The sequence below is a fragment of the Leptolyngbya sp. BL0902 genome (genome assembly GCF_016403105.1).
Taxonomy (GTDB): Bacteria; Cyanobacteriota; Cyanobacteriia; order Phormidesmidales; family Phormidesmidaceae; genus Nodosilinea.
In genome coordinates, this window is sequence record NZ_CP046155.1 from 3956008 (window position 1) to 4013678 (window position 57671).

General features: G+C 56.5%; 42 protein-coding genes and 2 tRNA genes (1 of these 44 running past the window's edge). 21 read left to right on the forward strand and 23 right to left on the reverse strand.

What is annotated here, in order from left to right; genetic code table 11:
• Window positions 1–33 precede the first annotated feature (33 nt).
• The gene (locus tag GFS31_RS17550) at window positions 34–969 is read right to left on the reverse strand and encodes an FTR1 family protein (RefSeq protein ID WP_198806033.1); all 936 of its coding nucleotides are present in this window, start codon (window positions 967–969) and stop codon (window positions 34–36) included.
• A gap of 338 nt (window positions 970–1307) precedes the next feature.
• Between GFS31_RS17550 and GFS31_RS17555 the strand changes: the two genes are divergently transcribed.
• Window positions 1308–2042 carry a response regulator transcription factor gene (locus GFS31_RS17555; protein ID WP_198806034.1) on the forward strand — a complete coding sequence of 245 codons (735 nt, stop codon included), beginning with the start codon at window positions 1308–1310 and terminating at the stop codon, window positions 2040–2042.
• Between the two features lie 312 nt (window positions 2043–2354).
• Here GFS31_RS17555 and GFS31_RS17560 read toward each other — a convergent pair.
• Window positions 2355–2428 (reverse strand) — tRNA-Arg (locus tag GFS31_RS17560).
• A gap of 93 nt (window positions 2429–2521) precedes the next feature.
• Here GFS31_RS17560 and moaC point away from each other — a divergent pair.
• Window positions 2522–3022: a cyclic pyranopterin monophosphate synthase MoaC gene (moaC, locus tag GFS31_RS17565; protein ID WP_198806035.1), complete on the forward strand. Its 501-nt coding sequence runs from the start codon at window positions 2522–2524 to the stop codon at window positions 3020–3022.
• A 55-nt stretch (window positions 3023–3077) separates the two neighbouring features.
• On the opposite strand, the gene GFS31_RS17570 is transcribed toward moaC, so the two are convergent.
• Together GFS31_RS17570 and GFS31_RS17575 are read right to left on the reverse strand one after the other, a co-directional pair.
• Window positions 3078–3332 carry a hypothetical protein gene (locus GFS31_RS17570; RefSeq protein ID WP_198806036.1) on the reverse strand — a complete coding sequence of 85 codons (255 nt, stop codon included), beginning with the start codon at window positions 3330–3332 and terminating at the stop codon, window positions 3078–3080.
• A gap of 474 nt (window positions 3333–3806) precedes the next feature.
• Entirely contained in the window at window positions 3807–4388 is a 582-nt protein-coding gene (locus tag GFS31_RS17575) for a thioredoxin family protein (RefSeq protein WP_198806037.1), read from the reverse strand.
• Between the two features lie 245 nt (window positions 4389–4633).
• On the opposite strand from GFS31_RS17575, the gene GFS31_RS17580 reads away from it, so the two are divergent.
• Complete coding sequence (locus GFS31_RS17580; protein WP_198806038.1) at window positions 4634–7003, forward strand: tetratricopeptide repeat protein; 2370 nt, start codon at window positions 4634–4636, stop codon at window positions 7001–7003.
• 90 nt (window positions 7004–7093) lie between these two features.
• Here the strand turns inward: GFS31_RS17580 and GFS31_RS17585 are convergent, their stop codons facing one another.
• The 8 genes from GFS31_RS17585 to ychF all read right to left on the reverse strand — a co-directional run bounded on the left by GFS31_RS17585 (window position 7094) and on the right by ychF (window position 18465).
• Window positions 7094–8506 (reverse strand): NAD(P)(+) transhydrogenase (Re/Si-specific) subunit beta, encoded by a 1413-nt coding sequence (locus tag GFS31_RS17585; protein WP_198806039.1) that lies wholly within the window; start codon window positions 8504–8506, stop codon window positions 7094–7096.
• Between the two features lie 96 nt (window positions 8507–8602).
• Entirely contained in the window at window positions 8603–10219 is a 1617-nt protein-coding gene (pntA, locus tag GFS31_RS17590; RefSeq protein WP_317135046.1) for a Re/Si-specific NAD(P)(+) transhydrogenase subunit alpha, read from the reverse strand.
• A 569-nt stretch (window positions 10220–10788) separates the two neighbouring features.
• Window positions 10789–11919, reverse strand: coding sequence for an ISAs1 family transposase (locus GFS31_RS17595; RefSeq protein ID WP_198806040.1), 1131 nt, complete (start codon window positions 11917–11919; stop codon window positions 10789–10791).
• A gap of 27 nt (window positions 11920–11946) precedes the next feature.
• On the reverse strand, window positions 11947–13422 hold the full coding sequence (locus GFS31_RS17600) for a DUF3084 domain-containing protein (protein WP_198806041.1): 1476 nt from the start codon (window positions 13420–13422) through the stop codon (window positions 11947–11949).
• 95 nt (window positions 13423–13517) lie between these two features.
• Window positions 13518–13886, reverse strand: coding sequence for a hypothetical protein (locus GFS31_RS17605; RefSeq protein ID WP_198806042.1), 369 nt, complete (start codon window positions 13884–13886; stop codon window positions 13518–13520).
• A gap of 39 nt (window positions 13887–13925) precedes the next feature.
• Window positions 13926–16202 carry a TRAFs-binding domain-containing protein gene (locus tag GFS31_RS17610; protein ID WP_198806043.1) on the reverse strand — a complete coding sequence of 759 codons (2277 nt, stop codon included), beginning with the start codon at window positions 16200–16202 and terminating at the stop codon, window positions 13926–13928.
• A 161-nt stretch (window positions 16203–16363) separates the two neighbouring features.
• The gene (locus GFS31_RS17615) at window positions 16364–17227 is read right to left on the reverse strand and encodes a GDSL-type esterase/lipase family protein (RefSeq protein ID WP_198806044.1); all 864 of its coding nucleotides are present in this window, start codon (window positions 17225–17227) and stop codon (window positions 16364–16366) included.
• 146 nt (window positions 17228–17373) lie between these two features.
• Window positions 17374–18465, reverse strand: a complete 1092-nt coding sequence (gene ychF / locus GFS31_RS17620; RefSeq protein ID WP_198806045.1) for a redox-regulated ATPase YchF — start codon at window positions 18463–18465, stop codon at window positions 17374–17376.
• Between the two features lie 187 nt (window positions 18466–18652).
• On the opposite strand from ychF, the gene GFS31_RS17625 reads away from it, so the two are divergent.
• From GFS31_RS17625 to GFS31_RS17635, 3 genes are all read left to right on the forward strand, one after another.
• A complete protein-coding gene (locus GFS31_RS17625; protein ID WP_198806046.1) occupies window positions 18653–19249 on the forward strand; it encodes a hypothetical protein in 597 nt (198 codons plus the stop codon).
• A 116-nt stretch (window positions 19250–19365) separates the two neighbouring features.
• Window positions 19366–20010 (forward strand): thylakoid membrane photosystem I accumulation factor, encoded by a 645-nt coding sequence (locus GFS31_RS17630; protein ID WP_263974863.1) that lies wholly within the window; start codon window positions 19366–19368, stop codon window positions 20008–20010.
• Between the two features lie 155 nt (window positions 20011–20165).
• Window positions 20166–20873: a 16S rRNA (uracil(1498)-N(3))-methyltransferase gene (locus GFS31_RS17635; RefSeq protein ID WP_198806047.1), complete on the forward strand. Its 708-nt coding sequence runs from the start codon at window positions 20166–20168 to the stop codon at window positions 20871–20873.
• Window positions 20874–20933: 60 nt separating this feature from the next.
• On the opposite strand, the gene GFS31_RS17640 is transcribed toward GFS31_RS17635, so the two are convergent.
• Both GFS31_RS17640 and GFS31_RS17645 read right to left on the reverse strand, forming a co-directional pair.
• Window positions 20934–25793, reverse strand: coding sequence for a CARDB domain-containing protein (locus GFS31_RS17640; protein WP_198806048.1), 4860 nt, complete (start codon window positions 25791–25793; stop codon window positions 20934–20936).
• Between the two features lie 359 nt (window positions 25794–26152).
• Window positions 26153–26938: an AhpC/TSA family protein gene (locus GFS31_RS17645; protein ID WP_263974864.1), complete on the reverse strand. Its 786-nt coding sequence runs from the start codon at window positions 26936–26938 to the stop codon at window positions 26153–26155.
• 359 nt (window positions 26939–27297) lie between these two features.
• Here GFS31_RS17645 and chlP point away from each other — a divergent pair, with 359 nt between their 5' ends.
• The 3 genes from chlP to GFS31_RS17660 all read left to right on the forward strand — a co-directional run bounded on the left by chlP (window position 27298) and on the right by GFS31_RS17660 (window position 30975).
• Complete coding sequence (gene chlP, locus GFS31_RS17650) at window positions 27298–28533, forward strand: geranylgeranyl reductase (protein ID WP_198806050.1); 1236 nt, start codon at window positions 27298–27300, stop codon at window positions 28531–28533.
• 241 nt (window positions 28534–28774) lie between these two features.
• Window positions 28775–30769, forward strand: a complete 1995-nt coding sequence (locus GFS31_RS17655; protein WP_225907485.1) for a glycoside hydrolase family 10 protein — start codon at window positions 28775–28777, stop codon at window positions 30767–30769.
• A 132-nt stretch (window positions 30770–30901) separates the two neighbouring features.
• A tRNA-Asp gene (locus GFS31_RS17660) sits at window positions 30902–30975 on the forward strand.
• A 207-nt stretch (window positions 30976–31182) separates the two neighbouring features.
• On the opposite strand, the gene recA is transcribed toward GFS31_RS17660, so the two are convergent.
• Complete coding sequence (gene recA / locus GFS31_RS17665; RefSeq protein WP_198806051.1) at window positions 31183–32256, reverse strand: recombinase RecA; 1074 nt, start codon at window positions 32254–32256, stop codon at window positions 31183–31185.
• A 617-nt stretch (window positions 32257–32873) separates the two neighbouring features.
• Between recA and ggpS the strand changes: the two genes are divergently transcribed.
• The 3 genes from ggpS to GFS31_RS17680 all read left to right on the forward strand — a co-directional run bounded on the left by ggpS (window position 32874) and on the right by GFS31_RS17680 (window position 37619).
• Window positions 32874–34424, forward strand: a complete 1551-nt coding sequence (gene ggpS, locus GFS31_RS17670) for a glucosylglycerol-phosphate synthase (protein WP_198806052.1) — start codon at window positions 32874–32876, stop codon at window positions 34422–34424.
• A gap of 373 nt (window positions 34425–34797) precedes the next feature.
• Window positions 34798–36483 (forward strand): glycerol-3-phosphate dehydrogenase/oxidase, encoded by a 1686-nt coding sequence (locus GFS31_RS17675; RefSeq protein WP_198806053.1) that lies wholly within the window; start codon window positions 34798–34800, stop codon window positions 36481–36483.
• A gap of 134 nt (window positions 36484–36617) precedes the next feature.
• Window positions 36618–37619, forward strand: a complete 1002-nt coding sequence (locus tag GFS31_RS17680) for an NAD(P)H-dependent glycerol-3-phosphate dehydrogenase (RefSeq protein WP_198806054.1) — start codon at window positions 36618–36620, stop codon at window positions 37617–37619.
• 143 nt (window positions 37620–37762) lie between these two features.
• Here the strand turns inward: GFS31_RS17680 and GFS31_RS17685 are convergent, their stop codons facing one another.
• On the reverse strand, window positions 37763–38890 hold the full coding sequence (locus tag GFS31_RS17685; RefSeq protein WP_198806055.1) for a hypothetical protein: 1128 nt from the start codon (window positions 38888–38890) through the stop codon (window positions 37763–37765).
• A 269-nt stretch (window positions 38891–39159) separates the two neighbouring features.
• Between GFS31_RS17685 and purL the strand changes: the two genes are divergently transcribed.
• The 3 genes from purL (at window position 39160) to GFS31_RS17700 (ending at window position 43374) form a co-directional block, all read left to right on the forward strand.
• Window positions 39160–41535, forward strand: a complete 2376-nt coding sequence (purL, locus tag GFS31_RS17690) for a phosphoribosylformylglycinamidine synthase subunit PurL (protein ID WP_198806056.1) — start codon at window positions 39160–39162, stop codon at window positions 41533–41535.
• A 119-nt stretch (window positions 41536–41654) separates the two neighbouring features.
• Window positions 41655–42539 (forward strand): DUF2887 domain-containing protein, encoded by an 885-nt coding sequence (locus GFS31_RS17695; protein WP_198806057.1) that lies wholly within the window; start codon window positions 41655–41657, stop codon window positions 42537–42539.
• A 46-nt stretch (window positions 42540–42585) separates the two neighbouring features.
• Window positions 42586–43374: a DUF362 domain-containing protein gene (locus tag GFS31_RS17700; RefSeq protein WP_198806058.1), complete on the forward strand. Its 789-nt coding sequence runs from the start codon at window positions 42586–42588 to the stop codon at window positions 43372–43374.
• 221 nt (window positions 43375–43595) lie between these two features.
• On the opposite strand, the gene GFS31_RS17705 is transcribed toward GFS31_RS17700, so the two are convergent.
• Window positions 43596–44972, reverse strand: coding sequence for a DUF4041 domain-containing protein (locus tag GFS31_RS17705; RefSeq protein ID WP_198806059.1), 1377 nt, complete (start codon window positions 44970–44972; stop codon window positions 43596–43598).
• Window positions 44973–45131: 159 nt separating this feature from the next.
• Window positions 45132–46559, reverse strand: a complete 1428-nt coding sequence (locus tag GFS31_RS17710; RefSeq protein ID WP_198806060.1) for an NADP-dependent isocitrate dehydrogenase — start codon at window positions 46557–46559, stop codon at window positions 45132–45134.
• 433 nt (window positions 46560–46992) lie between these two features.
• Between GFS31_RS17710 and GFS31_RS17715 the strand changes: the two genes are divergently transcribed.
• The gene (locus tag GFS31_RS17715) at window positions 46993–47637 is read left to right on the forward strand and encodes a response regulator transcription factor (RefSeq protein ID WP_198806061.1); all 645 of its coding nucleotides are present in this window, start codon (window positions 46993–46995) and stop codon (window positions 47635–47637) included.
• A 21-nt stretch (window positions 47638–47658) separates the two neighbouring features.
• Here the strand turns inward: GFS31_RS17715 and GFS31_RS17720 are convergent, their stop codons facing one another.
• Complete coding sequence (locus tag GFS31_RS17720; RefSeq protein ID WP_198806062.1) at window positions 47659–48234, reverse strand: hypothetical protein; 576 nt, start codon at window positions 48232–48234, stop codon at window positions 47659–47661.
• Window positions 48235–48662: 428 nt separating this feature from the next.
• Between GFS31_RS17720 and GFS31_RS17725 the strand changes: the two genes are divergently transcribed.
• Window positions 48663–49622 (forward strand): DMT family transporter, encoded by a 960-nt coding sequence (locus tag GFS31_RS17725; RefSeq protein ID WP_198806063.1) that lies wholly within the window; start codon window positions 48663–48665, stop codon window positions 49620–49622.
• 77 nt (window positions 49623–49699) lie between these two features.
• On the opposite strand, the gene GFS31_RS17730 is transcribed toward GFS31_RS17725, so the two are convergent.
• A complete protein-coding gene (locus tag GFS31_RS17730; RefSeq protein WP_198806064.1) occupies window positions 49700–50095 on the reverse strand; it encodes a hypothetical protein in 396 nt (131 codons plus the stop codon).
• Between the two features lie 175 nt (window positions 50096–50270).
• On the opposite strand from GFS31_RS17730, the gene murJ reads away from it, so the two are divergent.
• Complete coding sequence (murJ, locus tag GFS31_RS17735; protein ID WP_225907486.1) at window positions 50271–51908, forward strand: murein biosynthesis integral membrane protein MurJ; 1638 nt, start codon at window positions 50271–50273, stop codon at window positions 51906–51908.
• A gap of 49 nt (window positions 51909–51957) precedes the next feature.
• Here murJ and GFS31_RS17740 read toward each other — a convergent pair whose 3' ends face one another.
• Window positions 51958–52899 carry a tetratricopeptide repeat protein gene (locus GFS31_RS17740; RefSeq protein WP_225907487.1) on the reverse strand — a complete coding sequence of 314 codons (942 nt, stop codon included), beginning with the start codon at window positions 52897–52899 and terminating at the stop codon, window positions 51958–51960.
• Between the two features lie 141 nt (window positions 52900–53040).
• Between GFS31_RS17740 and GFS31_RS17745 the strand changes: the two genes are divergently transcribed.
• The 3 genes from GFS31_RS17745 (at window position 53041) to GFS31_RS17755 (ending at window position 55808) form a co-directional block, all read left to right on the forward strand.
• Window positions 53041–53718, forward strand: a complete 678-nt coding sequence (locus GFS31_RS17745) for a histidine phosphatase family protein (RefSeq protein ID WP_198806065.1) — start codon at window positions 53041–53043, stop codon at window positions 53716–53718.
• A gap of 68 nt (window positions 53719–53786) precedes the next feature.
• The gene (locus GFS31_RS17750) at window positions 53787–55337 is read left to right on the forward strand and encodes a sulfatase (RefSeq protein WP_198806066.1); all 1551 of its coding nucleotides are present in this window, start codon (window positions 53787–53789) and stop codon (window positions 55335–55337) included.
• A 12-nt stretch (window positions 55338–55349) separates the two neighbouring features.
• Entirely contained in the window at window positions 55350–55808 is a 459-nt protein-coding gene (locus tag GFS31_RS17755; RefSeq protein WP_198806067.1) for a DUF29 domain-containing protein, read from the forward strand.
• Window positions 55809–55857: 49 nt separating this feature from the next.
• Here the strand turns inward: GFS31_RS17755 and GFS31_RS21130 are convergent, their stop codons facing one another.
• Together GFS31_RS21130 and GFS31_RS17765 are read right to left on the reverse strand one after the other, a co-directional pair.
• Complete coding sequence (locus GFS31_RS21130; protein WP_225907488.1) at window positions 55858–57372, reverse strand: lysophospholipid acyltransferase family protein; 1515 nt, start codon at window positions 57370–57372, stop codon at window positions 55858–55860.
• A gap of 56 nt (window positions 57373–57428) precedes the next feature.
• A protein-coding gene (locus tag GFS31_RS17765; RefSeq protein WP_198806068.1) for a hypothetical protein crosses the window boundary here: on the reverse strand, window positions 57429–57671 show its 3' portion. It continues 36 nt past the right edge of the window; 243 of the gene's 279 nt are visible here — the last part of the coding sequence; its start codon lies beyond the right edge, outside the window; it ends in the stop codon at window positions 57429–57431.

A 57671-nucleotide genomic window follows, 5' to 3' on the forward strand; every position in this document is an offset into this window, starting at 1 on the left:
AGATGTGGCGACTTGAATGCAAAGTCGCCAGTGCTAGGGTTGGCTAGGGGAGGGTTTGGTGGGAGAGCCTTTGGCCACAGGCTGAGGGCTGAGGCTACGAAAATAGCTCCCGCCCACGGTAAACCAAAACCCCACATAGGCTAGGAGCTGTACGAGATAAAGATGATCGCGATAGCCCAGCAGAGTTTTGAGCACTAGACCGGGGAACTGTCGCTCTGACAGCAGGGTGCTGGTATCCCACACCAGCGGCCCAAGGACACAGGAGGTTTGGGAAAAACAGAGATCCACAGCCCGACGGTCAATCTGGCTGAGGGCGGCGAGGGCGGCATCGAGGTTTTTAAATACCGATACCACCAGTCCGCCCACAATCAGCAGCAGCAGCAGCCCCATGACCTGGAAAAACTGTTTGAGGTTAATCCGCACGCCCCAGCGAAAGAGGGCCAGACCAATGAGTGCGGCCCCCAGCAGTCCGGCCAGGGCCCCCGTTGCCGCCGCCGTACTGGCTTCGACATTGGTGAACACAAACAGCACCGTTTCAAACCCCTCCCGCAGCACCGCAATGCAGACCAGACTAAACAAACTCCAGCCAGCGGTTTGGCTGTCTTGCAGGGCCGACTGCACCGTCCCTTCAATCTCACCCTTGAGACTGCGGGCTTGGCGAGTCATCCACAGCAGCATCCAGCTCAGCATAATAATGGCCACCGCCCCAAATAGGACATTGAGCAGGGGCTTGAGGATACTTTGCAAACTGGGTAACACCTGCTGAAGCTGTTGTAGGCCAGACCCCAGCGCGATCCCAATCATCACGCTACCCACCAGCCCTGCTACCACACCCAAATATACCCAGCGGTTGAGGGCTTGTCGTTGGGCCTTGGCCAGACAGGCCAGCACAATTCCCACCACTAGGGCCGCTTCTACGCCCTCGCGCAGGGTAATAACGAAGGTGGGCAGAGCGGCAGTGAAGTCCATGGCTTTTGGTGGGGCAATGCGGTAGTTCTGTTTAGTATTGTGTCAGACTCTTTTGTTCCTTGCCGCGCCAATCGTCTTCCCTGGCTCCCTTTCCGGCTCCTTTGGCCCACGCACCTCAGAGGTAACGCCATCCCCCGCCCGGTTTGTGCTCGTTATCTTAAGAAAAGTTGGGACATTACTTATAATTTATCCAGGAATTGTATTATTCCGACATTGCTCTTTACAAAGAAATGCTAGGCTTGAGGCCGCTGCCTGCGTTGCGCCCCCGGCATTGCACCCAGTTCCCGAAGCTTTCCATCGCCATGATGGGATCGGCCAGTTGTTACCCCTGATACACGATGCCTCGTATACTCGTCATTGATGATGATCCCGCCATTGCAGAGCTAGTTTCTGTCAATTTGGAAATGGCTGGCTATGATGTGAACCAAGCTGGCGACGGCATTAAGGGGCAAGCCTTGGCGGTGCAGCTCATACCTGATTTAATTATGCTCGACCTGATGCTGCCCAAGGTAGATGGTCTAACGGTATGCCAGCGCCTCCGACGGGATCGGCGCACCGCTGAGATTCCGGTGCTGATGCTCACGGCCCTCAGCCAAACCCAAGATAAAGTTGACGGCTTCAACGCCGGAGCCGATGACTACCTAACCAAGCCCTTCGAGCTGGACGAAATGCTGGCCAGGGTACGGGCCTTGCTGCGCCGCACCGACCGCATTCCCCAAGCCGCCAAGCACAGCGAAATCCTCAACTATGGCCCCCTCACCCTCATCCCAGAGCGCTACGAAGCCATCTGGTTTGACAAAACCGTGAAGCTCACCCATCTAGAATTTGAGTTGCTGCACTGCCTGCTTCAGCGCCACGGCCAAACGGTCTCCCCCAGCCAAATTTTGCAGGAAGTCTGGGGTTACGAACCTAACGACGACATCGAAACTATCCGTGTCCATGTTCGCCACCTCCGCACCAAGCTAGAACCGGATCCACGCCATCCGAAATACATCAAAACCGTCTACGGTGCGGGCTACTGCCTAGAACTTCCCGCCTCTAGCAGCCAAGCCATGGCCGAGAGCGCGTCCTAGAACAGCCTCCTAGAGCAACCGAACCTAGGGCTACCCAAGGGCGCAGTCGGGAAACGTCTTGAGGGGCATTCTAGATTAGGCAGGTGCCTGGTAGCTGTGCTGGCCAGCGTTGGTTAGCGTCTGCCCTGTCTTATACCAAATCCAAGTTAGGAAACCCCGATTCTTAACCCCGCCAACGGTAGGGGCAAGGCCTCTTCGCCCGATAATGATACCGGGGGCAAACGAGCCGGATTTAGTATTGGATCTTGGCGAAAGCGCCCGTAGAAAATGATAAAAAAAGAGCCTTCTAAACGTAGAAGACCCTTTTTGTAACGGGCGAGGAGGGATTCGAACCCCCGACACCGTGGTCCGTAGCCACGTGCTCTAGTCCACTGAGCTACACGCCCCTGTCAGGCTTTTTATCTTATCACAGTCTTTTGGTAATTTGGAGGCAGGAACAACATTTTTCGCGATCTTTAAAGGCATTCTAGGAGCACCCCATGACCGCCCCCGTTGACCTCAGCCACCTAGACGCCCAAGGCCAAGCTCATATGGTGGATGTGAGCGCCAAGGCCACCACTGTGCGGCAGGCGGTGGCCGAAGCCATTGTTAAAATGCAGCCCCAAACCTTAGCCACCATCGAAGCGGGGAATGCCCCGAAGGGAGATGTGCTGGGGACGGCGCGGATTGCAGGCATTATGGCGGCAAAGCAAACGGCGAACCTGATTCCCCTGTGCCATCCGCTGCCCATTCATGGGGTGGAGGTGGCGATTAATCCCGATGCTAGTCTACCGGGCTACCGCATTCAGGCCACGGTTAACGTCAAGGCGGAAACCGGGGTGGAAATGGAGGCCCTAACGGCGGCCTCGGTGGCGGCTCTGACCCTGTACGACATGGCTAAGGCCCTGGAGAAGGCGATGGAGATTCAGTCCATCCGGCTGCTGAGCAAAACTGGGGGGAAATCCAGCGATTATCAGGCTGCTGCCCCCCAGGCTCGGTAGCGCAGGCCATGGTGCTGGGGGCAGACCAGGGCAGGGCAGAAATCCCTATCAACCCTCACCGCGCCCAATGACGCTGTATCCAGTGGTTCTGAGCCCAATGATGGAAGGACTGCCAGACCTGCTGACCCCAGCGCTGTCCCCTGACCCAGATCGACCCTAGGGGGGAGGGTGGGGGCGAGACGGCGGCATGAGCGCTGTTTTGGAGTTGACAGCTTTGTAATTGGTTGAGGAGGTCGGCCAGGGCTGGATCGGCCAGGGCAAATTGGGCGGGTAGGCAGCGATCCTGGTTTTGGCAAGAACGGCACAGCATAGGCAGACAAGCCGAAGCTTGGGGCGCAACAACGACGGAGACACAATCAGCGACAGCGCTAGGGGGAAGTTGGGAATAGGGGCGTTGCCTCGCCTATTCTGAACGATCCCTCAGGCTTAGGGTTCCCCAACGGAACAATCCAACGCAAAGCGTTACGATTCCGCACGCTAGGTTTTGCACGCTAGGTATAGCCCAAGCCCTAGGCGGAAACGGTGCGCTGTGAACATACGGGATAGCTGCGCCCTGCCCAAAACATACCTTGTGCTCAATCTCGGTTGTTGATCCCCGATTGAAAGGCCGATAGCCCGATTATTGCTCCCCGCCTACAGGCCGACCCCGCCCAGGCTGAACTTGCCGTTGGCGGATCCTCCTCAACGAGGAAAGCCTCAATGTATACCGGGGTTTTTATGCCGATGGAGTATCACCCGGTTTCATCTGAGGCGATCAGGAGTAGCTGAGCGATGGGCCGACGAACTAGCCAAAGTAGGCGGGTTCGTTGCCGGGAGTCCATTTAATGTTGCACCCAATGCTGGGCCGCTGTTCAGCCGGGATCGGTTGACCTGCGAGGACGGCCTCAATGGCGGCGCGCAGATCTTTTCCGGTGACGGGGATGCCGTTGCTGGGGCGGCTATCGTCTAGTTGACCTCGGTAGGCCAGACGTTGCTGACCATCAAACAAAAAGAAATCCGGTGTACAGGCCGCCGTGTAGGCTTTGGCTACGGCCTGGGTTTCGTCAAAACAATAGGGAAAGGGAAAGCCCCATGCTTCGGCCTGGGCTTTGAGGTGTTCTGGGCCGTCTTGGGGATGGGTTTGCAGGCTGTTAGCGCTGATGGCGACGATGCCCAGCCCCTGGGGGCCATAGTCGTGCCCAATACGGGCCAGTTCCGGTTCCACATGCTTAACAAAGGGGCAATGCCGACAGATGAACATCACCAGCAGGGCACGGGCATTGACAAAGGAACCTAGATTCACCGTTTGGCCCGAAACCACATCGGTGAGGCTAAAGGCTGGGGCGGCGGTGCCTAGGGGCAGCATGGTTGATTCCACCATGACCATGGGCCAATCCTCCTGAAAAATGGGGTTTGCCCCTAGCCTATAGCAAAAGGTTGGCTGCGCCCATGCTTACCTAAAGGCCAACGAGGGCCAACGGGCGGCGGTGGGCAATCTGTCCTGCAAAACCGTCCTGATAGCTGGAGGGTTTCTCTGAAAACTAGACTAGATAGTGGTGTTGCCCCTGACGCCCCCAACGCAGCCACTATCTCCTAACTGTGCATCCTTATCTATCATCAGGGGAACAAATCGTGGTGGATCAAACGTGGTTAAAGCATACTGAACAGGCTCTTTTGGTGGGCTCTGGGTTAGGGACGGTAGCTGCCTTTGCAGCTCAGAATGTTGCCCTCGCCTCAGCCCCGTTAACGGTGATGGCAGCGGTGGGTCTCCTGAGCCGTCGGCAAACTGAGCGCCAGCTTGAGGAAGCCCAGGAAAAACTTGTCCGCCAGCAGCGCCAAACCAACCATCGGATTACTAGCCTCAGCAAGCAAGTGACCGCTCTGCCCTCCCCGGAGGCCCTGACCAATTTTCAGCGGTCAGTATTGGATCGCAACAATCGCACGTTTTTGAGAATGTCCCAGGATATTAAGGACATCCGCGACTACGTGGATGAGCAGGCGCAGATGGTGAAGCCTCCAGACTTGAGCCAAATCCACCAAGACATTGCCCAACTGCAAGATCAGTATGCCCACACCTACACCACCGCCCAAAATCTGGCGACCTACGTGCAGCGGCTGGCAACGGTGCCGCGCATTGAGGGTACTGAAACCAAGCTGTCTCAGGTGCGTACTAGCCTGATGCAGACCCGCGTTACCCTGGAGGCCCTGCGGTCGGAGACTCGCAATGCCGTGACCTCCCTGCAAGACACCATGGCGCAGATGGATCGTCGGGTGCAGGACGTTGCCGCGCCGCCGGATGTGAAGGCCCTGCGAACGGAACTGGCGGAGATGGCTAAAACCCTGGGCAATCTGGTGCCCCAAGCCGACTTTACTAACCTGGCCACCCACGTCAAAGAACTCACGCGCCAGCAGGCGGATCTAGAGCGGGCGCTAACCCAAATTCCTGTAGGGCCGATGCCGGGCCGTTTTTCGGAACCAGCGGCGAGGGCTGACCATGCCCTGGCTGAGATAGACCGCCTCCGTCAGGCGATCCACCAGCTTCAGCAGCAGGTGAGCTGCCAAGAAACGGCGGGCCACACCCGCGAACAGGTGCAGCAGGTAGTGTCGCAATACCTGGGCCAGCTCAAGGCCCAACTGGCCCAGTTAGAGGGCGTCACCCAAACCTTGGCCGAGCGGCAGCGGCAGTTCGCCCACCAGTGGGCGGAGGCTAGTTCAGCCTCGGGGGGAGATATCGCCACTCGCCAGGGGCTCACCCAATTGGCCAAGCGCCTGCACCAAACCGAAGCGACTCTCCAAACCCTGGAGCAACAGGCCAATGATCCATCCCGTACCGCGATGGCGAGCCCGTGGATTCTAGATTTCCCGGTTCCTGTAGATACCCCTGTCCCTGCTTCCCGTTCTGCTAGTCGGCAGGCCCTAGAACAAGCCCTGGAACAAGCCCAGCGACGCCTTCTGATCGTTTGGCCCTGGGCCAGTCAAGTGGTGCTTGATGAAGATCTTTTGAAGCGGTTCAGGCGGTTGCTAGATCGGGGGGGGCAGTTGGAGTTGGGCTGGTGCCACCAGGGCGATCCCCAGGAAGGACGGCTGGTGTGGCGGATTAGCCAGCGCTGGAACACCGATGGAGGCCAGCTCACGAGCCTGAAGACGGCCCTCAATCAACTCTTGCCCCTGCGCGAACATTATCCTGATCGATTCAAGTTCAAAATCATGGGGTCTGCCGAAAGCTTTCTTGTCTGCGATAGTGGCCCCGATGGCGACCCCAATCACACCTATGCTGTGGTCAGCCTCAAAGCCTTGCCCACCCATAGCGTGCCGATTCCGGGCGTGGAGGCAAAGATCAAAACCGCCAGCCCCCAAGTGGTGAATACCCTGATCCAACGCTTCCAAAAGCCCACTATTGCCCCCAACGATAAAGACGCCTTTTTCAATCGGGGCACCACCCGCCACGACCTCCGCGATCAACCCGGAGCCATCAGCGACTATAGCCAAGTCTTGGCTCTCCAGCCCGACCATGCCGTGGCTCTGAATAACCGAGGGGCGGCTCGCCTAGAGATGAACCTCGCCGACGAGGCCGAACTCGACTTCACCGAAGCCATCAGTCAAAACCCCCGTCTCTTTGCCGCCCACTGCAACCGGGGCTGGCTCCGCCTAGAGCAACGCCGCTACCCCGCCGCCGTTCAAGACTTTACCCGCGCCATTGAACTCAAGCCCAACCTGCCTATGGCCTATGTGTATCGAGGGAGTGCCCTGCAAAAATTGGGGGACCTCAAGGGGGCGGTGCGCGACTACAGTGACGCCATCGCCTGTGGCGACCCCATCGCCCTGCCCTACTGCTATCGCAGCGCCGCCTACGAAAGCCAAGGTGATGCCGAACGGGCCATTGCTGATTTGGAACGGGCTAGTGTTCACCTCGAAGCCCAGGGGGATCGGCAAGCCCTGACCTCGGTGCAGCGCACCCTGCAACGGCTGCAACAAAACCGCACCCTCCAGGCCAACCGCTGATGCCAATGGCCGCGAGTTTGCCCACCCAAAAAACACCCATGGGCGTCTAGGACGGCTCCATGGGTGCCTGGGGGAAACGATGGCGACGGGCTAGGCCGCGACGAGGGCTTCGGCTTTGACTGCCAGTTGGGCCAGCACGCCGTTGATGTTGGCCTTGGCATCGCCGAAGAACATGAGGGAATTGTCGCGGTAGAAGAGGGGGTTATCGACCCCGGCATAGCCCGCCGAGAGGCTGCGTTTGACGACGATCACCGTTTCCGCCTTCCACACTTCCATCACGGGCATTCCGGCGATGGGGCTGGTGGGGTCTTCCTGGGCGATGGGGTTCACGGTGTCGTTGGCTCCGATCACCAGCACCACGTCGGTTTGGGCAAAGTCGTCGTTGATTTCGTCCATTTCCAGCACGATGTCGTAGGGCACATTGGCCTCGGCTAGGAGGACGTTCATGTGTCCCGGCATCCGTCCGGCGACGGGGTGAATGCCAAAGCGCACCTGCTTACCCTGGCTGCGGAGGATGCGGGTGATTTCGGCGACGGCGTGTTGGGCCTGGGCCACGGCCATGCCATAGCCGGGGACGATGACCACAGTCTGGGCCGCTTCCAGCACATCGATCACTTCGCTGGCGTTGGTGGCGGTGGCTTCCTCGGCGGTGCCCGCTTTTTTGCCGGGGGCGCTGGTGCCTTCCCCAAAGCCGCCCAGCACCACATTCAGGAAGGAGCGGTTCATGCCCTTGCACATGATGTAGCTGAGGATGGCCCCGCTGCTGCCTACCAAGGCTCCGGTGATAATTAGCAGATCGTTGTTGAGCATGAAGCCCGCCGCCGCCGAAGCCAGACCAGAGTAGCTATTCAGCAGGGAAATCACCACCGCCATGTCGGCCCCGCCAATGGCCATCACAATCACAATGCCAAAGATGGCGGACACGGCGGCGAGCACCCCCAGGGGAGTCAGCCCTTCGGTGCCCGTGGCGCTGACGAAGGGGAAGGCGAAGGCGACCATCGTCACCAGCATGGAAATGGTGAAAAAGTGACGGGCAGGCAGCAACACGGCGCGGCTGGGCACCATGGATTGCAGCTTGGCCACGGCAATCACCGATCCCGTAAACGTCACCATGCCGATGAACACCCCGGCATAGATTTCGATGCGGTGAATCAGCACATCCGCCCCCACCAGGGTGGAACTGGGCTGGAGATATTCCGCAAAGCCCACCAGCACGGCGGCGAGACCGACAAAGCTATTCAGCAGGGCCACCATTTCGGGCATGGAGGTCATGGCGACGCGGGAGGCGGCGAGGGTGCCCACCAATACGCCTAGGCCGATGGAACCGAGCTGGATGGGATAGCCCTGGCTGATCAAGGCGGTGGCGAGGAAGGCAATGGCCATGCCACAAATGCCCAGCAGGTTGCCCCGCTTGGCGGTGGATTGGTGCGACAGCCCGCTGAGGCTGAGGATAAATAGGGCGCTGGCCGCAATGTAGGCGGCGGTCACGAGGTTGTTGGACATGGGAAAGGGGGATAGGGGGAAACGTTTTTGAATTTTGCCTTTTGAACTTTGAATTCAAAAGGCAAAATTCAAAGTTCAAAAAGGACTGCTCAGGCACTATTTATGAAACATATTCAGCATTCGCTGGGAGACCATGAAGCCGCCTGCGATGTTGACGGTGCCGAGGAAGAGGGCGATGGCTCCGAGGATCGTCATCGGTGAGGTGATGTCGTTGGAGATTTGCAACATGCCACCGATGATGATGATGCCGCTGATGGCGTTGGTGACGCTCATCAGGGGGGTGTGCAGGGCGGGGGTCACGTCCCAAATCACCTTCCAGCCGAGGAAGCTGGCTAGAATGAAGACCGTCAGGTGGGTGAGGAAGGACTCCGGTGCCCAGAGGCCGATGGCGACGAAGGCGAGGGCGATTAGGACGGGCCAGATCAGTTGGGCAATGGGGGACTTTTTGGCAGGGGTGTCGTCTTTGGACGTGCTAAATACTGAGGACTCCGCCGGACTGGGTGCCGCTGGGGCTTCCGGCTTGGGCGCAGGCCAGATCACTTGTCCTTGGTGAATCACCGTGGTGGCGCGGATCACCTCGTCGTCGAGGTTGAGGTCGTACCCCTTGGCTCCACCCAGGTCGCTGAGCAGGTGGTAGAGGTTGTTGCCGTAGAGTTGGCTGGCTTGGGCGGCCATGCGGCTGGGCAGGTCAGTCAGGCCGATGATGGTGACACCGTGGTGGGTGATGATTTCCCCCGGCTGGGTGACTTCGCAGTTGCCGCCCTGTTCTGCGGCCATATCTACGATGATCGACCCCGGTTTCATGCTTTCCACCATGTCACGGGTAATCAGCAGGGGCGCTTTTTTGCCGGGGATCAGCGCTGTGGTGATGATGATATCCACCTCCTTGGCCTGCTGGGCAAACAGGGCCATCTCGGCGGCGATGAAAGCTTGGCTCATCACCTTGGCATAGCCACCGTCCCCGGTGCCGTCCTCTTGGAAGTGCAGTTCCAGGAACTCGGCCCCCATGCTCTGCACCTGTTCTTTCACCGCAGGGCGAGTGTCAAAGGCTTTGACGACGGCTCCGAGACCCCGTGCCGTGCCGATAGCGGCCAATCCCGCCACCCCAGCGCCGATGATCAACACCTTGGCCGGAGGGGTTTTGCCCGCTGCTGTGATTTGCCCAGTGAAGCAACGACCAAACTGGTTGGCGGCTTCCACCACGGCGCGATACCCGGCAATGTTGGCCATCGAACTGAGGGCATCCAGCTTTTGGGCGCGGGTAATGCGGGGGACGGAATCCATCGCCAGCACGGTGCCGCCCTGGTGGGCCAGTTTCTCCATCAGGTCAGGATTTTGGGCAGGCCAGATGAAGCTGATCAGGGTGCCATCGGGGCGGAGCAGATCGGCTTCGTGGCAGTCCAATTCGGGATGCCACTGGGGCGCACGGACTTTCAGCACAATATCCGCCCTCTGCCACAGGCTACGGGCATCGGGCAGAATGCGGCAACCGACGGCTTCGTAAGCCTGATCGCTAAAGCTTGCTGCCGCCCCGGCTTGGGATTCGACCAGCACCTCAAAGCCCAACTTTTGCAACTTCTTGACCGTATCTGGGGTGGCGGAAACGCGCTGTTCTCCCGCAAAAATTTCCCTAGGAACACCGACTGTCATCCCTGTGGGCTTAGCCTCAGTAGAATCCTCCGTCATGGGTTCAATTGGGGTGGCGATAGTCATGGGTAATTATCCTTAATCTCTATTCCTGAGGGGCCAATATTGTGCATCGGAAAAAACAAGCTAAAACTCAACTCAGCCAAGACAAAATAGGTTTCAATCCTAGCCAAGAGCACAAAGAACGCGATTTGCGATGCTTAAGATAATCCGTAATTCAGGGATAACATCATTCCCATGCGATAAAGCATCGAATAAATGACAGCCCGTAAGTTTTGGATATTAGCCGAAAAACAGACCTTTCTCCTGAGTAAGCCTCTATGACTTTGCCTGAAAGTGGCTATCAGTACCCCAGTAAATCCCTACAGTGAAATTGAGGCTGAATGATTTACAAAGCGCAAACAAGATCCAAAGCTTTACTATCTGGATAGTAAAGGGAATGGGGAGCAATGGGGAGGAAACTTCAAGAATGTTTTATGTGTCTGCAAATAACGACAGACTGTGTGCGGTCTAGAATGTAGAGTCTTCGGCGTTGTTTCGCCTAGGCCGCTGTTTCGTCTAGACCCAGCCTGTGGACTGGGGCCACCCCGCCCCTAGGGGTTTAAGCCGGGGGGCGGCTCAGGGCAAACGCATACTCATTTTGTGAGCGTCAGCACCTTGAAGAGATAGTCGTTATCCCATCCGGCCTTGAGTCGTTTGGCTTTTTTGCCAACCTTGGCGGAGGATTCCTGCGTGAGAAGGTTGAGGGCCAAGTGTCGCAAGACGACCATATTTTGGGGGGCGTAGCCCGTGCGAATGCGACAGTCATCCTCATGGAAAGCGACATCAAGGCACCAGTGGAGGCTATTTTCAATGCCCCAGTGGCTGCGGGTGGCCTGGGCAAAGCGCTCTACTCCGCCGTCAAGGCTGGTGAGATAGTAGCGTTGGGTGATCGTGGGAGCCTGCCCAGGAAGACGACGCTCCGATTCAATCAAGCCCACCCGCTTTAAGCCGAGCCACTGGTCGGCATCGACGAGATGCTCCACCTCCCCCAGGAGCCAATGACGGCGGATTTCAATGCGACCATGGCCTTTCTCAATCGTTTCATAGGCTTCGTGGGGCATGGCCTTGAAGCCCTGCTGTCGGGCATGGTCAAAGATCTGCTGCACATCCTCGTAAAGGCCGGGCTGATTGCCCTTGAGGCTGAGGATGTAGTCCCCTTCCTGCTCAATAATCTGCTGGGCAATGGCCTTCTGAGTCCCCATGGCATCTAGGGTGACGATGCATCCTCTCAAGGCCAGCACCTTCAGTAAGGCTGGAATGGCCGTGATTTCATTCGATTTCTCATCCACGGCCACTTGCCCAAGCACCAAGCGATTCTCCGCCGCCCAGGCGCTCACCATATGGATGGCCCCCTTCCCTCGACCTCGGTCATAGGACTGCCGCACCGTTTTGCCGTCAATGGCCACCACACTGCCCTCACTCAGCGCCGATACCGATTTCACCCAACTCAGAAAACACCCCTGCAATTGGTCGGGGTCAAGTTGAGCAAACAGACGGCTAATCGTGTCGTGGGACGGAATTCCGCTTGGCAGCGCCAGAAAGGTCTTCAGCCACGCCGCTTTGCTTTGCCCGTAGGCTTCCACCTCCACCCAACTCTCCGCCCCACAGACCACCGCACAGATCGTTAACCCGATGATGTCTAACAAGCGGTGCTCAATCAGGTACGGAGTACGCGGATCCTCTAACGACTCAAAATGATTCAGCAGCCTATCCGTGGGGGCCATAGGATGTCTCCATCTCAACCTTCCCCATCAGTATCCCTGTTTCCACGAGTATGCGTTTGCCCTGGGGGGCGGCTGGATGAAGTTGCGGGTGCTAAAGAGGCGGCGACCCTGGCGAGAAGCCACGATATCGATGCGGATGGGGCCAGCGGCATAGATATCGCGGAGGGCAACGGCTTGTAAATCAAGGGGTTGGGTTTCTTGCTGCACAGCGGTAAGGAAGCGCAGCAGGGTCTCGGTACGGTTGTCGGCGATGATCACATCGTCTTCGATGACGCCGTTTTGGGTGGCGATGAACTGGGTGGAGGCTAGCAGCACGTTCATGCGTTCCACCAGTTCTTGGTCGGAGCGGGTGGCGGTTTCGAGGGCTACGCTGGAAATTACGGTGCCCTGGGGGGCAATGAGCGCATTGGGGCCAGCATCCACAAACACCCGAATGCAGGGGGCTTCGCCGCGCACTACGCAGGGATCGCCAATCACATAGTTAGCCGCCGAAAGCACCCGAATCACAAATTCTCCCCCCGCCGAGAGCCGATCCACGAGGCGCTCTACCTCCTGGTTGCCAATGGCGATGGCCTGTTGATCGAGGGGAGTGCCGGGGGCAATGGCCTGGATGGCAATTCGGTTGGCCTCCGCCAGCAGTTGGTTCACCACTTCCCTCGCCTGGGCGCGGCTGGTGATGTTGACCACGCCGGAGAGGAGTTCCTGATTGCGACCTAGGGCAATGCTGCCCTGAAACAACCCTTGAAACTGGCTTTCTAGGTCTCTTACCTGTTGGGCGAGCAGGTTTTGCTGGGTTTGCAAGTCGGCTAGTCGTTGCTCCCGCTCGGCAATGGATTGATCCCGCTCAGCGATGGCTTGATCTAGGGTGGCAATGGTTTGGTTGATGGCAGCCAGGGATCGATCTCGCTCGGCAATGGCGGCATCCTGCTGGGCAATGGTGGCATCGCGTTCGGCAATTTGGGCTTGAATGGTCTGCTGTTGCTGCACGAGGCGATCCCGCTCGGATCGGAGGGTTTCGGTGGAGCGCTGGAGGGCCTCAGCCTGGGCCGAAACCGTGGTGAGCTGATCGCGGGTGCGTTGCAGTTGGGCTTGGGTGCGCTCCTGTTGTTCTACCGCTTCCTCTAGGGATTGGTTGATGTCTCGCAGTCGAGCCAAGGCCCGCTGCCGTTCTGTGGAGGCTGAACGCAGATCCTCCCGTACCTGTGCCTGTTCCGCGAGGGACTGGGCCAGTTGATCCTCTGCACTCGCTAGGTCTGATTGGATGCGACCTAGCTCGAATAACCCCGTGCGAAGCTGGCTGCTGATGCCAAATAGGATCGCCAAGGTGGAGGCCGAAATGACGCTGCCCGTGGCAATGCTGACCAGGGTCGCTGTTTGGCGGGGGCGCAGGTTGAACAGGCTAAGGCGAGCCTTACCCACCTTAGTCCCAATGCGGTCGCCGACGGTGGCAATGATCCCGCCTAGCACCAGCATCGCCAGTATCAATACATATCCAGAAACCATGCCCCTGCGGTCAACCCTGTTCCATTCACTCCCTGCCTCACTCTACTGTACGGATGCAGGCTTGGGGGGCCGATGCCCGATTCTGAGGCATCCCCTTACCGCCGAGGCTGAACGGCCTGACAGACGAAGGACAGGAGATCCGCCGCTGATAGGTTAGCTGGTTGGCCAGTGCCCACTGGGGAAGCGGCGGTGTCGGGGAGATCCATCGCTGGCGTGGTCGCCGGAGAGGTCTCTGCCGAAACTGGCCGACAGTCGTAGGTTTCCAGGGGTAGGGCGGTACCATCCACACTCACCACCCCCTGATACTGCCAAAAATACTTGGCGCTACGCTTCACCGACTCCAAACATACCCGATGCGCTCCTAGGGGCTGACATTTCAATGCCGCCACCGCCGGACGAGGCCAAGCCATCACCGCCACCGCCAACCACACCGCCAGCACCCCGATCCCCACTCGCCTCACCATCGCCCCAACTCCCGACTCCCGACTCCCGACTCCCAATCCCTAACCCCGATGCACATGGTAGGTGGGGAAGGATCCATAGTGCTTGGCCCACAGCACTTGCCCCACATAGTCGCAGGTGAAGGCTTGCACGTTTTCGGAAGCGGCCATGGCGGCAAAGGCTTGGCTGGCGTAGACCCGGCCAGGGGGGGTAATGGGCTCAATGCGGGCAGCGTGGTTCACATGGTTGCCCACGTAGTTCACCTGTCCGGTAATAGGATCCACGTTGCGATAGACGGGGCCAGCGTGGAGGGCAATCCGCAGGTTCATGTCCGGCGGCAGGTGGTGGTGCTCCCATTGGGTGGTTTGCATCAGGTCGCATAGGTCAAGGGCAAAGGTGCCCGCCTGCTCCACTGAGGCAAAGACGTAGTAGAGGGCATCGCCCCAGGTATTTTTCATGAGGGGTGGGACGGGCATTTGATCAGAGAGTTGGGCAATGGCCCCTAGGAAGCACTGGGAAAACTGCAACACCTGATCTTCCTTGAGGTCGGTGAAATGCACCACATCGGCAAAGAGGAGGGCACAGATTTCCCGCTGGGTGTCGGCAGCGGCGGGCGGAATCGAGATTGGAGGAGATGAGGGCTGAGACCCCAACCCTTGGTCAGGGCAATGGCGGGCCAGCAGCGCAGCGAGATCGACAATGTCCACATGGTCATTCCACTGCCGCCAGTAGGAGACGGTATGGGCGGTACCGCCATGGCCATCCCCCGGTTGGCCGTCCCACACGGCCAAGGGCACCAGGGAGGTTTGCAACTGTTGCGCCCGCATACTAGCCAGCCCGTGGAGCAGTCGATTGGAGTACTCGTAGGAAATAGCGTCGTCCTTGGGCTTGTGATCTGAGGCAATGATCACCTCCCGCGCATGGGACAACACCCGCTGAAACCGAGCCAGCCAATCGTCCGTAGCTTCGTCGGAGGGTTGATCCTGCACCGCATCGGCCACGAACTGCTCTTGGTTGTAGGGCAGCACAATGTTGAGTTCGCCCCCCAGATCCAGCAGCGCCTCCAAAAACAAGATATCGCCCCCCGAAGCCGCCGAGGCAAAGCCCACGTAGGTGCCTAGGCTCTTCAGCCGCTCGTAGATGGCCTGATAGACTGGGCGTTCCAACTCCGCTGGAAAGCGAGGAACGGATCGTCCGGGCTGGTCTACCCGATGCCCACAAAACACCGCCACCCTCGGCAGGGAAAACCACTGGTTGAGGGTTTCCACCTCCTGGTTAAAATGGCGCATCAGCAGGGCCGCATTGCGATAGCTGGAGCTGAGGTCGCCGTAGCGACTGGCCCCCCGCTGAGCGGCCTGGGTGTAGTATTGGGCGGCGGCATCCCAGTGGTTCAAAATCAACTCCGCTTCGCCTAGGGTCGCCAGCACCCAGTAGGTATCTTGCTCCTGGGTGGTTTTTTCGGCGAGGGCCGTTAGGCTGAATTGACGCACCTCCTCCGCCAGGGTTTGGGCCAGAGCCAAGTCCCCCGCCATCACCGCCATGGTGGCGGCGTTGATGCCCGTCCAGATGCTGCGGCTGTGGCGATAGGCTTCGAGATATTCCTGAAAGGCGAGGGTTAAGTGTCGCTGTCGCTGCTCTGGATCGCGGGACTGCTTCCACAGGTCTTTGTGGGTGCGGGCATAGAGCCCCAGGGTTTGTTCGTCGCGCTGGCCCATCTGCACCAGTTCTGCCAGCAGTTGGTTAGCTGCTTGAGTGGCTCCGCTGCGGGCTAAGGACAGGGCCAAAAGCTGCTGCAATCGCAGGTTATCCGGCCAGCGATGGAGCCCTGCCATGACCACGTCGTAGGCCAGGATGGGCTGTCCCTGCTGAAGCAGCATATCCCCCAGGGCGGTGTGCAGGTCGGGGGTGGCGGGTTGCAGGTTAATCAGCTCATTGCGTAGGGCCACCAGTGACGCCAGTCGAATATTGGCAGGGCTGTTTTCCCCGGCGAGCTGGGGCACCTGCAAGGGTGGGCTGGGGGTGGTGTTGGTTCCCGGTGGTGGATTGGCCTCAGACGCCTGCATAGCTAAGCGATAGCCCATGGCCAACACGATCTTGAAGTTATCTAGGAACAGCCGCCGTTTGGCGGTTTTTACCTCCTCTGGTAACGCCTCAAAGGGCACCAGGTGGGGATGGGTTTGGCGCACTGGATCCACCTGCGATCCTTGCTGCCAGCCCAGGTGCAGCAGGGCATTACACCAACGGCCATGATCCTGCTGAGACAGCGCTTCCGCCAACTGCACATATTCTGGCGGCAGCACCACCGAGGACGTATCCAGCAAACCCGTAAAGTATTCCACAGACGTGTGACCGACGAGGGGATGAACAACAGAGGATGAACGATCAGGGCAACTCGATCCGATGGCTCTAGGTTAACAGGGCACTTGCCTGGGCGGTATCTTCCCGGTGGCAATCTTGGCCAGGATCATCACCCCCCGCTGGAGAACGCCTCGGCTATTCCCTAGCGGCTATGGTCAGCTTCGTTGTAGAAGGCCAGGGCGCTGCGCCATACCAGGTAGCCATTGGCATTGAGGTGCAGGCCATCGGTGGACAGATCAGGGCGCAAAAATCCCTCACCATCCACAAAGAGGGGATAGAGATCGAGGTATTCTACCCCAGCCTCGGAAGCCACCTGTTTCAACTGGGCATTGACCGCCACAATGCGCTCTGGGGGCAAGGCCAGCAGCCGATCCCGGCCTTCCCAGGTCGCCGATGGGCCACCGTGGGGCAGAATGGACTGCACCACAATTTGAGCCTGGGGATGTTGCGCCCTAAGACGGCTGATGATCGCCCGCAGGTTGCCGACTAGTTCGGCATCGGATCGACCCCAAATCAGATCGTTGATGCCGATCATGATGAAGACCGATTCAACCGGATTTTGATCGAGCAGGATGATGCGATTCAGTAGGCCGCTGGAATTTTCCCCGGAAATGGCCTGGTTTAGCCAGGTGCGGCGACCGGGCAACAGGCTAGACGGAAACCAAAGGGAAATGGAATCCCCCAGTAACACCGTTTGGCGGGGCAAATTGGCCTGGGCGGCGGCAGTGGCTTCCGCCTCTAGCAGCGCTACCCACTGCTGGTAGTCGAGGGTGCGACGGTCGCCCAGGGTGGGCGGGGTTGCGGGGCCAGAGAGACCATCAGCCGCAAAGGCATTGGCCACCGACAGGACGCCGTGGGTAGGACGATGCACCTGCCGAAACAGCACCAGCACCGTAATGAACAGCAGCCCATTCAGCACCAGGGATAGTAATACCCATAGGGGCACCTCCTCCAGCCGCCGCAGGGCTGAAGCCAGTTGGGGGGGAAGGGAGCGAGGCGAAGTCACCGCGTTAGGATATCCGAGAAAAACGGCAGGTTCAAGGACAGAGACAACCTGGAAGGCAGGGGTCAAGGCCTATGGCCCAAATTTTACGTCCAAAATCTCGATTCGTCCTGCCTGAACTGCCTATGATTGGACGATGGCCGCTCCCTCTACACGTTAAACCGGAACAGCATCACGTCGCCCTCCTGCACCACGTAGTCTTTGCCCTCGCTGCGTACCAAGCCCTTTTCCTTGGCGGCGGCCATGGAGCCGTGATCGACGAGGTCTTGGTAGGCAACAGTTTCGGCCCGAATAAAGCCCCGCTCGAAGTCGGTGTGGATGACGCCTGCGGCCTGGGGAGCCAGCATTCCGGCTTTGATCGTCCAGGCGCGGGTTTCCTTGGGGCCAGTGGTGAAGTAGGTTCGCAGGCCCAGCAGTTCGTAGGTGGCGCGAATCAGGGTCATCAGTCCCCCTTCGGTGACGCCTAGGGCATCCAAAAAGTCCCGCCGTTCGTCGTCGTTGAGGTCGATTAGTTCCGATTCTACCTGGGCCGAAATGACTACTACTTGCGCCCCTTCCTGGGCAGCGACTTCGCGCACCTGTTCCACCCAGGCGTTGCCGCTAGCCAGGTCGTCTTCGGAGACGTTGGTGGCGTAGATCACGGGCTTGCGCGTCAGCAGACCCAGGGGTTTGATGATGGCCTCGGCTTCGTCATCCAGCTCTACCTGGCGGGCAGTTTTGCCTTCGTTGAGGACGGGCAGAATTTTTTCCAGGATGGCTAACTCGGCCTGGGCTTCTTTGTCGGCGCGGGCCAGCTTGCGCACACGATCTACCCGCCGTTCCAACTGAGCCAAATCCGCTAGGGCCAGTTCGAGGTTAATCACCTCCATGTCGCGCACCGGATCGACGGAGCCGGACACGTGGATGATGTCGTCGTCCTCAAAGCAGCGCACCACATGAACAATGGCATCCACCTCGCGGATGTTGGCCAAAAACTGGTTGCCCAAGCCTTCCCCTTGGCTGGCCCCTTTGACCAGTCCGGCGATGTCCACAAACTCCACCCGTGCAGGCACCGTTTCGGCAGAATTAGACAGATCCGTTAGCACCTGAAGCCGAGGATCGGGCACCGCCACCACTCCTACGTTGGGCTCGATGGTGCAGAAGGGAAAGTTGGCGGCTTGGGCCTTGGCGTTGGCAACCACGGCATTGAAGAGGGTGGATTTTCCAACGTTGGGCAGGCCCACAATTCCGGCTCGCAGCATGGGTTTAGGTCTTGGGATAAGGGGACAGGACATACCATCATACCCCTTCAGCATAGGGGACGCTGTTCCCAATTCAGCCGCCCTTGCCGTCGCCTGTTACAACCGCTGAGGGTTGCTATACCCTTAAGGACGACAGGGGCTTTACCGATGGGCCTGAAAACACCGTGGGCAGGGGAGGACAGGGGCAATGGCGAGGAGCAGTTGGCGGACGGGGGTAATGGGCCTAGGTCTAGGGCTGCTGCTGTCGGGCTGTCAGACGTTGGGGCTAGCGGGTTCCTCCCCTGATGGTGCCATAGAATCCGGCAATCAGTTTGTTAGTCGCTCGGTGCGGGGAAGTCAGTTAATTAGCCGTACCCTGCCCGCCAGCTTGAGCCTGCGCCGGGGCTGGCAAATGGCCCCTCCCCAGACGCTCCACCCCAATGCTGATCTGCAAGCCTACCATCCCGGACAGGCCATTTTTTTGGTCGTGTTGGGGGAAAGTAAGACCAGTGTTGCGTCAGGAACCCTAGAGCAGCAGGCGCTTCAATACCTCCAGATCATGCGGCGGAGCTTTGACCAAGTGACCAGCCCAGAGTCGCGCACGGGGGTGGCCCAAATTAGCAGCTATCCGGCGGTGCAGTATGCCTTCCAGGCTGCTGTGCGGGGGGAGTCTGTAGCCTACCTTCACACCACCGTTGAGATGGGTGAGTATTACTACCAAGTCGTAGCTTGGACAAGGGCCGACCGCTATCCCGCCAACGCCGACGAAATGCGGGCCATCGTGCAAGGCTTTGGCCCCGATTAGCGTTGCGTGCCTTCAGCCAGGTTATCTATGGTTGTCTGTAACCTCTCTGGGGTTTACCTGTCGCCCATCTGTGGCCTAATAGAAAAGGACAAAACGCGCAGAAGGAGATCGTGGGCGTGAGTAAGCAGTGGCTCGGTGGCCAAGGAACAAGCGGGATGATGGCGCAACTGAAGGCGCTATGGCCAAAACTGGCCTCCTGGCAACGAGGGCTGGGCCAAGGGGTGATGGTGCTCGGCCTCGTTACCCTGCTGTGGCTTGGTCTAGGGGGGCAACCCAGCGCCCAGGCGGGCCTCACCGACGATAACTATGACGGCAACATCTTCGCCCTCTATGCCGGAAATGGCTCCCTCGTGCCGCCCAAGGTTAGCCTAGAGCAGTCGTTGAAGTACAACAAACCCGCCATTGTCGTCATCTACGTGGATGACAGCAGCGACTGCAAACTGTTCTCCTCCACCGTTTCCCAACTGCAAGCGCCCTACGGTCGGGTGGCCAACTTCATCCCCGTTATGGCCGACGCCATCCCCGTCAAAGCCGAGTATGCCCCCAACGAACCGGGCTACTACTTCAAAAACGCCGTTCCCCAAACCCTGGTGTTCGACGCCGAGGGCAAGCTGCGCTTCAACGAAATTGGCAACGTCAGCTACGAAGCCATCGACGACGTGATGCGCGACATCTTTGACCTGCTGCCCCGCACCGAATCCGTAGAACTGCGCCGCCGCCCCGTCAACGAAGTCAACGTAGAACTCGTCCCGGTTGATTAGTCGTCGTTGGTTTGCCCTCACCCTAAATCCCTCTCCCAACCTGGGAGAGGGACTTTGAAACTCTTCTGGCTCCCCTCTCCCTTCTGGGAGAGGGGCTGGGAGTGAGGGCTGGGGGAACGTGTTGATTCACCCAACCTATCAGATCTGCCCCATCCATGCAGCGACTCATTGTTCAACCCAGCCAAATTCAGGGCAATCACCTTACCCTCACGGCCGACCAACAGCACTATCTCTATCGGGTGCTGCGGCTGGCAACGGGGGATGGCTTCCTGGCCTTGGATGGCCACGGTCAACAGTGGGTCGCCACGTTGGGGAAGAGCCCGGAATTAGCCCACCTCGACTCGCTGGAATCGGCCATCTCCATTCTGCCGAACGTCACCCTAGCCATTGCCCTCCCAAAAGGCAGCGGCTTTGACGACGTAGTGCGCCAAACCACCGAACTGGGCGTGGCCACCCTGCAACCGCTGATCACCCAGCGCACCCTGCACCAGCCCAACCCCAAAAAGCTAGACCGCTGGCAACGCATCGCCGCCGAAGCCACGGAACAATGCGAACGCCCCCAACTGCCCAGCCTGTCCCCCCCTAAAACCTGGGCCAATTACCTCCGCCAAGACCTGCCCCCCCAGCGCTGGATCTGCCTCGCCCGTGGAGATTCCCAACCGTTGCTCACCATTGCTCAGGCCAGCGATCCCAACCTGGACACCGTGATTGCCACTGGCCCAGAGGGCGGCTGGACAGACTCCGAAATTGAAGCCGCCCTCGCCGCCGGATTTCAGCCCGTTTCCCTGGGGCCAACGGTGCTCCGGGCCGTGACTGCTCCCATAGTGGCTCTGTCGCTGGCCCTAGCAGGGCTTTCCCGTTAGGGCTAATTGTCGCAGATGGCGCTTCACAGTTTTAGGAGAGCTGACATAGGGAAGTTGACATCAAACAATCGTTCCTGTAATCGAGTATTGACCTAGGCTGCCATAATTACTGTACCCAGTCGTTAAGTCTCCCTTACCAGTGCCTTGAATACTGAGATAGTAAGTGCCCAAACTAAGATAGCGACTGATAAGAACTGACAAAGAGTCTGTCGGATCATAGGTTGCGATAATTTGGCCTGCACTGTTGTAAAGTCTGACCAAAATATCTAGGTTTGCACCAATTTCAAAGGCATTGATATTGAGCGAAAGATTGCCTCCAGTGGATTCAAACCTGAACCAGTCAGCATCAGTATTCCTTTCGATAATGCCGTAGGTTCTAACTGTTGAGCCATTAAACATTAGGCTAGATGCAGTGCCTAGGGAACTGCCATAGTCATCTGAACGATATCCAAATCCGTTATTACCTGTGATAATTGCCAAATCGTCCTGCGTGTTACTAGCTCCTGAATACTGACCATTGCTCCATTGAGTAAGTTCCTGGTAATAACCTACCCCCATGATAGAAGCCCAGCCATTATGTCCTTCATAATATTCAGGCCCACCAGTTACGCCATCATGACTCAAGCCTAAGGTATGGCCCACCTCATGGGACACTGCCTCAGCAATACTTTTTTCCGAGTAAAACTTCTCACTGAAGATAAAGGTTGGAGTGTCACTATTCCAGTTAAAGGAATTAAGATAAGCTGTCCCCCCAGCAGTTTGAGAATACCAAGCTCCATTCCCTCCAATTACGACACGAATGCCCCACCGTGTATCGTTGCTATCACTTTTAATCAAATCAGATAGGACAGGAGCCGCAGTTGTTACGTTCACATTAAAGGGGATAAAGTCTTCTGCCACCCGACGCCAAATATTCCAGATATTTCTCCGCTCATCCGTTGAAAAGCTGGTATTGTTGCCATCCATATCATAGGCTGGCGTAGCAATACTACTACCATTGTTATATCTGCTGTTCCACTCAGTGTTGGTAGTAGTATGCCCATCAAAATCTAGATAGATGGTGTGGTTGGCACTAGAGTGACTATGGAGTGAAAAAACTTGATTGGCATCAAAAGCTTGATAGGTTGGCGGAACATAGCCAGAATTCCAATTAACAGTGATCGCAGCAGCGGCGACGTTATTGAACTCATTGCTTTCGGTGACGTAGTTATAACCATCGGCTTCAAAGAGGATGTATTTAGTCCCTGTCCCCCAGTTTGAGTTGTAGGTGAAGCTAAATGAGTCATATTCTGAAGAACCAGCGGCTAAACTTCCAACATAGTTCTCCCCTAGGTAACGGTCACTGCTGGTATTGAGTGTGGCATCATCCGATAGCCAATAGCGGACATAGCTATAGCCAGCATTAGCCGTTCCTTGGTTGCGGGTATTGCTACTGATATTGACCGTATTGCCTACCGTAACAGAAGTTGGTGCAGACTGGTTTTGAATGATGAGATCTGCTTGTGGTAATGAGTTGATCGTTATAGCTCTATAGGCAATATTATTACCTTCATTGCTTTCAGCAACTTGGTTATAGCCGTCAGCTTCAACCAAAATATACTTTGTCCCAGTTCCTAGACTACTACTGTAGGAAAAGCTAACGGAGTCGTATATTGAGCTTCCGGCACCAATAGACGCAATAGATCTATTGCGCAGGAAATAATCGTCACTACTAAGCGTCATGTCGTTAGATAGCCAGTAGTTGACATAACTGCTGCTAGCAGTACCTGCACCTTGATTCCTAACGTAATAACTCACTGAAATTGAGTCACCCACAGTAATCGAACTAGGTGTGTATAAATCTGTAACGATTAAGTCTGGCTGAGCCAACGGATTAATGGTGATTGCTCGATAAGCTACATTATTAGCTTCATTACTTTCTGCCACAGAACCATAGCCGTCAGCTTCAAAGAAAATGTATTTCGTTCCCGTGCCCCAACTTGCATTGTAGGTAAAGCCAAACGAGTCATACTCTGAAGACCCGGCAGCTAAACTACCGACATAGTTCTCCCCTAAGTAACGGTCACTGCTGGTGTTGAGCGTGGCATCATCTGAGAGCCAATATCGAACATAGCTATAGCCAGCGGAAGCCGTTCCTTGGTTGCGGGTATAGCTATTGATGTTGACGGTATTGCCAACGGTTACAGAACTTGGCGCAAATGGGCTCTGAATAACGAGATCTGGCTGTCCACCGACGGTGATTGCAGCAGCGGCGACGTTATTGAACTCATTGCTTTCGGTGACGTAGTTATAGCCGTCAGCTTCAAAGAAGATGTATTTCGTTCCCGTACCCCAACTGGCATCATAGGTGAAGCTAAACGAGTCATATTCTGAAGATCCAGCAGCCAAACTGCCAACATAGTTATTCCCTAAAAATCGGTCACTGCTGGTGTTGAGCGTGGCATCATCTGAGAGCCAATATCGAACATAGCTATAGCCAGCAGAAGCCGTTCCTTGGTTACGTGTATAGCTATTGATGTTGACGGTATTGCCAACGGTTACAGAACTCGGTACAAATGGACTCTGAATGACTAGATCTGGCGAAATAGCTGTGGCGTTTAGAGTGAGGTTGTAAGTTGTGTCACCACTAGCCCGATAGACCTGAGCGTAATAGGTGCCTGCATTCAACTGACGACTAATACTTTCTGCACTATTGCCTGTTAGATAAGAACCTCCAAGGATAGAGCCCGCACTATTCAGCAGCCGAACATTGGCATCAGCCCTCAGTCCAGTTAAGCTGAGGCTGAAGTTGCTAGTGGTACCGACATCAAAGCGATAGTAATCGTTGGTATCAATGCTGCCAACCCAATCGGTGAAGCTGCGAGAACCGACCAGGGTACCCACATTGCGGGCGGCACTGAGGGTATTGCCTGCGGAGTCTAGGGGTGTGGCATTGAGAGAAAGGCTGTAGTTCGTGTTCCCACTAGCTCGATAGACCTCTACATAATAGGTGCCTGCACTCAACTGACGACTAATACTTTCTGCACTATTGCCCGTCAGATGAGAGCTTTGAAAGGCAGTGCCTGCGCTATTTAGCAGTCGGACATTAGCGTTGGCACTCAGTCCGGTTAAGCTCAGGCTGAAGTTGCTTGTAGTACCGATATCAAAGCGGTAGTAATCATCGCTATCACCGCTGCCGACCCAGTCGGTAAAGCTGCGAGAGCCGACTAGGGTACCCACATTGCGAGCAGCACTGAGGGTATTGCCTGCGAAGTCTAGGGGGGTAGCGTTCAGAGAAATGCCGTAGTCCGTGTTCCCACTGGCACTATAGACCTGCGCGTAATAGGTACCTGCACTCAACTGACGACTAATACTTTCTGAACTATCGCCCGTCAGATAAGAGCCTTGAAGTGTAGAGCCCGCACTATTCAACAGCCGGACATTGGCATCGGCACTCAGTCCCACTAAGCTGAGGCTGAAGTTGCTGGTGGTACCGACATCAAAGCGGTAGTAGTCATTGGTATCAACGCTGCCAACCCAGTCGATAAAGCTGCGAGAACCAACTAGGGTACCCACATTACGAGCGGCACTGAGGGTATTGCCTGCGGAGTCTAGGGGCGTAGCATTGAGAGAAAGGCTGTAGTTCGTGTCCCCACTAGCCCGATAGACCTGTGCGTAATAGGTGCCTGCACGCAACTGACGGCTAATACTTTCTGCACTATTGCCCGTCAGATAGGAACCTTGGAGCACCGTGCCCGCACTATTTAGCAGTCGGACATTAGCATCGGCACTCAGTCCAGTAAGATTGAGCCGGAAGTTGCTAGTAGTACGGAAATCAAAGCGGTAGTAATCATTGGTATCAACGCTGCTAACCCAATCGGTAAAGCTGCGAGAGCCGACTAGGGTACCCACATTGCGAGCAGTACTGCGGGTATTGCCTGCATAGTCTAGGGGCGTGGCATTGAGAGAAAGAATGTATTTAGTATCACCAGTAGCCCGATAGATCTGTGCGTAGTAGGTACCTGCACTCAACTGACGACTAATACTTTCTGAACTACTGCCCGTCAGATACGATCCTTGGAGCACAGAGCCCGCACTATTCAACAGCCGGACATTGGCATTGGCACTCAGCCCAGTGAGGTTAAGGCTGAAGTTGCTGGTGGTACCGATATCAAAGCGGTAGTAATCATTGGTATCAGTACTCCCGACCCAATCGGTAAAGGTTCGAGGGCTGACTAAGCTACCCATATTACGGGCCGTACTGAGGGTATTATCCTGCTCTACAGCAATGGATTGGCCGTTGAGCCAAAGGTATCCGCTATCATCTTCCTGCTTTAAATACGCTAACTCATTCAGGCATAGGTCTTGGCCTAGGACGAGGCGCGCAAAGATATCTCCTTCATCTCCAGAAGCATCTATTGTATTAATTTGATCATCAATAAAATGACCAATTTCCTCTAGCAAAACCTTGGTAATGTCCTGATAACTGCCGTTGCTGATAAAGGTATCTGAAAGAAAGATGGTATTAAGTGCGGCTGCATAGGCTCCATTGGCACCATTCAAAATGGTGGCATCAAGAATTTGGAATTGGGGGAGATTGGCTAGATTTCCTTCTAGGAAGTTCTGCCTTAAAGACTCTGCAATTTGTTGATCATAATTCTCGCCAAAGGCAAGACCTGTGATTTCTTCATAGGCTGAACTTTCTGCAAAGCTTCTAAGGGTTGCTCCAACACTGTGGCTAATCCCTTGAATCCAAGCCTTAAAATCTAGGGCTGAGAGCTCAGAGAGTGCTACTGGCTTGAGATCATTGTTTATTGGGAAGCCAGCACTAAAGCGACTTTCCTCGAAGAGTGTAAAGGAATCGCTGAAGGAAAAAGTGCTACTAGGGGCGGCATTGTGCCCAGAGGCATAATCTTGAAATTCAAGGGCAGAAGAAGACATAAGGTTCTCTATACATGGGTGATCCATGCAGCTAATTTGAATTATTGTTTGCGATAATTCTTGATTTTTATAGCTCTAAAAATTGCCTGGGCTCGAGAATCTCGACGATTTTTAGGCTCAACATTTCCAAAACTTGATATGACTTTTATGTCTTATCAAGCTCAAGGAGTGATGGGAGTAAGCGTGCTATTGAAGCTTTATCTTTACGACCCCATCTTGGCACAGCTATAACACTGAAGATGCCAGAGTATTTACGGATGTTTTGGTGGTTTTCTGAGGATGCCTTGTCTAACAAAGCACCCATAGGGGTGAAATCCCTGAGAAGATACTCGACCTTTCCCTCGATGGTTTAAGCCAAGTTAGTCAATTAACAACGACGGTGAAATCGTTGCTGGGAGGTGAGTTAAAAATGTGAGGGGGTTGCTCTTATGTTCAGCAAAGTCGAGGATGCCGCGATCTCGGTGTTCATAGATGAGCTGATGATCGGCATCCAATAAAAAGGTGCCGCCCCGTTGGGTGAGGTAGGCCGCATCGGGGACGTAGATATTCCATTTACCCAGCACTTCGGCCATATTGCGGAGGCGCAGGGTGGCGAGTTCAAAGGGGCGCTGGAACCCGCTGCCTCCGGCCCAGCGAAAGAATCGTCCCCGCAGTGGTGGCAGGGGGAAGGCTTTGATTTCTTCATCATCGCCAATTAGTTGGGGGGCGTTGCGGTCGCCGCGATAGCCTCGGAATACTTCGGCCAAGGTGCCGGGGCTGGCGATGCCCGCACACATCAGCATCAGGTTGACCCAAGCCCGTTGCCCAGGGGCAAGGCCAGGAATCTGGAGCGATAGGCCCTCGTATAGACCAAGCTGGCGGTGCAGGTCGGCGATGGGGTCTACCCACAGTTGTTCGGCAGGAAAGCCCGTGAACTGGCAGAAGGCTTGCCCCGATTCGCGGTTGCCAATGCCCACAGCTCTCACAGTCACATTCTTGGCCGCCAATTCGTCCCAGCCGCGCCGCACCCACCAGGCATATTCTAGACTGTCAAAGTCTCCCAACTGGGGCAGCACCAGCACCAGGGTATAGGGGGCACCGTCCACCCCAGACAGGACGGACACCATGGCTCCATCGCTGACCCGTTGCCGCGGGGTTTGCTGCAAGATTGGGTAGGTTTCCATACTCAGCCTAGGTGATTCGTCTCGCCAGTGTGCTACTCACTATTATGGCGTTGTTGCTGTGTTAGGCATGGCGTCCCGACAATGATATCCCCAGAATGATGCTCCCAGAACGAGGCACGCATCTGGAGGCTTCTCGGCGAGATCGAGCCGTTTTCTGGTATTAATACTTATCAGTAAATAGAAAACTCTCTGGCTAAGGAATAGATCCCATCCGAATCCAGGTGTCGCATTGTAAACGAGTGTTGCAATCTGGTTACATCCTCTCCCAGGTGGCCCGATCCGCCTGAATTCGCGTGATAGGATGCCTCTCGTAGCTTTTCACGATTTCGGGAGACACATCCTTGTCACTTCGGGTAGCAGTAGTAGGATCAGGTCCGGCAGGCTCCTCGGCTGCCGAGACGTTGGTAAAAGCCGGTATCGAGACCTATTTGTTTGAGCGCAAGTTAGACAACGCCAAGCCCTGCGGTGGGGCTATTCCCCTGTGCATGGTGGATGAGTTTGACCTGCCCCCCAGCATCATCGACCGCCGGGTGCGGAAGATGAAAATGATCTCCCCTTCCAACATTGAAGTCAACATCGGCGAAACGCTGAAGGATGACGAGTACATCGGCATGTGCCGCCGCGAGGTGATGGACGGCTTTATGCGGGATCGGGCCGCTAGCCTAGGAGCCAAGCTGATTAACGGCACCGTCTACGCCCTAGACCTGCCCAAGTCCAGCAATCAGCCCTACACCCTCCACTACACCGAGCACCGCGAAGACGGTCTGGTGGGTGATAACAAGTCTCTGCAAGTGGATCTGGTGATTGGGGCCGACGGCGCGAACTCCCGCGTGGCCAAGGCCATTGATGCCGGGGACTACAACTACGCCATCGCCTTCCAAGAGCGGATTCGTCTGCCCGAAGACAAAATGGCCTACTACGAAGACCTGGCGGAAATGTACGTCGGTAACGATGTCTCCCCCGACTTCTACGCCTGGGTGTTCCCCAAGTATGACCACGTCGCCGTGGGCACCGGAACCATGCGGGTGAACCAAGCCAAAATCAAGCAGCTCCAGGCTGGCATCCGCGCCCGTGCGGCCAAGCGTCTGGAAGGCGGCGAAATCATCAAGGTGGAAGCACACCCCATTCCTGAGCATCCCCGTCCCCGTCGGGTTGTCGGTCGCGTGGCTCTAGTGGGCGATGCGGCGGGTACCGTCACCAAGTCTTCCGGCGAAGGCATCTACTTTGCGGCCAAGTCGGCCCGGATGTGTGCCGAAACCATCGTGGAATTCTCCAACGGTGGCCAGCGCATCCCCACCGAAGACGACCTCAAGGTGTACCTGAAGCGTTGGGACAAGCAGTACGGCATGACCTACAAGGTGCTGGATCTGCTGCAAACGGTGTTCTACCGTTCCGATGCCACCCGCGAAGCCTTCGTGGAAATGTGCTCCGACATCGACGTGCAGAAGCTCACCTTCGACAGCTACCTCTACAAAACCGTGGTGCCTGCCAACCCCCTAGTGCAGATGAAAATCACCGCCAAAACCGTGGGTAGTCTGATTCGCGGCCACGCCCTGTCTCCCACCCGGAGCTGGTAGGTTCCCACGCGGTTAGTCACTGAGGTGGCGTTGGGCCATCTAGATCAACAGGAGTCGTTGGGCGTTCCCCGGCTCCTGTTTTTTGTGTTGGGTGACGTGAAAACAACCCGTTGGATAAGGTCTGCGGACGAGGTTGGGGGACTCAAGCACCTGAGCCACGGCGGGGACGTAGGAGGACTTTTTGGGAGAACTGTGCCAGAATTGCGCCGTCGGTGTCTCGATCCTGGTCAGGAGGTATGCCTTGAAACGCCGCTTCTCTCTCAATGGAATGAGTTGCTCAGGGGGGCAGATCCTCGTCGCCCTAGTTCTCGCCGTTGCCCTCGGCCAGGGAATGGGTAGCCGCGTTTGGGCCATCGATCCAGTGCGGCCTAGTCCTAGGGGCACGTCTCCAGTTGTGACCGATCCAGCCAGCGAAGTGGCTCCGGCGGTGATTGAGATTACCCCCGGTCGTCGGCCCCTGCCCCCGGTGGTGGCCCTGGCCATGGAGCAAGAACTGAAAAACTTGATTGGTCGTCTGGAGAGTGCGCTGCTGCTGTCCCAATCCCGCGATCTGCCGACCACCCTAACCCTAGCTGAGGCCGAGCCTGTACTCACCGCTGCTGTGGGTACCGTTGATTTGGGATCAGAGCTATCCCCCTTTCTGCATCCAACGCTGGCGGAGGCCCGACAACTCCTACAGGATTGGCCCACCCTGCTGGCGGAGGACAACCACGAAGCCCTGAAGGAACGCTGGTTGGCGGTGCGGGATGGGCTGTGGGAGAGTTTTCCCAGGGAACGGCCCTACGCCCAGCCAGAGATTCGGGCGGTGTGGCTAGATCGGGGCACCATTGTAGGGGCCAGAAACCCAGAGGGGCTGGCCCGGTTGTTTGATCGCCTCGCCGCTGCGGGCATCACCACGGTGTTCTTTGAAACGGTGAATGCGGGCTATCCCATCTACCCTAGCCAAGTGGCCCCGGAGCAAAATCCCCTCACCCGCCGCTGGGATCCCCTCGCCAGTGCGGTGGAACTGGCCCACGCCCGCAATATGACCCTGCACGCCTGGGTGTGGGTGTTTGCCGCAGGCAATGAGCGCCACAACCGTTTGCTGAACCTGCCCGCCGACTACCCCGGCCCGCTGCTGTCTCGCTATCCCCACTGGGCTGGGTATGACAACCGGGGCAATACAATTCCCATCGGCCAAGATAAGCCCTTCCTCGACCCCGCCAACCCAGAGGCACGCAGCTACCTGATTCGCCTGATGTCGGAAATGGTGCGGGAGTACAACATCGACGGCATCCACCTCGACTACATTCGCTACCCTTTCCAGGATCCAGGGGCTAATCGCACCTACGGCTATGGCGAAGCCGCCCGCTGGAACTTTCGCAACATCACCGGGGTCGATCCCCTCGAACTGTCGCCCCGGCCCAACCCCAGCCTCAGCCAAGGGCAACAGCTCCAGCAGCGGGTGCTGTGGGATCGCTGGACGGAATTCCGCATTCACCAGGTCAACTCCTTTGTTGCCACCCTCAGCACCACCCTGCGGCGACAGCGTCCGGGGCTGGTGATCTCGGCGGCGGTGTTTGCCCACCCTGAGCATGAACGGCTACAAAAAATTCAGCAGGATTGGGGCACCTGGGCCAAGGCAGGCCACATCGACTGGGTCGTATTGATGAGCTATGCCCAAGACACCAGCCGCTTCGAGCAACTGCTGCGCCCCTGGCTGGGGGGGCAAACCTTTGGATCAGCCCTAGTGATTCCCGGCATTCGCATCTACAACCTTTCCACCCAGGCCGCCCTCGATCAAATGCAAACCGCCCGCGACTTGCCCACCCCTGGCTTTGCCCTCTTTGCCGCCGCTGACTTCAATTCCAGCTTTGACACCCTCCTTGCCCAAACCCAAGCTACCCCAGCCCCCAGCGCCCCCGTCCCCCTGGCCCTAGAGCGCTACCAAGCCCTCCAGCGGGAGTGGAATTGGCTGCTGAGTCAGCAAAAACTATGGATGGAACGCTCCGTCCTAGAGCAGTGGGTGCAGAACGTGAACCAGCTAGAAGCCGACTTTATTGCCCTGGCCGACTCCCCCTCTCAGCGCGGGCTAGATCGCGTGCAGCAGGGGCTCACCCGCGTGCGAGAGCCGCTCACCTCGCAAATGCTGATTGAAACGGCCAACAGCGCCTACCGCCTTCAGGTGTGGCACCATCGCCTAGGAACCATCGAACACCTGCTGCGCCACCACGAAGCCCAGCAAGGAAGACGTTAGGCGGGAGATACGCCCTGCGGCTTCATCATCAATCGCGTTTTGGAGCTGCCGGAACTAGAAATTTACAATTTTCTGGGTTCTTGAGTTGACAAACGCCCCATAAAGCCACATTATAGAAATCGCCCCACACGGGGGCCTGTAGTTCAACCGGTTAGAGCACCGCCCTGTCACGGCGGAAGTTGCGGGTTCGAATCCCGTCAGGCCCGTTCAAAAAGTCACGAAATTAGGCTGAGCTCTCCAAGGGACTCAGCCTAATTTTTTGCTTTGCACAGAATAGGGGAGGAGGGGGGCGTTCTTCAGCTAGCCTTCTGGGAGCCGTGGGTTGGAGGGGGCAGATTCGATAGCCTGAAGCTGGCTGAAGAAAAGTGGGGGTGGGGTAACGCACCCAGAAAACAGCGACGAAACGCGATGCCCTAGAGGTCTTCGCCCTCCTCCAGTTGATCTTCCTCCCCGGCCTCGGGTTCTTCGATGGCGGTGGGGTTGCCGTTGATGGCCAGTTTTTCGCGCACTTGGGCTTCCACCTTCACTGCAAAGGCGCTGTCTTCTAGAAGACGAGTAATGGTGTTGTCGCGTCCTTGGCCAATGTTGTCGCCTTCGTAGCTGTACCAAGCGCCCTTGCGGGTAATCACTCCGGTTTGTTCGGCCAAATCGACTAAGCAGCCCATGGTAGAAATGCCCTGGCCAAAGAGAATGTCGAACTCAGCAATGCGGAAGGGGGGAGCGACTTTATTTTTGGCTACTTTCACCTTGGCGCGGATGCCGTATTCCTCTGTGCCCTTCTTCAGGGTTTGGATGCGGCGAATGTCTAGTCGTACCGAAGCATAGAACTTGAGGGCGTTACCTCCGGTGGTGGTTTCGGGGTTGCCATAGGAAATGCCGATCTTCTGTCGCAGTTGGTTGAGAAAAATAACTGTACACTGCGACTTGCCAATGCTGCCCGTAATTTTCCGTAGGGCTTGGCTCATCAATCGGGCCTGTAAACCCACGTGGGCATCGCCCATTTCTCCTTCAATTTCGGCGCGGGGCACCAAGGCCGCCACCGAGTCTACCACCACCACATCAATGGCTGAAGACCGCACTAGCTGATCGACCACCTCTAGGCCCATTTCTCCGGTATCCGGCTGAGACACCAGCAGTTCGTCAATATTGACCCCCAACGCCTTGGCATAGACCGGGTCAAGGGCGTGCTCCGCATCCACAAAAGCTGCCACCCCCCCCGATTTTTGTACTTCGGCAATGGCATGGAGGGCCACGGTGGTTTTCCCGGAACTCTCTGGCCCGTAAATTTCAATCACACGGCCCTTGGGCAAGCCACCCCCCAGGGCTAAATCTAGGGTAAGCGCCCCGGTGGGGATGGTCTCAATTTGCATCCGACTGGCTTCACCCAGACGCATAATCGACCCTTTACCAAAGTTGCGCTCAATTTGGCTGAGCACCATCGTGAGGGCTTTTTGCTTTTCCGAAACGTCGCTGTTTTTAGGGGCCATAGCTGCCTAAGGGGATAACGGGTAGCAGGGGCCGAGGCTGGAGCCAACCCCAAGGGACTCATGCAGTGTAGTTTCTCTTGGCTAAAAGCTCCATAGGCCAGCGCCACATCGCTGCTAACCCAGGCCACCCAGACAGGCCCAGCCAAGAATACTGCATCCAACACAGGCATTGTAGTACAACAGAACCCAGCGCAGACGCTCAAGGTCGTGAATCTTTGACAGGAAGAGGTGCCCCGCTTCAAAGCTGGGATAGTTGGCCCTCGGACTGGCTGGCGGACGGTAGCGACGCGAAACTCAACCTCCATCGAGAATTGTGGGCTGGTTAGGTTGTGCGAGTGCGCCACCTAATCTAGATGAGATCAAGGCTTTTTATCATCGTATCTGCCAGCTTTCTTAGGGGCGTCTATCGCCTTTAGCTAATGGGGCTATGGCTATCCGGCGGACTAAGGTGATGCCTTGTTCCAGATATTCCCACCGTTCCAGATATTTCCACCGCTCAATAGATCATTCCTTGGCCAAACAAGCCAGTATCCCCCCCCTGGTAGATGGCAAGGTAGACGGAGTTGACTAGGCTAATAGCCATAGACAACAATCCGTTCTATGGCGGAGTGAGCATCATGAAATCCTCTTTAGTCATCCTTTATCATCGTGAACCCTATGATGAGGTGGTGGAGAATGGCAAGACCTATTATCGAGAAAAGAAAAGTCCCAATGGTATTGTGCCGACGCTAAAAAGTTTTTTTGCCAATGCAGAAAGCAGCACTTGGGTAGCCTGGAAGCAAGTAAAATCTGATGAGGAAGCAGATTTTGACAACCGAGTGACGATGGATGGATGGAGTGAGAATGCCGTCATTCGTCGCATTCCCCTCAGTGCTGAACGGGTCAAGGATTTCTATTACATTACGGCGAAGGAATCAATTTGGCCTATTTTGCACTCCTTTCCCTCCCACTTTACCTACGAAAACTCGGATTGGGAGAATTTTCAGCACATTAACAAGCTATTTGCCGAAGCCGCCTGTGAGGAAGCCGCAGACGATGCCCTGATTTGGATTCATGACTATAACCTGTGGCTGACACCCTACTACATCCGGCAGAAAATGCCCCATGTAAAAATTGCCTTTTTCCATCACACGCCCTTCCCTGCGGCGGATGTGTTCAACATCTTGCACTGGCGCGAGGCGATTGTAGACAGCCTGCTCTGCTGTGATCTCTGCGGTTTCCATATTCCCCGCTACGTGGAGAACTTTGTCTCCGCTGCCCGCAGTTTGCGCGATGTGAAATTGGTAGAGCGTAAACCTGTTCCCGAAGCCTTTACCCCCTTTGGTACGGCCCTTTCTGAGCCAGACATGACCACTAAACTGGAGTATAACGGTCGCACGGTGAATGTGGATGCTTTCCCGGTGGGCACCAATCCGGCCTACATTCAGGAATTGGTGAATAAGCCCTCAGTGCACGATAAGGTAGCCCAAATTCGCGCCGATATTGGCGATAACAAACTGATTGTTTCCGCTGGCCGGGTGGATTATGTGAAGGGCACCAAGGAAATGCTGCTGTGCTATGAACGCCTACTGCAACGACGGTCTGAACTGCGTGGCAAGGTGAACCTGATTTTGACCGCCGCCAAACCTGCCGCCGGAATGCGCGTTTACAAAACCGCCCAAAGCGAAATTGAGCAATTAGTCGGACAAATTAATGGGCGCTTTGCCTCCCTCACGTGGAACCCCATTGTGCTGTTCACGGAACCTGTTTCCTTTGAGAATTTGGTGGCGATGTACAAAGCAGCAGACATTGCCTGGATTCCGCCCCTGCGCGATGGTTTAAACCTAGTGGCGAAGGAATATATCGCCGCCCACCAAGGGGAAGATGGCGTATTGGTGCTGTCAGAATTTACCGGATCGGCGGTAGAATTGCCCGAAGCTATTCTCACCAATCCCTACTCGGATCAGGATATGGATGAATGCATTGACCAAGCCCTAGCAATGCCCGCCGAAGAACAGCGTCGCCGAATGCAGGCTCTCTATCGGGCGATTACTCGCTACGATGTGCAGCAGTGGGCTAATCATATGTTCCGCGAAGCCAATGCCATCGGCATGGTGGACGAGGCCGTGGATAGCACCATCGACACCACCGAATCTAATGAACCCGAGCGGGAACTGGTTCTGGCGTAGGTTCCCGTGTTAGCCAAGCGAGATGACAAAGGGGCTCACCTTACCTGAGCCCTTCCTCCCAATGGTCGTGAGAGGGTTGCTGCTGTGAGCCTTGGACGGTGATGCCTTGGCTCACCCACTCCAACCACCGATGCTAAATTCACATAGAAAACCCCCTACATCAACTGAGTCTTTCCCCGTTGAGGGGGCTATGCCAATGACAAGCTCAGCCAGAGCGGGATCGATTTTTCAATCGTGGATCAAAAACCGGGATTTAGTAGGAGGAGCCAACTCCTCGGATTAGCGAAAATATCTGCTGAAGCAGGCTAAATTTTCCCCACCGCTGCCAGCCAGTTATAACCAACCACCATTCAGAAAAATACTGTAATCATCCATGCGAAACTTCCAGGCCATCGCCACCCAACCCTACGATCTCATCATCATTGGCGGCGGCATCAATGGAGCAGCCACAGCGCGAGATGCCGCCCTAAGAGGGCTTAAAACGCTCCTCCTTGAAAAGGGCGATTTTGCCGGAGGAACCACCAGTTGGTCTACCCGTTTAGTCCATGGGGGATTGCGCTATTTGGAATATTTTGAGTTCCATTTAGTGCGCGAATCCCTCCACGAACGGGAGGTTTTACTGCGTAACGCGCCCCACCTGGTCAAGCCTGTGCAGATGACGATTCCCATCTACCGCAGCGGCTCCCGTCACTACCGGGTGATTCAAACCGGGATGGTGCTCTATGACGTGCTGAGCTACGACAAATCCTTGCCCAACCATCGGATGCTGTCGCGCCAGAGCACTCGCCAACTCTTTCGGGCGATGGATAGCGACGACTTGGCTGGAGCCGCCCAATACTACGATGCCCAGGTGGAATACGCCGAGCGGCTGTGCTGGGAGAATATCCTAGACGCGCACAAGGCCGGGGCCACGGTGCTGAACTATGCCGAGGTGACGGATATTCAGGTGCAGAATCAGCGGATTGTGGGTCTGACGGTGCGGGATGGGCTAAGTCAGAATGGTCTTGGGCAAAACGTGGCCCAGGTGCAAACCCACGCTAAAACTGTGGTGATTAATACCTCCGGCCCCTGGGTGGATGCGGTCTGTGGCCTGAGCGAATCGCCCCTCAGCCAAGGGCGGCAAATTGGCGGCACCAAGGGCAGTCATCTGATTGTGGATCGCTTCCCCGGTGCGCCGGAGTCGGCCCTGTATGTGGAGGCCAAAACCGACGGGCGGCCCTTTTTCATTGTGCCCTGGCTGGGGCAAGTGCTGATAGGCACCACCGACGAACGCTACAACGGCCCCCTCGACCCGATCAAAGCCGACGATGCCGAGGTGGATTACCTAATCGCCGAAACCAACCGCGTTCTCCCGGCGGCTCACCTCACCCGCAACGATGTGCGATTCACCTATTCCGGCGTCCGCCCCCTGCCCTATGCCGAGGGCAAAAAAGCGGGCAGCATCACCCGCGCCCACATCCTGCACGACCACAGCCGCGAGGGTGCCCAAAACCTGATTTCCCTAATCGGCGGCAAACTCACCACCCATCGCCAGGTAGGGGAAGAATTTGTCGATGCCACCTTCCGCAAGCGGGGCAAACCCGTGCCCCCCTGCCCTACCCATCGCCGCCCCCTGCCCGGTGCCCTGAGATTGGATGATCCCCAGGTGCTTCCCCTCACCGAACGCTACCGAGATCGCATCGCGCCCCCCGTCCTCAACCACCTGCTGAGCCTGTACGGTGCCCAAACGCCCCAAGTGCTGGCCCTGGTGGATGAGTCTCCCGACCTCGCCCAACCTATCCATCCTGCCTATTCCGATATCCAGGCCCAGATTGTCTTTGCTGTCCAATCCGAAATGGCCCAGACTTTCATAGATATCCTGCGTCGCCGCACCACCCTGGCCATGCACCACGACTACGGATTCAACGCCCTGCCCACCGTCGCCCAAGTTCTGCGCCACCACTGCAACTGGGACGAGGAACGCTGTGATCGCAACATCCAGGCGTACCATCGATTTATGGAAACCAACTGCATTCCCGACTATGCCTTGGGACGGGAGGCGGCGCTACAAGAAGTTTAGACAGCACAACGTGAAGGGCAAAAGGCAACAATTCGGTACAGGCTAAGCTATCCCAACCTTTTCATACGAACGCCCCAAGACGCTCTAGTATCTCTCCCCGCTCCCCAACAACCCATAACCAACCCCCAATAATTATGACTGCCACCCTTTCCATTCCCCAAACGACTAACGACATTTTTGAAACCTATAAGCACCGCCAAATTACCCTTACTATTTTGGGGTCTGGAGCTTGGGGCAGCGCCCTAGCCCACATTGCCAACAGCAACGATCACCACGTCAAAATGTGGTCTCGGCGGGGGAATATGTCCCTAACAGAAGCCGTTGATGGGGCGGAAGTGATTATCTCTGCCATTTCGATGAAGGGTGTGCCAGATTTAGTCAATCAGTTGAAGGATCTCAACATTCCTGAAACCACCATCTTGGTAACGGCCACTAAAGGACTTGATCCCGGAACAACGCTGACCCCTTCCCGCATTTTTCAAAACGCTTTTCCCAACCATGCGGTTGCGGTTTTGTCTGGCCCTAATTTGTCTAAAGAAATTGAGCAGGGGCTTCCTGCCGCTACGGTAATCGCCTGCGAAAACGAAACCGCCGCCGAAGCTGTGCAGCATATTTTCGCCTCAGAAAACTTTCGTACCTATCGCAGCACCGACCCCCTAGGAGCCGAACTAGGGGGCACCCTGAAAAACGTGATTGCCATTGCGGTCGGCGTTTGTGAAGGGCTAAATCTCGGCTCTAATGCTCGCTCTGCTCTCATTACCCGCGCCCTGCCCGAAGTGATGCGTATTGGCACCCACCTCGGCGGACAGCCCGAAACCTTTCTTGGCCTCTCTGGTTTGGGGGATATGTTGGCCACCTGCACCAGCCCCCTCAGCCGCAACTATCGGGTGGGCTATGGTCTTGCCCAAGGCAAATCTTTGGCGCAGATTTTGGATGAACTGGGCAGCACCGCCGAAGGGGTAAATACCGCCAAAGTGCTGATGACCATTGCCCAGCGAGAAAACGTTTCGGCCCCCATTTCCCAACAAGTTTATCGCCTCCTCCAGGGCGACATTTCGGCTGAAGAAGCCGTTGCCGCTCTGATGGAACGCAAACTCAAAGCTGAGGACTATCAACAAGTCCTAAATGCTGAATGAGTTGCCTAGCTGATGGACTGACAAAACTTGCTAAAACCCATTCCGTCGAAGGGTCAGGAGACCTGCTTCCTAAATGAATCCAGGGCTGTAGGAGCGCGGTTTTCGCGCCCGAAGCAGCAGCTTTTGTCAGTCAACCAGGTTGCCTAGTTCGACAAATGTTTGCCGCAGTGGCCAATTTCGATCCGTTGGCTCTCGCGGTTAATATTAAAGTAGATACGTAGAATTTTGTTCATTCCTGTGCCGCCGCCAAGTTTAACGTGTTTAAACATTTCCTTGCGTTGACTACCGTTCCAAAAGCACCGTTCATCTCGTAGCTTTTTGTCATTTTCAACGGTTTTGCTTTCTGGAGTGCATTCCAGATTGTAGTTTTCTCTCAAAAAGCCGTACAGGTTATCGCCAATGTCGCCATCCTGTTCAAAGTAGTGCTGCCCAAACCAAGCCAAACTTTGTAAAGCACGGTAAGCATCATCAGGACGGATAAAGTTGGAGGCGTCAGCGGAGACACGGGCGGAATCCCAGACATCTAGAACGTCATCAAACATGGTTTCAGCAAAGTCGAGGGCTTCGCGTACACGACCAAAGTTCATGTCAATCGTGGCATGAAAAAGCTCTCTGTCACTCGTGCTGTGCTGACGGCAGGCAGAAACGATCTTGATGCGGTGTAGCCCTTGTAAGTCTCGTTCAATTTGGGCTTGAGCTTGCCAGAGTTGTTCAGTTAGGCTTGCTTTTTCCTGTTCTATCTCATCAATTCTATGGATGAGTCCCTCTTGCTGTTGGAGTAACCCAGGATAGGCTTTGAGGCGTTGGTCGTAATCGATAATTTCTTCGTGCTGGGCTTCAATTCTTCGATATTCCTCTTGCCAGAGGTCAACAATTTGCTTAAGTTGATTAATTTCAATCTCTAGGTTTGTCTTCTGGCTTCCAGCTTCTGTAATAGCTTGAGTTAGCTTGTCGCGATTTATCACAAGATCGAGATTATTCTCAATCGCAGAGAGCTGCTCAATAGATAAGGATTCAAAGGATTGAATAATAGCGTTGCGTTGTCTAAGGCTGCGATTCTCCGCCGTCAGGTTATCCACCGTGTCCTGAAGGCATTTAGCTTCACTGGAAAGTTCAGATTGAGTTGTCCATAGGCGAGCATTCTCATCCTCTAGAGAGGCGATTTTAGCCTGAATCCTTCGGCTTCTTTGACTCAGAGAATAGATGGATTTTAATAAGAAGCCTAAAACAGTAAGGCCAATGATAATAGTCAGTAATTCAAGTCCACTCATGGGCATTTACCTAGGGTAGTTTTTGAATGACAAGGGGTTGGCTTGACCACAGTGACAGAACGACATCCTCTTCCCTGGCGACCAGTGAATTCGTCTTAGCTTTCCCAAAGGCTAGCCATTGCTATCGGCCATCGACAACCCCAAGGGCTTGGAGCGTGGGGGTAGCGCCTACAGATGGCTGGCCATAAAGGCAGCGAAGATGGCCGTTCGACCGTGGATTTGAATTAAGATCGGTAGGCAGATTTTTCGTCGTTTTTCGAGCGCCTACCATGACCGCCTACGCCGCCGCTCCCTTCAGCCCCGAAGAGATTGCCTCTGAGGGCATCAAGCCGGAAGAGTATGACGAGATTGTGGAGCGCCTGGGTCGCCATCCCAACCGGGCCGAGCTGGGTATGTTTGGGGTGATGTGGTCGGAGCACTGCTGCTATAAGAACTCGCGTCCGCTGCTGAAGCAGTTCCCCACCGAGGGGCCACGGGTGCTGGTGGGGCCAGGGGAAAATGCGGGCATCATCGACGCGGGGGATGGCCTGCGGGTGGCCTTCAAAATTGAGTCCCACAACCATCCGTCGGCGGTGGAGCCGTTTCAAGGCGCGGCGACGGGGGTGGGCGGCATTCTGCGCGACATTTTCACCATGGGGGCGCGGCCCATTGCGGTGCTGAATTCCCTGCGATTTGGCGATTTGGCCGATAGCCGTACTCGGCGGCTGTGCCAGGGCGTGGTGGCGGGCATTTCCCACTATGGCAACTGCTTTGGGGTGCCCACGGTGGGCGGCGAGGTCTATTTTGACGCGGCCTACAACGGCAATCCCCTGGTCAACGCCATGGCCATTGGCATCATGGAAACGCCGGATATTGTGAAATCTGGGGCGGCGGGGCTGGGGAATCCCGTCCTCTATGTCGGTTCCACCACCGGGCGTGATGGCATGGGCGGGGCCAGCTTTGCCAGTGCCGAACTCACCGACGAATCCGAGGCCGACCGTCCGGCGGTGCAGGTGGGCGATCCGTTTTTGGAAAAATCCTTGGTGGAAGCCTGTTTGGAAGCCTTCAAAACCGGGGCCATCGTGGCGGCGCAAGACATGGGCGCGGCGGGGATCACCTGTTCTACCTCAGAAATGGCGGCCAAGGGTGGCGTCGGCATCGAGCTAGACCTCGACCTCATTCCCGTGCGGGAAACGGGCATGGTGCCCTACGAGTATCTGCTGTCCGAATCCCAGGAGCGGATGCTGTTTGTGGTGGCGGCGGGTCGAGAAGCTGAAGTCATCGAAGTCTTTGAGCGCTGGGGTCTCCACGCCGTTGTGGCGGGTACGGTAATCGAAGATCCCATCGTGCGGATTCTATTTAAAGGTGAAGTCGCTGCCGAAATTCCGGCCCTGGCCCTGGCGGAAAATACCCCCATCTACCACCGCGACCTGCTGCCCGAACCTCCGGCCTATGCCCAAGCAGCCTGGGATTGGAGTGAAGCCAGCCTGCCCACAGCCACGGTATCGGGACTGGCTAAGGAGACGGGTGCAACCGCCTGGACGGTGATTCTGCACCAGCTTTTGGGTCAGCCTACTATTGCTTCTAAACAATGGGTCTACCGTCAGTACGACCACCAAGTGCAGAACAACACCGTGCAATGCCCCGGCCAGGGCGATGCGGCAGTGATTCGGCTGCGTCCGCTGGAATCGGTGCCCGGTTATCAACCCAGTGAGGTGGTGCGAGGGCTGGCCGCTACGGTGGACTGCAACGCCCGCTACGTCTACCTCAACCCCTACGAAGGGGCCAAAGCCGCCGTGGCCGAAGCCGCCCGTAACCTAAGCTGCGTCGGTGCCCTACCCCTAGCAGTGACGGACAACCTCAACTTTGGCAGTCCCGAAAAGCCCATCGGCTATTGGCAACTGGCCGAAGCCTGCCGGGGCTTGGCCGATGCCTGCCGCGAGTTTGAAACCCCCGTCACCGGGGGCAACGTGTCCCTGTACAACGAAACCGTAGACAGCGAGGGCAACCCCCAGCCCATCTATCCCACCCCCGTCGTCGGTATGGTGGGCCTGATTGACAACCTCAACTTCACCTGCGGCCAGGGCTGGCAATCGGCGGGGGATCTGATCTATCTGCTGGGTGTGACCCTCGAAACCACCGCAACGGCCACCGCCAACGACCGTCCCCTCGTTACCCTAGGCGGTTCGGAATATCTGATGGTGGTGCAGGGCCAAGCCACGGGCCACCCCCCCGCCATTGATATGGCCCTAGAAAAACGAGTGCAAGCCGCCTGTCGCCACGGCATCGCCCAGGGCTGGGTGCGCTCCGCCCATGATTCTGCTGAAGGTGGTCTAGCCGTTGCGCTAGCGGAATCCTGCATCAGCAGCCAACTGGGGGCAGCGGTAACGGTGCCTTTGGATGCGAATCAAACGGATCTGCGCTGGGATCGGGTGCTGTTTGGGGAAGGCGGTGCCCGGATTCTGGTATCCGTTTCGCCTGAGCACCAAGCCGCCTGGGAAGCCTACCTGGCTGAAACCTTGACAGGCCATTGGCAACCCCTCGGCACCGTCCAGGGCGATACCCTCACCCTCACCACCCAAGACGGCAAACCCCTGATCGCCGACACCGTCACCCAACTGGCGGACATCTGGAGCCACGCCATCGCCGAACGCCTAGCGGCCTAAGTTGTTCCATAGCGAGAGACCGGGGTTCTGAGATTCCCGGCCTAGCAAACGGTAGGGGCGAGATCTCCTCGCCCACGGATGATACTGGGGGCAACGAGCCGGATTTAGTATCAGACCCCATGAAAACGGATAAGCTCTACTACCAAATTTTTCTGGCTCAGCCTGCTCTTTTGGCAGAGTTGATCCCTGGGCTACCCGCCGACTGCCAGTTCGAGTATGTGGCCCCGGTGGTGAAGGAAAGTGAGTTTCGCCTCGACGGGCTGTTGATGCCGCTGACGGAGGATCCATCAGTGCCCGTCATTTTTATTGAGGCCCAAATGCAGGCCGACCCGCGCTTCTATGGCCGCTACTTTGCGGAAACCCACCTCTACCTGTACCAATACCAAATCGAACGTCCATGGCAGGGGCTGCTGATTCTGCGGTCGCCGCAACAAAACTTGGGCTGTGAAGTTCCCTACGCCACACTGCTCCATGGCCAAGTTCAGCGGCTGTACCTCAACGACCTACGGGAGGCCACAGATTTGCCCCTATCCCTGGCTCTCCTACGGTTGATTGTGCTGCCCAATGCGTCTTTACCCAATGCCGCCAAGCAGGTGCTCGACCAAGCCAGGGGCCAAGGGCAAACCGCCTTTCAATCCATCCTCGATAGCCTGGAAGCTATACTGATCAACAGGTTTCCCAACTTCACCACCCAGGAGATTCTGGCCATGCTGGATCTAACGATTGCGGATATTCGGCAAACCCGTTTCTACCAAGAAGTCTTTGCAGAAGGCCGTGAAGAAGGCCGTGAAGAAGGGGAACACATTGGTACCCAAAAGGGAGAAGCCGCGCTGCTGATTCGACTGCTGACCCGTCGTTTAGGGGCATTGGCCGAGGATCAGGTCGCCCATATTCGTGCCCTATCGCTGCCGCAGTTGGAGGCGTTGCTGGATGTGGCGCTGGATCTCGCAGATGGGGATGAGTTAACGGCGTGGTTGATGGCCCATCCGGTTGCTGAACCATAGCGTCAATTACCGTCCATCGCTGAGCCCCCATTATTCCAGCGCTGCAATGCCCCTATCTCCTGCTATCGCTTCGGTACAGACTGCTCCCACGGCGGAGTTTATCTACCCACCGCCGACCTCGTTGCAAGGGGCGCGGCGGATTGTGGTGAAGCCCAACCTCGGCTATCCCGTGGGGCCTCCGGTGACGGTGAGTATGGCGGTGCTGGGTCGAGTGCTAGAAGGCTTACGGCGGCACAACCCCCAGGCGGAAATCCTGATCGTCGAAGGGGTATGCTCGAAGGTGTCCTTCGACGCCATCATGGCTAAAAATGGGGTTCATGCCCTGCTGGATGAGGGAATGCGCCTGCTGGATGCTGACCAGTTGGACTGTGTGGAATATCCCAACCGCTCCCCCAATCCCGTGCGGTTCAAGACCCTGTGGGCACCCAAGCTATTGCAAGAGGTGGATGGCTGCATTTCTGTCAGCGCCTTCAAACGCACCCAACTGAAGGGCGAGGCACTGATTTCAGCGTCCTTGAAAAACCTCTACGGCCTCTTCCCTAGGGCAAAATATAAAGCCCGCAGCCCCAACTCACGGGGGCAACTGCATCGGCCCTCGGTGCCCCTGGTGCTTCAGGATGTCTACGGTACCCTGGGCCACTTTTTCCACGGCGGCGTGGTAGACTGCACCCAAAAATTCGTCAGCCGCGACTGGCAACCCGACCGAGGCGACGGCATCCCCATCGGTCAGGTAATCTGGGGCGATAACCTACTGGCTGTAGACAAAACCGCCTCCGCGATGGCTGGAGAAGAAACGCCGAGCTACGTTACGGCCCTAGACCCTAACCTCGATTAACGGCATCGGTCGCCCAGGGTAGTGCCTTTAACCTTGGGAGTGACCTCTGCCACTTTGGGCACGGTGTCATAACACGCGATAGCCTTGTAACCAGCTTTCAGAGACATCGGTGGCCCTAGCGATATCGGCTAGCCGCTGCCTGATTTTCCTCCGTCCCACGCACTAATGCACTACCAATCTTCCTTGTGATTAACTAAGTTCAGTGAGTTGCATTGGGGTGATTACTCATTTGCTCTAAGCTTTGCCAACGACTTACGATATTCCGCTGCTTCGGCAACTTTAGTAATACGAACTTCTGATGTGCATACCGAAGATTCTTTATCAATTTCTTGAACAGCAGCAACGATTTCATCTAGCGATACCTTGAAAAATTCTTTTCGAGAGTTAACGCTATTAATGCGCCTATTATCAAATAATTTGTGTAGCTTTGACTCAAGCTCTGGAGCATTGCTACACGAAATCATGGCGTGTATATCAAAGGGAAACGGAACAGAAGCGTTACTGAGTTCAGAAATTCTATCTTCTGGATTAAGCCTTCTTGTCATGCCAATCTTATAGACGTTATCTCCGAAGGAGCCAATATTTGAAATAATGTAGACATATCCACTTTTTGTAAGCTGAGCTTGAGAAATGGCGCGTTGCCGATTAGTCTCGGCCTCATCAACTCTCTTTTGCAACTCTTGGATTTTTGCCAGTAGTTTGTCTTGGGCAGCACCGCTTATATTTTCAGCTTCTCTACGGGCTTTTTCTAAAGCTTCTTGATAGCACTTCTCTTCTTTTTCTGCTTCTATCCTTGCTTTTTCAAGTTCTTTTGCGGCTTTCTCCTCTTCGCGCATCTGATCTCGAATTAATCTTTGTTCTTCTTGCTCTTGCTGTTTTTTCTCCTGATATTCATGAACTAGGTGAAGCTCGTCTAGTTTTAACTGTAGGTAGTAATCTGTGATTTCACAGTGAGTAGTCTCAGAAAGTTTGTTCAACGTTTCATAGGCTTTGGAGATACGATTCTCCATTGTCTGAACATTGTTATACTTGACCTTCCCTATAGCTGCATCACATTCGCCATTAAAAGCTCGTAACACTAACCGCAAGAAGCCCTCGACCATCTTTTGGCCTTGCTTCTTGCTTCCAGAAACCGTCCATTCTGTGTTGCAAATAGCAGCGTTTTTGTTCTTTAAGCAAATCTTTTGTTGACTCCGTATATCATCCAGTCTTGCTTTGTACTCTGAGGCGCTCCCGAAATCGTATTTCGATTCATAGAAGCCAAATTCTTCAATAAAGTCTTTCTCTTCGAGTTCTTCTAGTTTTTGGGTTAAGATACCAATCCTATGATTAATATCTTGTTCTTTGAGATTAGCCTGCTGTTGTATTTCTTTTAGTCGATCTCTAGTAATTGTAATCTGATTGTCTAGCTTCTGTGCGGCTTGGGCCTTTGATATGATATCACCATATTTTTGTTTGAAAGCTTGGAGCTGATCAATAGATTCTTTCGCTTTTTGTTGTTCAATACGTCTTTCATTTTGAAGGGATTGAAGCTTTTGATAGAGAATAGCAGCTACGGTGGTTGCCCCTAGCGTTAGCAGAAGTAGTAGGAAAGACATAACTAAATTTAGTAGTTTACTCTTTTAGGATGCCCAATTTTGCAGAAGGACACCATAATGCTTGACTAAGTTTTTATAAAAAATAAATCCTGCGATGCACAAAAGTTTACCTAAATGCATCACAGGAAATAAGAGGCGTTATGTTTCAGCTTGATTTACCTAATCACCAAAGTGGTTGATGATGGCTTCGGCAAACTCCGAACACTTCAGGGGTGGGTTCACCGGGGGTTCCATCATGCGGGCGAGGTCGTAGGTAACTTCGCGGGAGGCGATGGCGGCTCCCATCCCTTTTTTGATCAGGTCTGCGGCCTCTTGCCAGCCCATATATTCCAGCATCATCACCCCAGAGAGAATGACGGAACCGGGGTTGATCCGGTCGAGTCCGGCGTGTTTGGGGGCCGTGCCGTGGGTGGCTTCAAAGATGGCGCAGGTGTCGCCGATGTTGGCCCCTGGCCCCATGCCCAAGCCGCCGACGATGGCCGCCGCCGCATCCGAGAGGTAGTCGCCATTTAGGTTCATGGTGGCGAGGATGGAGTATTCGTCGGGGCGGGTTTGGATTTGCTGGAAGATGCTGTCGGCGATGCGGTCGTTGACCATCACCTTGTCTTTCCATTGGCCGTTGCCGTGGCTGTCCCAAATGGCGGCGAGGATGCCTTCTACTTCGGCGCAGATGGCCGCTTTCTTTTCGGGAGTGAGGGCATCGTAGCCCGGTTCAATCTGGCGGGCGTTGTCTTCGATGGACAGATCGGGGTTGGCTTCTTTGTTGCCCAGCACCCAGGATTCCCGCTCGGTGACGCACTCGGCCCGAAACTCGGTGGTGGCCAGTTCGTAGCCCCAGTCGCGAAAGGCTCCTTCGGTGTACTTCATGATGTTGCCCTTGTGTACCAGGGTGACTTGCTGTTTGTCCTTGGGCAGGCGCAGGGCGTGTTTCATGGCGCGGCGGACGAGGCGCTGGCTCCCGGTTTTGCTGATGGGCTTAATGCCAATACCGGAATCTAGGGGGATTTGCTTTTTGCCGTGCTCCGGGGTGCCGGGGATCAGGTCTTCGTTGAGGAGTTTGATCAGGCGGTCGCAAGTCGGATCGCCCTGCTTCCACTCAATGCCGAGGTAGATGTCTTCGGTGTTTTCCCGATAGATGATCACATCCAGCTTTTCGGGGCTGCGGTGGGGGGAAGGGGTGCCCGCGTAGTATTTGCAAGGGCGCACACAGGCGTAGAGGTCGTTGATTTGCCGCAGCGCCACGTTCAGCGAGCGAATGCCGCCGCCGACGGGAGTAGTCAACGGGCCTTTGATGGCGACCCCGTATTCCTGAATCGCCTTGAGGGTGTCTTCCGGTAGGTATTGGTAGGTGCCGTACTGTTCGCAGGCTTCGTCGCCCGCGTAGATTTTGAACCACTCGATTTTTTTCTGACCACCGTAGGCCACCGCCACCGCCGCATCAAACACCCGCTGGGCCGCTGGCCAAATGTCTACCCCCGTACCGTCGCCGCGAATGTAGGGAATGATCGGGTTGTCTGGCACGACGGGTTCGCCGTCTTTGAAGGTGATGCGTTCGCCCACGGTGGGGGGGGTAAGCCGTTCGTACATCGCAATTTGCCCAGAATACGACAAGACAAACCACAGTCTAATCTGCTTTTTGCCTTAAAACGGATGGTTTGAAAACGATTTGACCAGGCTTAAGACATTTTTCAGGACTTCTCCCAGGGGCTGAAGGCCCAATAAAGATCGAGGGAAGACGGCGCACTAGAAGATTTGGGGACATGGCTAGGGCCGTGGGCTGAAGCATCGACCAGAAGTTCAGTGATACCACTGAGCATTCGCGTGATGGATTCTCAGAATTTTGGGCATTCTAGACAAATATGGTCGGCCATACCCAATGGGGTGTGCAGGTATTCTCCGGCGTGTCTTGGGCCTTGCCCTTGATGGCGACGGTTACATTTCCATCTGTGAGTCTCATCTACCCAAACGGGCGCAGGACGTTGCGCTTTCTTCAACTCACTCCGATCAGAGGTGCTTCTGCATGAAGACAATTCTCCTTGTTGATGACGACTCAATTTTGCTGGTGGCCCTTTCTCGCCGCCTCCAAGCCCAGAACTATCAGGTGTTTCAGTCTCAGACGGCCCAGGCGGCGTTGGACTTATTGGCGACCCAGACCGTGGATGTGGTGGTGTCGGACATTATGATGCCGGGAATGGATGGGCTGGAATTTTGCAAGCAGTTGCGGGCCACTCCGGTAGGGCAAGCGGTACCGTTTATCTTTCTCTCTAGCCTGGGCGAGGTGAATGACCGCGTGAAGGGGCACCTGATAGGGGCCGATGACTACCTCCCCAAGCCGTTCCATATCAAAGAGCTCATCGCCAAGGTGCAGGGAGCCATTGATCGCTCGGCACGGATGCGGGGCGTGTTTACCCAGTCGGCCCTACCGCCCCGTGAAGCCCCTGTTGTGCTCAATCCACTGCCCCTCACCCCCGCCGAAACCAAGGTGTTTTGGGAGGTGGTGCAGGGCTTTACCAACAAACAAATTGGCGACCACCTCTGCCTTAGCCCCCGCACCGTACAAACCCACCTCAGCAATATGTTGACCAAATTAAAATTAGACAACCGTTCTCAACTGGTGCGCTTTGCCTTTGAGCAAGGCCATCGGCCACCCTCCGGCGCGGAATAGTCCCTTGGGTGGCCCTGGGGGCTACTCCGGCACCTCAATCACTATGGTTGCAGCAATGGGCTGGCCTTGGTGGGTGAGGGCTTCATGGCCGTTGGCATTGAGGCTGACGGTAATGGTGTTTTGCCCGGAGGGTAAGTGGGGCAGGTGTAGCCACGGCCCATAGACCCGCCCTTGCTTTTCGCCGTTGATGTAGAGATGCCCATGGCCCATATTAGGCTGGTTAGCTTGGTTGATCAGCTCTGGGGCAAAGCGAAAGTTGCTGACTTGCAGTTCCAGATTCCAGCCCTGTTTCGCATCGGGATGTACCACCAGTTGCAGGCTAGGGACAGGTTGACCCATGGGAATCTCTAGGGTGTCGTGGTGGTGATGGCCCTGGGCGGCATCAGGGGATTCCTGCGTGGATGCGCCTTCTGGGCTACCCTCCCTGGGCTGGGGCTGGCGGTGGGCTACCTGGGATGATTCTCCCACTTTTCTAGCAGGATAGACTGAGACGTTGGTGGCTGTGGCGCTGACTGGGTAGATGCCCCCAGCAACACCCATGGCCAAGAGAACAATCGGCGCATAGGACAGCGCAGGATGACGGCTAAATCGGGACATGGATAGCTAGCTTCGGTACACTAAGATCAGGTCAAGCGGCACCCCTGAGTGCCGACTGGGGCCAGATGATCCACCCAGCGGTGTGACAGAGCCTGCCCCACTGGCCCCGTATTATTGAGACCTAGGCGTTCAGTATCAACAGACAGGCTGTCAATTATTACGCTGGGTTTACATCACCATGACGCTAGGTTGGCGCAGCACCCACCTTCAGCATGGGCTATGCCCTCACGGTCGAACTTGGCTCGTTTGGTCTTCGCCTATGGATGGATTCCGGTTACTGATCACCGTGGTGGCCTGGGTACGCCTGCTACTGTGAGATAGGGCCAAACCCACAGCATCTCTCTAGGGTGGGAAGTCAAGGCAGGAATTCCTATGCTTTGCTAAAGGGATTAAGAGAGGCCCTGGAGCACTTAAATGAGGGGTGGGTCGTGCGGGGATTTTTGATTGTGGTGGTGGGGTCACTGGGGCTGGCCTTGCAAAATGTGCTGCTGCGGGTGATTTTTTCAGAAAGCAGCATTCTCGGTCAGGGAAGTTGGGGTGGCTTCCTGGCCCCAACGCTGTCCCACTCCCTGCTAGTGCTGCACCTGAGATCCATCCTGATTCTGCCAGCGGTCATTCTGCTGTCCTATCGCTTGTATCCCACAACAACCCAGGCGTTGACTCAACTACTCCAACCAGAGCGGCGTCCCACCCTCCGCCTAGCCCTCATGAGCAGTAGTTTTTTGTACCTGGCCATGGCGCTGCTGTTTGTCGCCATTGCCAGCATTCCAGCCGGGGTGGCCACGGTGCTGTTTTTCATGCACCCGGTGATCACAGGCTTACTAACCTGGGTTGTCTTTGGCAGTCGGCCCAGTCGGCTGCGGCTGGCGGTAACGGTGGGGGTGATGCTGGGCAGTTTGCTAGTAGTGCCCAGTTTTGCCGGGAGCGCTACCGCATCGCTCGGTCTGGGGGTGGGGGCTGCGCTAGGGGCTAGTGTGGCCTATTCCCTCCAAGGAGTACAGGCGCAGATTTGTTTTCGCCACATTCATCCAGTCCCTTTCACGCTGATCAACTTTGCCATCATGGCATTCTGGTCTACCCTCAGCCTCTTTTTCATTCAAATTGAGGTGCCCCCGGAGCAGTGGGGCATCCTGTGGGGGCTGAGCGTGATCGCAGCGGCCCTAACGCTGCTGGGGCAACTCTGCTACAACGTCGGCATTCATCTGGTGCGGGCCGCATCGATGTCCATCGTGGCCGTTAGCAACCCCGTCTTAACCGTGGCCCTCGCTTGGTTGCTCTTGCAAGAAAGCCTCCAGGGTCGGCAGATCTTCGGCATGGTGCTGGTGGTGGCGAGTATCGTGGCCCTTGGGCAGGAACAGGCCCGCAAGCCAAAGACATCGGCGATTTAGAGTCATACCAACGATCCCCGTTGTTTGGGCTGAGCAGGAAAGCTGTTGGCCTACCCCGCCGCAGAAACTGGAGAGCGCTAGCTCAGGCTATCGCGATATTCATTCAGCACAGCCAGCACTTGGGTTAGCTTGCGGCGGTTGTCGTCCGAAGGTTCCGCTAAAAAACTCAGGAGCGCAAGATCGCGTTCAGTTTCGATTCGAGCTCGGCGAGTCGCTTGTTCTTCTGCTTTAGCTCGGCGGTCTGCCTCTCGGTTTCGACCGTTCCACTCAACGCCGAAATTAACCACTGCCACCACGAGGGCCGCCACGGTGAGTCGGTTGCTCCAGGCTCTGGGGTCGGCAATGAGTTGGAGGAATTGGAAGTCTTGTTCGTCATAGAACCGCAGAAACGCAACAGCAATAGTCAGAACGGTTAGGGTGGTACCGGGCAGCAGGGCAAGGAAGTTGAGCCAAACCTGGCGGGTGTTAACCATCTCTATTTTAATCCAGGGTTTCCTGGGACTATCCTACCCAGCCGTCGCCGTTATGGAGTTCGCCGTTATGGAGTTAAATGGGGGATGGCCAAGGCTGGGCGATTGTCCGTCGATGGATAGTCCAGCGTTGCCTTGTTCGCTGATCTGTTCTGTAACTCAACCTAGCGCAACCCCTGTGGCAGATTCCGACCCCAAACCGTCTTCGGCTGATCGTTCTTCGGCCAACCGTTCCCTGGCCAACATTGCGGGCATTGTGGCGGTAGCGACGCTGATTAGCAAACTGGCGGGGCTGTTTCGGCAGCAGGCGATTGGAGCGGCCTTTGCGGTGGGGCCAGTGGCGGATGCCTATAGCTTTGCCTACATTATTCCTGGCTTTTTGCTGATTTTGCTGGGGGGCATCAACGGCCCCTTCCACAGCGCCATTGTCAGCGTGGTGGCCAAACAGGATCGCAAGGATACGGCGGCCTTGCTGGAGGCGATCAATACCCTGGTGGGGCTGGTGCTGGTGGGCATTTCCATCGTACTTTTCCTGACGGCAGGGGGCATTATCGACACCATTGCCCCTGGCTTGGGCCAAACGGAACCCATCGCCCGCGACATTGCCGTACTGCAACTGCGGATTATGTCGCCCATGGCCCTGTTTGCGGGGCTGATTGGCATTGGCTTTGGGGCACTGAATGCCGATAGCCAGTTTTGGCTACCGTCGATTAGCCCGATTTTCTCCAGCGGTGCGGTGCTGCTGGGGTTGGGCCTGCTCTACGGGGCGATTGGGGCCAACATTACCAACGCCGACTATTTTCTGTTGGGCGGTGCCGTGCTGGCGGGCAGCACCCTAGCCGGGGCGGTGTTGCAGTGGTTGGCGCAACTTCCGGCCCTGTGGAAGTCTGGCCTAGGCCGACCCCGGCTGCGGTTTGACTGGAAACTGCCGGGGGTGCAGGACGTTTTTAAGGTGCTGATTCCGGCCACGCTGTCGTCGGGGATGCTGCAAATCAACCTGTTTACGGACTTGTTTTTTGCCTCGTTTATTCCCGGCACGGCGGCGGCGCTGAGCTACGCGAACCTCTTGGTGCAAACCCCGCTGGGCATCATTTCCAACGTAATTTTGGTGCCTTTTTTGCCGCTGTTTGCCCGGTTGGCCACCCCGGAACACTGGCCCGAACTGAAGGATCGCATCCGCCAAAGTCTTTTGTTTACGGCCCTGACGATGCTGCCCTTGGGAGCGCTGTTTGTGGTGCTGGCCTCCCCCATTGTGCGGGTGATCTACGAACGCGGAGCCTTTGACGCCGACGCCTCGGCCATGGTGACATCGCTGCTGATTGTTTACGGTCTGGGGATGTTTATCTACCTAGCGCGGGACGTTCTGGTGCGGGTCTTCTACGCCATGGGCGACGGCCAAACCCCCTTCCGCATTAGCCTGATCAACATTGTGCTAAACGGCGTACTAGATTTCTTCTTCATCCGCTGGATGGGCGCACCGGGTTTGGTGCTGGCCACCGTGGGGGTGAACCTGTTTTCCACCCTGGCGTTGACGGCTGTGCTGCACCGCCGCCTGCGGGGTCTACCCCTGCTGGAATGGACTGGCCTGATTGGCCTATTAGCCGGACTCAGCGCCCTCTCAGGAACGGCAGCCTGGGGTACGTTGCAAGGGCTCGAACGCGGGCTAGGCACTTCAGGCATCGGCCCCTTGCTGTTGCAACTGCTGGTTCCCGGTGGCGTGGGCGTCCTGGTCTTCATCCTCGGAGCCTCCGTCTTACCCATCCCCGAAGTGCGGCAACTGGGCCAACGCCTCAGCCAACGCTTCCGCCGCCGCTAACCCGTTAACCCGTGGGGGCAAGGTCTCCTGGCCCTGTCCATGCCTCAAACTAGTTCGGCAGGCGACTCAGGTGGTTTTGGGCCAAAACTGCCCAGTTCGATTGCCCCATGGTGAGGTACAGGTTGCGGGCAAATTCCAGCACCGTCCGGGCCTCTTCGTAGCGACCGAGCTGGATGAACGCCAGTCCCGCACTAAAGTAGGCGTCGGCGTAGCTGCCGTTAATCTGAGTGGCCTGCCGGAAAGATTCCAGCGATTCCTCTACTCGCCCCTGGTTAAACCGGGCCAAGCCCAGGTTGTAATGGGCTTGGGGGTACAGGGGCTGAATGGCGAGGGCCTGCTGTAGGGCAGTTTCAGCCTCGCCAAATTGTTGCCGCTGCATATAAACGATGCCCCGCTGAAAGTGGGATTCTGGGGCTTGGGGGCTGTATTGCCCCGCCAGGGTGAAGGCGGCGAGGGCTTCATCTAAGCGGCCCTGCCCTTGGAGCACCATCCCCAGGTTGTAGTGGGCATTGCCCAAATCTGGCTGAATTTGGATGGCGCGGCGCAGATAGGCTTCGGCTTGGTCAAGGTTGCCGCCTTCGATGAGGGCTCCCGCCAGGTTGGCATAGGCCATGGCAAATTGGGGATCCGACCGCACCGCCTGCCAAAAGGCCGATGCCGCCTCTTGTAACTTACCCTGCTGCCGAAACAACAGGCCCAGGTTATAGTGCGCCGCCGCCATGTTGGGGTCTAGGGCAATGGCTTGCTCAAATTGGGCTTGGGCTTGGTCAGCTTGCCCCCGCTGAATCAACATCAGCCCTTGATTTAGCGCCACCTCTGCCGCTGTGAGGTTATCGGTACTCTGGGCCAACGGCTGACCAACGTTGGCTAAGGTCGAGGGTGTTCGGGCCATCGCCGAAGACCGGAAACCTGAGCTTTCACCCGCTAGGGTTACGATTCCTCCAATAACAACCCCAGCCAGCAACACCCGCCGCAACAAAAATCGAGCCATAGCTGCACAATGTCAGAACTGTCTGCGCGATTAGACGCCCCTAACGATATAAAGGTGCCTCGCTTTTTTCAACCCATTGCCTTGCCCCTGTCCCCTACGACCCGATAACATCCCCGTTGATGAATCCCTGGATTGGCTAGAATGCGACCTCTCAAACTGCTGTTAATTCGCCATGGTCAATCCCAGGGCAATGTGGAAGGCCGCATGGAAGGCTGGTCATCGACAGGGTTAACCCCCTGGGGGCAAGAACAAGCCCAGCGCCTAGGGCAGCGCCTTGCCGCAGAAAACTGGCTGCCTACCCATGTCTATTGCAGCCCACTGCAACGGGCCACAGAAACCCTAGATGCCATAGCTTCAGAGGTCTGGGAAAGCACCGAAAGCCCTATCGCCCCGGTATTCCACGACGACCTGCGAGAAAAACACCAGGGCATCTTCACGGGGCTAACTTGGGCCAAGGCGCAGGTTCAGTATCCTGACCTCTGCCAACGACTGGAAACCTCCCTTGATTGGGTGCCCATTCCTGAGGCAGAATCCTTGCAAAACGGGCACCAACGAGCCCAGCGCTTTGTGGATGCCCTATTGCAGCAGCACCGCAACGGCGACCAGGTTTGGGTGATCAGCCATCAGTGGATTTTGCAGCACATCCTTGCCTGTTTGCTGGGCTGCGAGCGCACCTGGGGTATTCCCTTGGGCCACACCGCCATCACCGAACTCTGGATAGATCGTGACCGCTGGTTTGACGCTGACCTCGGTCATCGGCTGAATACCGAACTCTGGCGCATCCAGCACCTCAACGATCAGGCCCACATCTCTCCTTAGACTGTGACGATTCGCAACGCTTCTGTTTAGGATGGAACCTGACGCTCTAACTGGTTTGGCGGCATCCTATGGCTTCTCGTCCCGATATTCTCTTCCTCGTGCTCGATACCCAGCGGGTGGATCGCCTCTCCTGCTACGGCTACGACAAGCCCACCTCGCCCCATTTAGACGCCCTCGCCGCCGAGGCCACCCGCTTTACCCAGGCCATTGCCGCCGCCCAGTGGACGGTGCCCTCCCATGCCTCCATGTTCACGGGGCTGTACCCTTCCGAGCACACCATGGTGCAGTCCTATTCGGTGTTGCCGTCCGACCTGCCCACCCTGGCGGAACGCCTAGAGGCCAGCGGCTACTACACAGCGGGCTTTTGCAACAATCCCCTGGTGGGCGTGATTAACAACGGTCTGCGGCGGGGCTTCACCAGTTTTTTGAATTACAGCGGCCTGTTGACCTCCAAGCCCAACCAGGCGGGCAGTCATCCCGGCTTGGTGAGCCGCTATCGGCAGTGGTTTAAGCGCCAAGTAGCGGGGGTGCTCAACCGAGTACAGGATGCCTTTGCCCGTTCCGATGCGCTGCTGGCCCTGAGCTTTACGCCGCTGATGGTGCCCCTGTGGCAAACCGCCCTCAGCTTTAAGGGCAACGGCCCCAAATCCCTTGACGACACCGCCAACCTGCTGATCCACCGCCACGGCACCCAGGCCGATCAGCCCGTCTTCGCCTTTGTGAACCTGATGGGCACCCACATGCCCTACCACCCGCCCCGCCGCTACATCGAACAATTTGCCCCCCACGTTTTGGCCGACCGCAAGGCCCAAACCTTTTTGCAGCGCTTCAACGGCGATGTCTACGGCTGGCTAGCTCCCCTCACCGGAGCCTTGGATGACCACCAAAAGCAAACCCTCGACGGCATGTACGATGCCGAAGTGGCTTATCAAGATGCACTCTTGGGCCAATTTTTCCAGCGTCTCAAGGATTCTGGTCGTTTGGATAACACCCTCGTCATCCTCTGCGCCGACCATGGGGAACACCTGGGCGAAAAGCAGTTCATGGGTCACAGCCTGTCGATTTATAACGAACTGGTGCGGGTGCCCCTGATCATCCGCGATCCCCAAAACCGCCTGGTTCAGGGCACTACGATGGATGGCGTCGTCTCCACCCGCCGCCTGTTCCACACCGTCCTCGCTGCCGCAGGCATCGCCAACGACAAAGAACTCGCCCTCGACCTAATCCACAGCCAGGATGAATCCCGCAGCCACGACTATGTGTTTGCCGAAGCCATTCCGCCCCAAAACGTGGTGAACCTCATGCAAAAACGCCAGCCGGAACTGGTGCGAGAAATGAGCTGTGATCGCGTCCGCCGTGCCGTGTGGATGGGCCAACACAAGCTGATCGAAACCGAAGGCTCCGACGCCGAACTCTACGATGTGCTGGAAGACCCCACCGAAGCCCTCGACCTCAGCGCCATCCTGCCCGAAAACGTGGAAGCCCTGCAAGATTGCCTCCAAGCCTTTGCGGATAGGTCTGACCGTTCCCTCGCCCAAGCCACCCCCACCCGCGCCACCGACTACGACGACCCCGAAGTGCGCCGCCGCCTAGAAGAATTAGGGTATTTAGAGGATTAAAGGACGCTGATTATGCCTTTAGAACAGACCTCATCGAAGCTTAGTGATCTGTATAGACAGGACTACATCCTCTGGCTAGAAAAAACCTGTCAAAAACTAGCAGAAAAGCGATTTGAAGATCTAGATTTGCCTAACTTACTGGAAGAACTGAGCGATATGGGGCGAAGTGAAAAACGAGCATTAATCAGCAATGTTATTGTGGTGTTAATGCATCTTTTGAAATATGCCTATCAGCCCCAGAAGCGATCTAACAGTTGGCGGTTCACTCTCAAAGAACATCGTCGTCGCATCCATGAATCCCTTAAGGAAAGCCCCAGCCTGAGAGCCTATTTGCTTCAAAACTTTGACGAATGCTACTGTGAAGCAAGAGACTTAGCCGCTACCGAAACTGGATTAGACGCAAGCGTTTTCCCTGAATCCAGCCCTTTCTCGACGGAACAAACCCTAGACCGAGACTTTTTACCAGCTTAGTCCCGCTACACAATCTCAGAGCAGCACGGCCTAGGCTGGGATGCTGATCTTAGGTGGGCTGAATCAGGTCAGTCAACACCTGCTGAAGGTCGGCGGTGAGGTTTTCCACGGCAGCTTTAGCGGCACGGCGCGATCCGGCATAGGCATCCCAACGTTCGCTGATGTTCATCGGCTGGCCGAGGGTGATGATGGCCTGTCGGCGACCGAGCTGGGGGCGTTTGGGGACGGCGGTGCCCTTCACCCGTTCCACCAGGTCAAACAGGATGAGGCTGGTTTCGGCAAGGCGTTCAAAGCTGGGATTTTCGCCAGCGTGGTCGCCGCTGACGGCCACAAAGCTTTCGACTAGGCGCATGTGGCGCAGATGCAGGCGGGCAGCTTCGGCCATCCAGTTAGCTAGGCCCCGGTCGAAGGGGGATAGGCGGTCGGGGTGGTCAATATCTTCGCGGTAGATGTACATCCATCCCGCTTCTTCTAGGCGACGGCAGCGGGTTTCGAGGGTGCCGCTGTGGGGCAGGCCAAAAAATTGCTCCCCTACTTCCAGCGCACGATTCAGCAAGGGTTTCAGCCGTCGGGCAATGTCGTTGCCGGAAAGGGCTTGAGCGGATGGCGTGGCCAACGATGGGGCTGACTCAATAGGCTGCTCCGTTCCAGAAGGCTGTGATGACGCCGGATTAGACTCAGGTGAGAGGCCCGTCTCGGAGTTCTTCGAGGATTGCTCCATTTCTGGCCAGGGGCCGCCGTAGAAGCGGGCATAGAACTGCTCCATTTGGCCCAGCAGGTGATGCCCCAGGGCGATCAGTCTTGGGTAGTAGTCTACGGCGGTGGCGGTAGTCGGCAACGATTGCACCGCGATCCCACAGTCGGCCTCTAGCTGGCTCAGCAAACGGTTTAGCGCCGCCCAGTCGGGCTTGGGATAGACATACTGCAACCCCACGGGCAACAGGATCACCGCTTCGGGCCGCTGGGCCTTGTGCAAGTCCTCCACCGCCCAAAAGGCGACCTGGGCCGTCCCCGGTTCTAGGGGGCTAATAACTTCTCCGTGGCCGTTGGTGGCACCTTCGGGGGCAATGGTGACGGGAAACGGGCCGTTGACAAGGTGTTCTCGCACCGATTTGAGCGCCTTCAAATCTAGCCGCCGCCCCCGATGCACCGGAATGCCGCCCATGCTGGCAAAGAACCACTCCAGCCATTTCCCGGCCCACAGGGGCATCCCTCGGTCGTACATAAAAAAGCTGTGGATGGGTCGCCGCAGGGCAATGCCCTTGGCCTGGGCGGCACGGGGCACCAGCCGCGAAAACAGATACGACAAACTGAGGGGATCATCTACCTGACTATGGCGAAAAGCCATCAATAGCCGAATCTTGCCCTGCTGAAACTGGTGAAACAACTCCGCCAGCACCTCAGGATTGGGACAGGTGACGGGCCAAATGCCCACGGGCAACCAGGGCCGCAGCCGCACCCGCAACAAAAACGGTAGGCAAAAATAGCCGCCGCGCACCACCCATTCTCGGTAGTGGGGCGGAATGAACCCCATCCGGGGCTGCACTTTTTTGGATTCAGGCACAGATCCCTCCAGCGCAGTAGACCACCAGGCTCTTCCCTGGGGATGGCCCATCCACCTTAGTCGATTTCGGGGTGTTCTAGATCGTTACCATCGGGGCGACCATAGACTGAGGGCGGACGATCACTGCTCCAGGCCCACCAGGCCGTTTCGCATTCGCCGCAGCGATAAAACTCCTGCCACTTGCGCCGATGATTCTCCCCATAAACCGGAGATCGGCGGTTAATCCACACCGCCTGGGCCTGCTGGCTGCTGGCTCCACAGCGGGGGCAGCAAAACGCAGTGGCATGGCTGGCCGAAGC

Excerpts from the sequence above, each read along its gene's own strand:
- GFS31_RS17715 (WP_198806061.1), top strand. The coding sequence starts at position 46,993 with ATGAAGACAATTCTCCTTGTTGATGACGACTCAATTTTGCTGGTGGCC.
- GFS31_RS17720 (WP_198806062.1), bottom strand. The coding sequence starts at position 48,234 with ATGTCCCGATTTAGCCGTCATCCTGCGCTGTCCTATGCGCCGATTGTT.
- GFS31_RS17600 (WP_198806041.1), bottom strand. The coding sequence starts at position 13,422 with ATGGTTTCTGGATATGTATTGATACTGGCGATGCTGGTGCTAGGCGGG.
- GFS31_RS17705 (WP_198806059.1), bottom strand. The coding sequence starts at position 44,972 with ATGTCTTTCCTACTACTTCTGCTAACGCTAGGGGCAACCACCGTAGCT.
- GFS31_RS17605 (WP_198806042.1), bottom strand. The coding sequence starts at position 13,886 with ATGGTGAGGCGAGTGGGGATCGGGGTGCTGGCGGTGTGGTTGGCGGTG.
- GFS31_RS17755 (WP_198806067.1), top strand. The coding sequence starts at position 55,350 with ATGCCTTTAGAACAGACCTCATCGAAGCTTAGTGATCTGTATAGACAG.
- GFS31_RS17680 (WP_198806054.1), top strand. The coding sequence starts at position 36,618 with ATGACTGCCACCCTTTCCATTCCCCAAACGACTAACGACATTTTTGAA.
- GFS31_RS17745 (WP_198806065.1), top strand. The coding sequence starts at position 53,041 with ATGCGACCTCTCAAACTGCTGTTAATTCGCCATGGTCAATCCCAGGGC.
- purL (WP_198806056.1), top strand. The coding sequence starts at position 39,160 with ATGACCGCCTACGCCGCCGCTCCCTTCAGCCCCGAAGAGATTGCCTCT.
- ychF (WP_198806045.1), bottom strand. The coding sequence starts at position 18,465 with ATGCTGCGAGCCGGAATTGTGGGCCTGCCCAACGTTGGAAAATCCACC.
- GFS31_RS17625 (WP_198806046.1), top strand. The coding sequence starts at position 18,653 with ATGGCGAGGAGCAGTTGGCGGACGGGGGTAATGGGCCTAGGTCTAGGG.
- ggpS (WP_198806052.1), top strand. The coding sequence starts at position 32,874 with ATGAAATCCTCTTTAGTCATCCTTTATCATCGTGAACCCTATGATGAG.
- moaC (WP_198806035.1), top strand. The coding sequence starts at position 2,522 with ATGACCGCCCCCGTTGACCTCAGCCACCTAGACGCCCAAGGCCAAGCT.
- GFS31_RS17635 (WP_198806047.1), top strand. The coding sequence starts at position 20,166 with ATGCAGCGACTCATTGTTCAACCCAGCCAAATTCAGGGCAATCACCTT.
- GFS31_RS17570 (WP_198806036.1), bottom strand. The coding sequence starts at position 3,332 with ATGCTGTGCCGTTCTTGCCAAAACCAGGATCGCTGCCTACCCGCCCAA.
- GFS31_RS17700 (WP_198806058.1), top strand. The coding sequence starts at position 42,586 with ATGCCCCTATCTCCTGCTATCGCTTCGGTACAGACTGCTCCCACGGCG.
- GFS31_RS17640 (WP_198806048.1), bottom strand. The coding sequence starts at position 25,793 with ATGTCTTCTTCTGCCCTTGAATTTCAAGATTATGCCTCTGGGCACAAT.
- GFS31_RS17740 (WP_225907487.1), bottom strand. The coding sequence starts at position 52,899 with ATGGCTCGATTTTTGTTGCGGCGGGTGTTGCTGGCTGGGGTTGTTATT.
- GFS31_RS17675 (WP_198806053.1), top strand. The coding sequence starts at position 34,798 with ATGCGAAACTTCCAGGCCATCGCCACCCAACCCTACGATCTCATCATC.
- GFS31_RS17685 (WP_198806055.1), bottom strand. The coding sequence starts at position 38,890 with ATGAGTGGACTTGAATTACTGACTATTATCATTGGCCTTACTGTTTTA.
- GFS31_RS17550 (WP_198806033.1), bottom strand. The coding sequence starts at position 969 with ATGGACTTCACTGCCGCTCTGCCCACCTTCGTTATTACCCTGCGCGAG.
- GFS31_RS17575 (WP_198806037.1), bottom strand. The coding sequence starts at position 4,388 with ATGGTCATGGTGGAATCAACCATGCTGCCCCTAGGCACCGCCGCCCCA.
- pntA (WP_317135046.1), bottom strand. The coding sequence starts at position 10,219 with ATGACTATCGCCACCCCAATTGAACCCATGACGGAGGATTCTACTGAG.
- GFS31_RS17695 (WP_198806057.1), top strand. The coding sequence starts at position 41,655 with ATGAAAACGGATAAGCTCTACTACCAAATTTTTCTGGCTCAGCCTGCT.
- GFS31_RS17555 (WP_198806034.1), top strand. The coding sequence starts at position 1,308 with ATGCCTCGTATACTCGTCATTGATGATGATCCCGCCATTGCAGAGCTA.
- GFS31_RS17750 (WP_198806066.1), top strand. The coding sequence starts at position 53,787 with ATGGCTTCTCGTCCCGATATTCTCTTCCTCGTGCTCGATACCCAGCGG.
- recA (WP_198806051.1), bottom strand. The coding sequence starts at position 32,256 with ATGGCCCCTAAAAACAGCGACGTTTCGGAAAAGCAAAAAGCCCTCACG.
- GFS31_RS17595 (WP_198806040.1), bottom strand. The coding sequence starts at position 11,919 with ATGGCCCCCACGGATAGGCTGCTGAATCATTTTGAGTCGTTAGAGGAT.
- GFS31_RS17585 (WP_198806039.1), bottom strand. The coding sequence starts at position 8,506 with ATGTCCAACAACCTCGTGACCGCCGCCTACATTGCGGCCAGCGCCCTA.
- GFS31_RS17710 (WP_198806060.1), bottom strand. The coding sequence starts at position 46,559 with ATGTACGAACGGCTTACCCCCCCCACCGTGGGCGAACGCATCACCTTC.
- GFS31_RS17730 (WP_198806064.1), bottom strand. The coding sequence starts at position 50,095 with ATGGTTAACACCCGCCAGGTTTGGCTCAACTTCCTTGCCCTGCTGCCC.